The following is a 56,143-nucleotide window of genomic DNA, read 5'->3' as shown; positions in this document are numbered from 1 at the left end:
GCGCATAGCCGCACCGCAGTCCCCAACTATTCCCTGAAGATCAGCCCGGCCAATCACTTCATCAACTGGCAGCAAGACCCCTACGGTAACTGGCTGGCCAGGATCGTTTTTCCCGATCCGATCGATCATTTCGAGATTGCCGTCGATCTGTTGGCCGATCTGGTCGTGATCAACCCGTTCGACTTCTTTGTCGAAGACTATGCCGAAACCTATCCCTTTGCCTATGCAGAGGAATTGCAGACAGACCTGGCCGCCTACCGCGAGACCGAGGCGCAGGGCCCGCTGTTCGAGGAAATCCTCACCCAGTTCACCGGATACGAGGGCCGCACCATCGACTTCCTGGTGGCGATCAACCAGGCGGTGAACCAGCGCATCGGCTATGTCATCCGCATGGAACCGGGGGTGCAGGCGCCAGAAGAAACCCTGGACGTGGGCACTGGATCGTGCCGCGATTCCGCCTGGCTGCTGGTGCAGCTGCTGCGCCGCCTGGGCTTTGCCGCGCGCTTTGTCTCGGGCTATTCGATCCAGCTGACGCCCGATGTCGCGGCGGTGGATGGCCCGGCCGGCGTGGCGCAGGACGTGTGCGATCTGCACGCCTGGACCGAAGTCTATCTGCCCGGCGCCGGCTGGATCGGGCTGGATGCCACCTGGGGGCTTTTTGCTGGCGAAGGGCACATTCCGCTGTGCGCCACGCCGCATTATCGCACCGCCGCCCCGATCGAGGGCGTGGTGCTGGAGCCGGTCCATTCCGATTTCCATTTCGAGATGGAGGTTTCCCGCCTGGCCGAGGCGGTGCGCATAACCAAGCCGTTCACCGAGGCGCGCTGGGACGCGCTCGACGCGCTCGGCCAACAGGTCGATGCCGATCTCGCCGCGCAAGACGTGCGCCTGACCATCGGTGGTGAGCCAACCTTCGTGGCCGACGGCGATTTCGAGGCGCCGGAATGGAACAGCAGCGCGGTGGGACCAACCAAGGCCTGGTATGCCGACCAGCTGATCCGCAAGCTGCGTGGCCATTTCGCGCCGGGATCGCTGCTGCACCATGGCCAGGGCAAGTGGTATCCGGGGGAAAGCCTGCCGCGCTGGGGCTATTCGATCTATTGGCGTAAGGATGGCGTGCCGATCTGGCGCGATGAGAACCTGATCGCGCCCGATCGGCCGACGCCCGATGCCATCGCCACAGTTGACGCCGATGACGCCGCGCTATTCCTGCGCGAAACCGCGACTGTGCTTGGCGTGGCGCCCGAAAACGTCGCCCCGGTTTATGAAGACGCGCTGGAATGGATCGTGCGCGAGGCCGAACTGCCCGAAAATACCGAGCCCACCGATCCCAAGCTGGACGATCCCGAAGTGCGCCAGCGCTTTGTCCGCACGTTCCAGCGCGGCTTGACCAAGCCGGTGGGCCATGTCCTGCCGATCCAGCGCCAGCAACCCTGGCAGGCCCGCCGTGCCCATGGGCTGCGGCAGTGGTATTCGGAAAAGTGGAAGCTGCGCCGCGGCGCCCTGTTTGCCGTGCCCGGCGACAGCGCGCTGGGCTATCGCCTGCCGCTCAATTCGCTGCCGCACGTGCCGCCAGCCGCCTATCCCTATATCCACCCGCGCGACACGGCCGAGCCGCGCGAGCCGCTGGCCGATTTTCGGGCCCAGGCGATCGAACGGGCGGTGCAAACGCGCGATGCGGCAACGCCAGACACCATGTCGCACGAGGACCGCAGCCGCGAGGCGCGCGCCCAGGGCCATGACCTGCACAGCGCCAGCCCGGGCCGGCAGACCCGCGTGGAACAGACCATCGCCATCGAAGGCGCGGTGCGCACGGCGATCTCGGTAGAGCCCAAGGGCGATCACCTGTGCGTGTTCATCCCGCCGGTCGAAACGCTGGAAGACTATCTCGACCTGATCGCCAGCGTCGAGGCGGTGGCCGAGGAAACGCGCCTGCCGGTGCGCATCGAAGGCTATCCCCCGCCGCCCGACCCGCGCCTGATGGTGCTCAAGGTCACGCCCGATCCCGGCGTGATCGAGGTGAATATCCAGCCCGCCGCGTCATGGGCCGAATCGGTGGAGATCACCGAAACACTTTACCAATGCGCACGCGAGGTGGGGCTGACCGCCGACAAGTTCATGGTCGACGGACGCGCCATCGGCACCGGCGGAGGCAATCACATCGTGCTGGGTGGCCCCACGCTGCTCGACAGTCCGTTCATCCGCCGGCCCGACCTGCTCAAGTCGTTCGTGATCTATTGGCAGCGGCATCCCAGCCTGAGCTATCTGTTTTCGGGCATGTTCATCGGCCCCACCTGCCAGGCGCCGCGCATCGACGAGGCGCGGCACGACGGGCTCTATGAACTGGAAATCGCGCTGGCCCAGGTGCCCGGCCCCGATCAGCCACAGCCGCTGGCCTGGGTGGTCGATCGCCTGTTCCGCAACCTGCTGGTCGACGTGACGGGCAACACCCACCGCACCGAAATCTGCATCGACAAGCTGTTTTCGCCCGATGGCCCCACCGGGCGGCTGGGCCTGGTGGAATTTCGCGGGTTCGAGATGCCGCCAGACGCGCGCATGTCGCTGGCCCAGCAACTGCTGCTGCGCGCGCTATGCGCCTGGTTCTGGCGCCAGCCGGTCGATGGCCCGCTGGTGCGCTGGGGCACGCAGTTGCATGACAGGTTCATGCTGCCTCACTTCGTTTGGAGCGATTTCCTCGATGTGCTGGCTGATCTGCGCGGCGCAGGCTATGATTTCGATCCCGTGTGGTTCGAGGCGCAGCGTCAGTTCCGCTTTCCCGTGCACGGCGAAGTGGAAGGCGGGGGCGTGCACCTGGAAGTGAGCCACGCGCTGGAGCCATGGAACGTGCTGGGTGAAACCGGCGCGATCGGCGGCACTGTGCGCTATGTCGACAGTTCGACCGAGCGGTTGCAGGTGCGCGCCAGCGGCCTGGTGCCGGGGCGCCATGTCATCACCTGCAACGGGCGCCGCGTGCCGCTCAACTTTACCGGCACGCCGGGAGAGGCCGTGGGCGGCGTGCGCTACAAGGCCTGGCTGCCGGCCAACTGCCTGCATCCGATGCTGCCACCCCATGCCCCGCTAACCTTCGATATCTTCGATAGCTGGAACCAGCGCTCGCTGGGCGGCTGCGTCTATCATGTGGCCCATCCGGGCGGGCGCAATTACGATTCGGTACCGGTCAACGGCTATGAAGCCCAGGCGCGGCGCAAGGCGCGGTTCCAGGATCATGGCCATTCGCCTGGCCACCTGCCCGTGCCGCCGGCGGAAATGCCCGGGGAGTTTCCCATGACGCTCGATCTGCGCCGCCCCGCCGGGCTGGCCTGAACCCGATGGCAGCCCAGACCATGGCGGCCAAACCTGATCCGGCCGCGGCGCCGGGCCTGGCCGCCTATCCGGTGGATGTGGGGGCGGGCGATCTCTATCGCGATGCCGCGCCCGATGTGGCCCAGACCTGGCAACGCGCGGCGCAAAGCCTGCTGGCGCTGCGCGAAGAGGCTGGCGTAGCCGTGCAGGAACTGGTCGGGCGCCAGATCCTGGACCTGGGCATGTCGTTCCGCCTGACGGGTGAGGATGACGAGCGCGACTGGCCGCTGTCGCCCATGCCACTGATCGTCGGCGCGCAGGAATGGGCCGAGGTAGAGCGCGGCCTGGTGCAGCGTGCGCGCCTGCTCGAAGCAGTGGTCGATGATATCTATGGCGAAGGGCGCTTGGTGGCCGATGGCCATCTGCCCGCTGCACTGATTGCCGGCAGCCGCTATTTTGCACGTTCGATGGTGGGTGTGGCGCCGCGCAGCGGGCCGCATATCCACGTCTATGCGGTCGATCTGGCGCGCGGGCCGCGCGGGCAGTGGCGCGTGCTGGGCGATCGGCTGCGGCTGGCCAACGGCATCGGCTATGCCCTGGAAAACCGCCTGGCGCTCTCGCGCGTCACCGGCGGATTGTTGACCGACATGCGCGCGCGCCGCCTGGCGCAGTTCTTTTCCGATCTGCGCGGCGGCATTGCCCGCGAATGCCAGCGCGAAAACCCGCGCATCGCCCTGCTCACCCCCGGCCGCTTCAACCAGTCCTATCCCGAACAGGCACACCTGGCGCGCTACCTCGGCTTTCCGCTGGTGGAAGGGCGCGACCTGACGGTCAGCGATGATCGCGTCTATGTGCGCACCATTGCCGGGCCCAAGCGGGTGGATGCGGTGTGGCGCTGGATCGATACCAATGCGCTCGATCCGCTGCGCTTTGATGCGCGATCCGAGATCGGCGTGCCCGACCTGTTCGAGGCGCTGGACCGCGGCGGGTTGACGCTGGCCAATTGGCCCGGCGCCGAAGTGCTGGAAGCACCGGCCTTTGCCGCGTTCATGCCGCGCCTGTTCTCGGTGCTGCTGGGTGAAGCGCCGATCCTGCCCAATGTCGCCACCTGGTGGTGCGGCCAGCCGCGCGAGGCGCAGGACGTGGCCGCGCGCCTCGACCAGTTGATGATCACCCCCGCGTTCGGCGCCGGGGTGGAAGGCCTGCCCCATGGCCGCGCAGTGGCCGGGCGCAGCCTCGACAAGGCGCAGCGTCACGCTCTGCTCGCCGCCATGGCGCGTAGGCCGGTGGACTATTGCGGCCAGGAAATCGTCACCCTGTCGACCACGCCGGCGCTGATCGGCGAGGCATTCGTGCCACGCGCCTTTACCGTGCGTGCCTTCGTGGCGCGCAACGCGGCGGGCGAGTGGACGGTGATGCCCGGCGGCTTTGCCCGGCTCTCCTCCTCGGGCGAAATGGTCAACACCATGATGGGCGAAGGCGATATTTCCGCCGATGTCTGCGTGGTGGATACCAAGGCCGATGCCGCCGCCGTCAACGCCACGCCCTCGGTGCTGGGTGCACCGCCCCCGGTGCGGCGCGGTGGCGGCATCCTGGCAAGCCAGGCGGCCGACAACCTGTTCTGGTTCGGCCGCTATGTGGAGCGCGCCGAAGCCACGGTGCGGATCATCCGCGCGGTGCTGGGCAATTCGATCGAGGTGGATGCCGCCGCCGGCCACTGCCCCGAGGTGATCGCGCGCCTGGTTGACCTGATGGTGACATGGGGCGCGCTCTCCCGCGAAGAGGCCGATTTGCCGATGCCACAAGCCTGCGCCGCGGCGCTGTCAGATACGGTGATGAACGGCTCTGTCGGAGCGTTGTTTGCCGCGATCCGTGCCACTGCCCTCACCTTGCGCGACCGCTTCACCACCGATTTCTGGCGCATTGCCAGCCGCCCCTTGCCGCCGGTGGACGGCCATCGCGCCGGCGCCTTGCTGCGCACCGCGCGCGAGTTGATCGAGCGGCTTTCGGCGCTGTCGGGCCTGCTGGCGGAAAACTTCACGCTTGGCCCCTCGCGCCATTTCCTCGACATGGGCCGCCGCCTGGAACGCGCGGTGGCGCTGTGCCAGACGCTGCGCGCGCTGTCGGCCCGGATCGAAACGCCAGAGGCGCTGGGCGTGCTGCTCGATCTGTCAGACAGCCAGATCACCTATCGCGCGCGCTATCTGGCCGCGCCGAGCACGGCGCCGGTGCTCGATCTGCTGCTGCTCGATCCCACCAACCCGCGCTCCCTGGCGTTTCAGGCCCAGGCCCTGGTCAGCCATATCGAAGCACTGCCCGCGCTGCGCGAGGACAACCTGCCCGAAGCCCCGCTGCTGGAAGCGCGCGCGATCCTGGCGCCGCTGTCGAGCCTGCCGGTGGAAGCGTGGAACCTGGCGCGCCTGGCCGAGGCGGAACAGCGCCTGCTGACGCTGTCCGACACGATTTCCACCCGCTACTTCCTGCAGTTCGAAAAGGCTGGCGGTGGCGCCAGCAGCAGCTTGCTCGCATGATCTACGATATCCGCCACAAGACCCGCGTGGATTATGCCGCCCCAGTGCGGCTCGCCCGCTTCAACCTGCGACTGCGCCCCGCGCCCTGGCCCACGCAAACCGTCAGCGATTTCCGCCTGGCCGTGGCGCCCGTTCCGTGGTCGATGGAGGAAGAAGCCGGGCCGTTCCTGGTCAACCGCAGCCGCCTGTTCATTCGCGAGCCGCTCGATGCGCTGGAAGTGGAAAGCAGTTTCCGCGTGGAAGTGCACGCCCCCGATCCCGAACTGGCGCTGGCCAAGACACCCAGCGTGGCCGAAATCAGCGCGAGGGCGGCCGCCCATCGCGATCTTTCCGCGCTGGGCCCGGCAAGCTACATCTACCCCTCGTCGATGACGCCGCTTTCGCCCGAGATCGTGGGCTGGGCTGGCCCGATCCTGGCCGGCGCGCGCAGTGTGATGGATGCGGGGCTGGCCCTGATGCACGCTATCCACGATGAATTCACCTATGATGGCAGCGCCACCACGGCCGAAACCCCGCCGCTCGACGCTTTCCGCGCGCGCCATGGGGTGTGCCAGGATTTTGCCCACGTGATGATCGTGGCGGCGCGCGGCCACGGGCTGCCGGCGGCCTATGTCAGCGGCTATCTGCGCACCCTGCCCCCGCCGGGCCAGCCGCGCCTGGTGGGCGCGGATGCCACCCACGCCTGGGCCGCGCTGTGGTGCGGCGATACGCTGGGCTGGGTGGGGTTTGATCCCACCAACGCGATGCTGGCCTCAACCGACCACGTGTTTACCGCGATGGGCCGCGACTATGCCGATGTCGCGCCGATGGACGGCGTGTTCCACGGCGGCGGCGGGCAGACCGTGGCGGTATCGGTGGACGTGGCGCCGGTGACAGAGCCGGTCGGCTGACGGCTTCGATCAGGCCGGAACGCCGGTGCCCTGTGCCAGGAACGGCCGCGCCTCGGCCACCTGGCCTTCGAATGCGCCGATCGCGTCGCTGCGTGCCAGGGTCAGGCCCACCTCATCCAGCCCGTTGATCAGGCAGTGCTTGCGGAACGCGTCGATCTCGAACGTGAAGCGGTCCTGGAACGGCGTGGTTACGGACTGCGCATCAAGATCGATCGCGATCGGATCGGTCTGCGCCACTTCGAGCAGGCGATCGACCTGTTCCTGCGGCATCACCACGGTAAGGATGCCGTTCTTGAACGCGTTGCCGGAAAAGATATCGGAGAATGACGGCGCGATCACGGCCTTGATGCCCAGGTCGAGCAGCGCCCAGGCGGCATGTTCACGGCTGGAACCACAGCCAAAGTTGTCGCCCGCGATCAGGATCGGCGCGCCCTTGAACGTCTCGCTGTCGAACAGGTTGTCCGGGTCTGCGCGCAGCGTTTCGAATGCGCCACGGCCGAGCCCCTCGCGACTGATCGTCTTGAGCCACTTGGCCGGGATGATCACGTCGGTGTCGATGTTCTTGCGGCCGAACGGAATGGCGCGGCCTTCGATGTGGTTTACCGGTTCCATGCCCCCGCTATAGCCGCCGCCGCGCCCTGCGCAACGGCGGAAATAGCCTGCGCGCGCAGGAAATGTTCAGCCCTGCGCGCTGTGGGTCACCCCTGATCTTCAATCGGTTTCGGGAGCATCGCCCAGCGGGGTCTTGTCGGCCACCTTCTGGGCGCGTTCCTTGCGGCGGTTGGTATAGAGCAGCGCCGCCGCCAGTGCCGCAGACCCGACGGCCGCCGCTCCTGCCAGGACAGCCGTTCCGGCCCAGTTTTCCTTCTTGGACACGCCTTCCTCCTTCTTATGGGCTGCAAGAATTGGCCCGCTTGCCGCACAATGCAACGCTCAATCGAGGAATTTCCGCAGAGAATTCCATTCCAGCTGCTTTTGCGCGAGTGTCACCGCACAATAGGCCGGGCTGCTTGACGGCAGTTGAATGAATGAAATTTCAGCAAGATCGGCCATTTGCGCACGGCCATGACGCGCCGCGGTCGCCCCGTTGAAGCCGATCGCGCGCAAGGCCGGCAGTCGGGCGGCCAATTCCGCCAGCGGTGCCAGTTGCGCCGCCTTGATCGCGTTATCGAGGCTGCCCCGGCGCGTGGCGCTGGCGACGGTGTCCCACAGGCCGATGCCCGTGCTGCGCAGCACATCCAGCCGCTCGGGATAATCGAGCGTGACCAGATCGCGCCCGATCACCCCACCCACCAGCCGCCAGAACTGGTTCTTGGGATGCGCGTAATACCGGCCAGCGGCCAGCGACGCCTCTCCCGGCAGGCTGCCGCAGACCAGCACGCGGGTCTGCGCATCGACTACCGGGGCAAAGGCGGATTTGCGCGAGTCGTTCAAACCGGTGCGGTCACACCAGCTCGCGCACGTCAGTCAACCGGCCGGTCACCGCTGCCGCAGCGGCCATGGCCGGGCTGACCAGATGGGTGCGCGCGCCGGGGCCCTGGCGACCGACGAAATTGCGGTTCGAGGTAGAGGCGCAGCGCTCGCCAGCCGGCACCTTGTCGGGGTTCATGCCCAGGCACGCCGAGCAGCCCGGCTCGCGCCATTCAAGGCCCGCGTCCTTGAAGATCACGTCCAGCCCTTCGTCCTCGGCCATGGCCTTGACCAGGCCCGAACCGGGCACGACGATCGCCCAGCGCACGGTGTCGGCCTTCTTGCGGCCCTTGAGGATCGCGGCGGCGGCGCGCAGGTCTTCGATCCGGCTGTTGGTGCAGCTGCCGATGAACACGTTCTGGATTTCCACCGTGTTGAGCGCCGTGCCCGGCGCCAGGCCCATGTATTCCAAAGACTTGCGCGCAGCATCCTGCTTCGACGGATCGGCAAAGCTTTCCGGCGCGGGCACCGTGGCGGTGATCGGCAGCACGTCTTCGGGGCTGGTGCCCCAGGTGACCGACGGCGCGATATCGGCCGCATCGATCACCACGATCTTGTCATACTGCGCGCCGGCATCGGTTGCCAGGCTCTTCCACCAAGCCACGGCCTTGTCCCAATCGGCGCCCTTGGGCGCATAGGGGCGGCCCTTCACGTAGGCGAAGGTCTTGTCATCAGGCGCGATCAGGCCGGCACGGGCGCCATGCTCGATCGCCATGTTCGAAACCGTCAGGCGGCCCTCGATCGACAGGTCACGGATAACCTGGCCGGTATATTCGATGACATAGCCGGTGCCACCTGCCGCACCGAGCACCCCGGTGATGTGCAGCACCACGTCCTTGGCCGAAACGCCCGGCGTGAGCGTACCCTCGACGCGCACTTCCATGGTCTTGCTGCGCTTGAGCAGCAGGGTCTGCGTGGCGAGCACGTGCTCGACTTCCGACGTGCCGATGCCAAAGGCCAGTGCCCCCAAGCCACCATGGCAGGCGGTGTGGCTGTCACCGCACACGATCGTGGCGCCGGGCAGCGAAAAGCCCTGCTCTGGCCCGACGACATGGACGATGCCCTGCGCGGCATCAGCATCGCCGATATAGCGGATGCCAAATTCCGGCGCATTGCGCTCCAGTGCGGCAAGTTGCTGGGCGCTTTCGGGATCGGCGATGGGAATGCGATGGCCGGCCGCATCGCGGCGCGCGGTGGTGGGCAGGTTGTGATCGGGCACCGCCAACGTCAGATCGGGGCGGCGCACCTTGCGCCCGGCCATGCGAAGCGCTTCGAACGCCTGCGGGCTCGTCACTTCGTGAACGAGATGGCGGTCGATATAGATCAGGCTGGTGCCATCCTCGCGGTTTTCCACGACGTGGGCATCCCAGATCTTTTCGTAGAGCGTCTTGCCGGTGCTGGTCATGCAGTGCGGTTAAGCATCGCCCCCGCGCATTTCAAGCACCAAACGGCAAGAACACGCGGGGGCATGCGTCATTTTCTGTCCCGGCGCTGCCTTGGCACGCCTCAAACCGGGGTTCAGGCGATGCCAGGGCGAGCCTGACTGGCACCGATCACCAGCGATCGCGATCCCAGTCTGCGCGTTCCATTCGCAGCTGCTGGCGGATCTGGTTGACCCGGCTGGCCAACCAGCGCACTTCGTCGCGGCTCAGGCCATCGCGGGCATACATCTTGTACTGGCGCTGCACGACCATCGCCTGGCGGCGCAGCGGGGCTGCTTCGCGCGGAGAAATCGTGCGGTTGCGCACAGCGCGATCGATGGCAAAGCGCAGCTGGCCGATATCCTGGCGGATCGCAGCGTCACGGCGCGGCGTCATCCAGCCGCCCATCGCCGGGCCAGGGCCGTGGTGCCAGCCACCGGGCGGCGGCGGCGCGGGCTGTGCCAGGGCCGGGGCAGCCAGGCCCACCGTGGCCGGAAGCAGCGCGGCGAGAATGAGCTTTTTCATGGGCTTTACTCCTTGCTTGTCACCGACGCCTGGCGATTGAGCGCCGGCGCCGTTTGATGATCATGGTTTGGCAAAGTGATCCTGAACCAAACGCGATCCGCGCGTTCGGGTTTCAGCAAGGATGGCGGGGTGCGCCAGCAGAACAGTGGGACCCCGGATCAAGTCCGGGGTGACGATGCATTATGCGTTATCTATTTTTTCTCGTCACCCCGGACTTGATCCGGGGTCCCGCTTGATAACTCGCCCAACGCCCACCAGCGCTGCCCGATAAAACGCATCGCCGCCGCGCGTGCATTGCGCTATGGGCGCTGGCCATGGATATCCTGCTTGCCATCATGATCGTGCTGGGCGCTGCTGCCACCATGGAACTGGTCGCCTGGTCCAGCCACAAATACATCATGCACGGCTTTGGCTGGGCGTGGCACCGTGATCACCACGAACCGCATGATGGTTTCCTGGAAAAGAACGATCTCTATGCCGTGGTCGGCGCGGCCATTTCGATTTCGATGTTCGCGGTCGGCAGCCCGGTAGTGCTGGGCGCGCATGCCTGGTGGCCGGGCACGTGGATCGGCATGGGCGTGCTGGTCTATGGCCTGATCTATACGTTCATCCACGATGGCCTGGTGCATCAGCGCTGGTTCCGCTGGGTGCCCAAGCGTGGCTATGCCAAGCGACTGGTCCAGGCGCACAAGCTGCACCATGCCACGATCGGCAAGGAAGGCGGGGTCAGCTTCGGCTTTGTCGTCGCGCGCGATCCCGTGGTGCTCAAGCGCGAATTGCGCGAACAGCGCGCCGCCGGCATCGCCGTGCTGCGCGAAGCGGTCGAGTAAAAGATCCTCCCCGCATGGCGGGGAGGTGGCAGGCCGCAGGCCTGACGGAGGGGCGTTCAGCCCAGCTCCACCCCATCCCCCACGGCCAGATCGGCCGCGCCATCGGGAATGGCATTCATGCCAAACACCGGCTGGCGCTGCCACAGCCGCCCCATGCGACGCAGCGTGGCCAGCGGCTCGCGGTCATGGCTTTCGCCCGTCTCGGGGTCTTGCGTGGTGATCACGCAGCGCGTGCAGGGCTTGACCAGCCGCAGCGTGAGCGCGCCGATGCGCAAGCTGTTCCAGCCCTCTTCGGCAAAGGCCGCAGGCGCGCCGGTGATCACCAGGTTGGGGCGGAAGCGCGCCATGGTGATCGGCGCGGGCAACTGCGCATTGAGCGCGTCGAGCGATTCCTGCGTGGTGACGAGCAGCGGAAAGCCATCGGCAAAGCCCACGGCATCACCCGGCTGGCCATAGCGCGGATCGACCGGACGGATCACGTCATCGCCCATGTGCACCAGGTGAACCGGCTGGCCCAGCCGCGCTGAAAGCCAGGCGTCGGCCTCGGCGCCAGCGGGGGTGGCGGCCAGGCTGTCTCCCCACACCTTGACCGCGCGGCGCTCGGCCGTGGTCGGCACCGCCACCTTTACCGATGGCGCAGCCGCATGGTGCAGTGTCACGCCGCCATCGGCATGCGGCACGGCGCGCAGCAGGGCCATCGCCGGCAGTTCGCGGCGGGTGAGAAAGCGACCTTGCGGATTGACGACCATCCAGCGCCGATCACCCGCCACGCCCTGCGCGGTGATCGTGGCGCGCTCCAGCGCTTCTCCCCCCAGGGACTTGACCGGATAGCGATGGATGGCGGCAAGCTGCATGCGACGTCCTATTCCGCGCGGGTCCAGATCCAGGTGCCGCTCAAGGCCATGACCGCCGCCGGGATCAGCACCCAGGGCCAGCCGGCAGTGAACGCGGTTACCCCCACGCTCAGCGCCATGGTCGCCAGTGCCGCCTTCTTGGCACGGCGGGGGATGGCGCGCCGGGTGCGCCATTCGCGCAAGGGCGGCCCCCACTTGGGATGATCGAGCAGGCGCTGCTCCCACGCGGGGTTGCCGCGCGCAAAGCAGAACACCGCCAGCAGCAGGAACGGCACCGTGGGCAGCAGTGGCAGGAACGCGCCCACCGTGCCCAGCCCGACAAAGAACAGGCCCGCAGCCGTCCAGAGATGGCGGCGGACCATGCCCGCCGTCAGCCCGCCGCAGCCAGGCGCGCGGCGTGTTCGCGCACCAGCGCAATCATGTTGGGCAGGCCCTGCGTGCGGTTGGATGAAAGCTGGTTCTTGAGATTGAACGGCGCCAGCGCCTCGGCAATGTCCATGCCTGCCACCTCAGCAGCGGGCCGGTCCTGCACGGCGGCCAGGACCAGGGCAATGATGCCCTTGGTGATCGCTGCGTTGCTATCGGCCAGGAAATGCAGGGCGCCGCCCTCCCCCTCAGTGGGATAGACCCATACCGCTGCCGAGCAGCCACGCACCAGCGTGGCATCGGTTTTCAGCGCATCGGGCATCGGCTCAAGCTCTCGCCCAAGGTCGATCAGCAAGCGATAGCGTTCATCGCCATCGCTGAACTCGTACTCTTCGAGAATGTCGGCAAGGGTGCGCATGGGCTGGGCCTTAGGCGGCGTGGACAAATTCCGCAATGCCACGGTTGCCCTGCAAGAGGCCCTGGCGAGGCGCGAGGCGGCCGGAAGAGTGGGCCTCTTTCAAGGCGGAGCAACGCTGCCAGGGCCTCTTGCAGGGCAACCCCTCCGGGGCTGGACCAAAAACCGCCATTGCCGCGTCGGCTCGTCGCGCAATATTCCCGATATTCCGCTTCCTCGCCTCCTTGAACTGGCGGTTTTTGCTTCCAGCCGTGGCACTGCGGAATTTGTCCACGCCGCCTAAAGCGGGAACCAGCCCACCTCAAGCCTCAACGATCGCGCAGGGATTCGATTTCGCGGGCAAGGTCGGTCGATCCGCGCTGATCGGTCAGGATGCGCTCCAGCACTTCCACCCGGCTGCGCAGCGCAGCCACTTCGCGCGCGAGGGCGGCATTTTCCGCCGCATCGGCGATGGGATAGGTATCCTGTTGGGCGCTGTGGCGGCGGTGGCGCAGGCTGGCCCAGGCCAGGATCGCGACGATGGCAACAAGAGTGGCTCCAAAGCTCACGGGTAGGAAATCCTTGGCTGGACCGGGTAAATCGGGCGGGGGGGAAAAGGGAGGGCGGGTAAACGCGATCAGTTGAACTGGGGCATGGCCGAAGCCTCGCGCCCCTGCATCATGCCTTCCAACACGCGCACGCGCTGTTCCAGACGGGCGGTCTGGGCGGCGTATTGCGCGGCCTGCTCGGCCGTGGCGCGGGTGGTGGCGATGATTTCCCGCTCGCGCTGATCCATCCGGCGCGACCAGGCCTGCGCCGCCATAACCAGGCCGACCAGCAAGGTGGCGAGGGTGGCAAAGGCCAGCAGGACGATGGCACCGGCGGCAGTCATTGCAGCTTGCCCGAAACCGGGGCGCGGGCGGCGCCGTCGTGCTGGCTGCCTTCGATGCGGTTGACATCGCGCAGCGCCTCGATCTGCAGGGCCACGTCATAGCCACCATCGGTGACAATGCGTTCCAGAACGCGCACGCGGTCTTCTAGCGCCTGGTTCTGAACGGCATATTGGGCGGCCTTTTCGGCCGTGGCGTTGGCCTGGATTTCCGCCATCCGCCGGCTGTGCCGGGTCCAGATCGCAAGGCCTGCGATCATGAACGGGGCAAGCGGGATAAGCAGGGCAAGTGTTCCGTGATCCATGGCAGCAGTCCCCTTCGAAGTGCCGGGATGGGATGGAATGGTGGCTTAGCGCAGGCTTTCGATTTCCTGGGCGAGGCGCGGATTGCTCGAGACATAGAAGTGTTCGACTTCGGCCAAGCGGCGATCGATGTCGCGCAACGAGGCGCGCACTTCGCGGGCCGAACGGGCCGGCGATTGGCGCACGCCCTGCCAGAACTTCTGCTCCTGCCGATCGGCATAGAGCGCGGCGGGCTTCTTTTCAGCCAGGAAACCCAGCGCGAGATAGATGATCGGCAGGAAGCCGAGCCCGCAGCAGGTGCCGACGATCAACGCCAGCCGCACCCACAGCACATCAACCCCGGTGTAGTCGGCAATCCCGGCGCACACGCCCATGAACTTGCCGTTGACCTTGTCGCGATAGAAACGGGTACGGGCAGCGCTCATTTCACGGTCCCCTTGGTTTGCGTCATCAGCCGATCGAGTTCCGACAGGTCGGCCTGGTGGTTGGTGCGCTCGGCCGCCAGGCTGGCCGGGCGGAATTGCGGGTTTTCGCTGGCCACCAGGCGCTCCACCGTGTCCATCCGCTCTTCCAGGCGGCGGGCGACGCGATAAAGCTCTTCCAGCAGCTGCTCATCGCCGCTGGTCAGGGTTGCGGCGGTCTTCCACTTGGTCATGTAGTGCAGCACGATCCATGGCAGCGCGACGAACAGCGTTACCAGGGCAAAGAACGGCGTCAGGTCCATATCGCCCATGGTGATCAGCCCTCCTTGCCCATGGCGCGCTTCATCGCGGCCAGTTCCTCGTCGATCTTGTCCTGCCCGGCGAGGGCGGCAATCTCGTCGGCCAGGCTGGGCGTCCCGCTTTCGGCAATGCTCAGCGCATCGGCGCGGCCTTCGGCATAATCGACGCGGCGTTCGAGCTGGTCGAACCGCGACAGCGCCTCGTCCACGCGCTCGCTGGTCATCAGGGCACGCAGGCGCACGCGGTTTTCGGCGCTTTCCAGGCGGGCGGCAATGGCGGTCTGACGGCTGCGGGCCTCGCGCAGGCGGGTCTGCAGCTTTTCGATGTCCTGCTCATAGGCGCGCATCGAATCGTCGAGCACCGCCACTTCGCCGCGCAACTGGTCGGCCATGTCGGCGGCCTTCTTGCGCTCCATCAGGGCAGCGCGGGCCAGATCCTCGCGGTCCTTCGACAGGGCGAGCTGGGCCTTGTCGGCCCAATCGGCCTGCAGGCGGTCAAGCTTGGCCACGTGGCGCAGCATTTCCTTCTGGTCGGCAATGGTCCGCGCGGCCGAGGCACGCACCTCGACCAGCGTCTCTTCCATTTCCAGGATGATCATGCGGATCATCTTGGCCGGATCGTCGGCCTTGTCCAACAGATCGTTGAAATTGGCGGCAATGATATCGCGCGTGCGCGAAAAGATGCCCATCAGGTTTGCTCCGTTGAAAAAAGGCCTTGCGGCGTTCGTATCACTTTGGCCGGTCCCCGACGAGGGCCGCATCCGGGCGGCCCGCAGCGCATCGTCAAAGCGCGAGGAACCGCCGGAAGACTGCGGGCCTGCCGGCACGGGTTCGAGAATGGAATTCATGCCAGGCCCCCGGTGATCGCCGCGACCGAGCGGGTGATGCCGGTGTGGCCAGCCGACGCGGCGTGGACGCTGTGGCCCAAGCCGGGCAGTTCCGGCATATGGTTGGCCAGGACCACTGCATTCATCGCCAGCATCGCGGCAATGCTGACCAGGGCGGCGCGGCCAAGACGGGTGGAGAAGAACGGGGCGGTGGTCATCGGGGTTACTCCAAAGCGGTTGTCCTGTGTTCAGCAAGGCCCGTGCCAAATTTGAAAAGTGGCTGATTTTCGCCGTTTTCTGAAAATTCTCCACCCCGTAGAATGGCGCATCTTGCCCGCACTTGGGAAAATATGCCAAATGTTAGGCCATGGATCGCGAAGTTCAGTTCATCGGCCAATCCAGCGCCTTTCTCGACGCGGTCGAGCGGGCCAGCCGCGCCGCGCCGATGCGCCGCCCGGTGCTGGTGATCGGTGAACGCGGCACTGGCAAGGAACTGATCGCCGAACGCCTGCACCGCCTGTCCACACGCTGGCAGGAACCGCTGGTGACGATGAACTGCGCCGCCCTGCCCGAAACCCTGATCGAGGCGGAGCTCTTCGGGCACGAGGCCGGCGCCTTTACCGGCGCCACCCGCGCGCGCGTCGGCCGCTTTGAAGAGGCGGACAAAGGCACGCTGTTCCTGGATGAACTGGGCACGCTGTCGATGGGCGCGCAGGAACGCCTGCTCCGCGCCGTGGAATATGGCGAGGTGACGCGCATCGGCGCCAGCCGGCCGATCCGCGTGGACGTGCGCATCGTCGCCGCCACCAACGAGGATCTGCCCAGGATGGCCGCGCAAGGCCGCTTTCGCCCCGACCTGCTCGATCGCCTCAGCTTCGAGGTGATCACCCTGCCCCCGCTGCGCGTGCGCGAAGGCGACGTGGCCGTGCTGGCCGAGTATTTCGGCCGGCGCATGGCGGCCGAACTGCAATGGGATGCCTGGCCCGGCTTTGCCCCCCATGCCCAGCAGCAGTTGGAAACCCACGCCTGGCCCGGCAACGTGCGCGAACTGCGCAACGTGGTGGAACGCGCGGTCTATCGCTGGGACGATCCCGACCGCCCGATCGCGCATGTGCAGTTCGATCCGTTCGAAAGCCCGTGGAAGCCCGCCGCCTTGATGGCCCCGGCAACCACCGATGCCTGCACCACGGTGCTGCAGCACGCAGCCAGCGCCGCCGATTTCGACACGATCCAGGATCTGCGCGCCGCAGTCGACTCCCACGAGCGCGCCATCCTGGAGCATCACCTAGGCCGCAACCGCTATAACCAGCGGCAGACCGCCAAGGCGCTGGGCGTGACCTATGACCAGTTGCGTCACTGCCTGAAAAAGCACGGGTTGCTGGAGCGTGGGCAAGGGTGATGTCTGCAGGTGTTGTGTCAGGTTTCCACCACCCCCAACCCCCTCCTCTGAAGAAGAGGGGGCTTTTTGATGCGGTTCTCCCCCTCCTCTTCAGAGGAGGGGGTCGGGGGGTGGTGGAAACCAAGCGCCCCCCGCAAAACCCATGGCGCTAACCCGCCTGACCCTGCGCGATTTTCGCAACCATGCGGCCACCCGGCTTGATGGCATGGCGCGCTTCAACGTGCTGGTGGGGGAAAACGGCGCGGGCAAGACCAACGTGCTGGAGGCGCTGTCGCTGCTGGCGCCGGGCCGCGGCCTGCGCCGTGCCCAGCCGGCCGAAATGGCAGCGCGCCATGGTGACGGCAGCTTTGCCGTAGCGGCCGAGATGGAGGAGGGCGAACTTGTGCTGGGCACCCACACCCAGCCCGCTGCGCCTGGCCGCCGCCTGGTCAAGGTCAACGGCGCACAGGCACCGGCGGCGCGGTTGGCGGAATGGCTCTCGCTCACCTGGCTGACCCCGGCGATGGACCGGCTGTTTGCCGAAAGCGCAGGCAACCGCCGCCGTTTCCTCGATCGGCTGGTGCTGGCCCGCCTGCCCGGCCATGCCCAGACCAGCGCCCGCTATGAAAACGGCCTGCGCGAACGCAACCGCCTGCTGGCAGACGACCGCGAACCCGATCCCGCCTGGCTCGACGCGCTGGAAACGCAACTCGCGCAGACCGGCGCAGCGATCGTCGCGGCGCGCGCCGACTTGGTGGCCGATCTTGGCGCCGTGCTGGAAACCGTTCCCGAACAGCCTTTTGCCCGGCCGTCGCTGGCCTATGCCAGCGAAACCCCGGCCGATGAAGAGGCTCTGCGCAGCGCCCTGCGCCAAGGCCGCCGGCGCGATCGCGCGGCCGGGCGCACGCTGATCGGCCCGCACCGGGATGATCTTGCCGTGCGCCTGGCCATCAAGGATGCCCCTGCGGCCGATTGTTCCACCGGAGAGCAGAAGGCGATGCTGATCGCCATCGTGCTGGCCCATGCCGAACTGACCGCCGGCCCGCGCCCGCGCCTGCTGCTGCTCGATGAAATCGCCGCCCATCTCGATCCGCTGCGCCGCGCCGCGCTCTATGAACGGCTCGCTGCCTCGGGCGCGCAAGTGTGGATGACCGGCACCGAAGCGGCGCCCTTTGCCGAAATCGCCGGCGAAGCGGCGATGTGGCATGTCCACGATGGAGCGACAGTGCGGGATTGATCCCAACCAGCAATACCCACGTCACCCCGGGCTTGACCCGGGGTCCCGCTGTTTTCGTGACGCACCAAGGAAAAGCGGGACCCCGGGTCAAGCCCGGGGTGACGGGTTATTTTGGTGCAAGGCCTTAGCCAAGGCCTGGGCCACGGCTGGCTGGGTGGCGACAACGATCGCATCCACTCCTTGCGCATTGGGGTGCATGTGATCGGGCAATTGCAGCGCCGGCCGGGCAATGATCGGCTGCAGGAAGAACGGCACCAGCGCGGCATCATACTTTTTCGCCAGAGACGGCCAAATCGGGTTGAACGCGGCCACGTAATCCGCCCCCATGTTGGGCGCGGCAAGCATGCCGGTGAGCATCACGGGAATGCCGCGCCGCTTGAGTTCCGCGAGGATCGCATCGAGGTTGGCGCGGGTCTGTGCCGGCGGCAGGCCGCGCAGCATGTCGTTGCCGCCCAAGCCGACCATCACCAGCGCCGGCTTGCGCGGCTGGTTGTCCAGCGTGAAGGCCAGCCGCTGCCGCGCCGCCGCCGTGGTATCGCCCGAAACGCCGGCATTGATCACCCGCGCCTTGATCCCCGCAGCATTGAGCGCCGCCTGCAACCGCGCCGGATAGCTTTGCCCCTGGTCCAGCTGGTATCCGGCATAGAGGCTGTCCCCAAATGCCAGGATCACCGGCGCGTCAGCCGGCACGGGGGCGGGCGCTGCTGCGCCAGCGGCGGTCGTCGCATCCCGCGTTTCCAGCGCATCGGGCGCCTTGTCGCGCGAACAGCCGGTCAGCGACAGCGCAGCCAGGGCAGCAAGAACCGGAACAGCATAAACAGGCGCGCGCATCGGGTTTCCCATAAAGACAGGTGCTGCCCCCATGTCGTTGGTGGAATGGCCGGTTGCAAGATGCTTGCCGTCTATGCCACTCCCGCGCGGTGACCAGCCCTGCCCCGCTCATTTCCGCCCGCGCACTCACCCTTTCCCTTGGCCGTGACGCCGCCCGTGTCGATATTCTCAAGGGTCTGGACCTTGCCGTGATGGCCGGGGAAACCGTGGCCCTGCTGGGGCCATCGGGCTCGGGCAAGTCATCCCTGCTGGCCGTGCTTGCGGGGTTGGAACGCGCCAGCGGCGGCGTACTGTCTGTGGCCGGCGCGGATTTTTCCACGCTCGATGAAGATGGCCTTGCCACCGCGCGGCGGGGGCGCATCGGCATCGTGCTCCAGGCGTTTCACCTGCTGCCAACGATGACCGCGCGCGAGAATGTCGCCACGCCGATGGAACTGGCCGGTATGGCCGATGCCATGCAGCGGGCCGAAGCGGAACTGGCCGCCGTGGGCCTGGCCCATCGGCTCGATCACTATCCCGGCCAGCTTTCGGGTGGCGAGCAGCAACGCGTGGCCATTGCCCGCGCGCTGGCCCCGCGCCCGGCACTGCTGTTTGCCGATGAACCGACCGGCAACCTCGATACCGCGACCGGCACCGCCGTGGCCGATCTGCTGTTCGATCGCGCGCGCCAGGCCGGGGCAACCTTGCTGATGGTCACGCACGATGAAGCGCTGGCCCAGCGCTGTGGCCGCATCCTGCGCCTGGCCGATGGGCGCATCGTGGCGGACGAGACCCGATGACCGCCACGGCGCTGGCCGGCGACACCCAAAAGCGAGGCCTGGGCTGGGGCACCGCCTGGACACTGGCGCGGCGGGGATTGGACTGGAAATTCCGTGGCTTGCGCCTGCTGATCGTCTGCCTGGTGCTGGGTGTGGCGGCACTGGCCGCGATCGGCACGCTGACCGATGCCGTACGTGGCGAACTCGATCAACGCGGCCAGGCGATGCTGGGCGGCGATGTGGAAGTGGAACTGGCCGGGCGCCAGGCCTTTGCCCCGGAACAGGCGGCCTTTGCCCGCGCCGGCACGCTCTCGATCGGGGCGCGCATGCGGGCCATGGCCACCGTGCCCGACAGCGATGGCACTGCCGTGCCGATCGAACTCAAGGCAGTGGACGGCGCCTGGCCGCTCTATGGCCGTTTCACCCTGGCCGATGGCCGCGCGGTGGGCGCGCCCGACGCCACAACCGCTTGGATCGCGCCGGGCGTGGCGCAGCGGCTGAACGTGTCCACTGGACAACCCTTGAAGATCGGCCAGGCCACATTCCGCATCGGCGGGGTGATCGCGGACGAGCCCGATCGCCTGGGCGAGGGTTTTGGCCTGGGCCCCACGGTGATCATCAGCCGCGCCGGCCTCGATGCCACCGATCTGGTTCAGCCCGGCGCCATGGTGCGCTGGAAATACCGCCTGCGCCTGCCGCCCACCGCCCAGCCGCAGGCCGTGGCCGACGCGCTGACGCGCCAGTTCCCCAATGCCGGGCTGGAACTGCGCACGCGTGACAAGGCCTCGCCCGGGCTCGATCGCTTTGTTTCGCGCATGGGGCAATTCCTGGCGCTGGTGGCGCTGGCCGCCTTGCTGATTGCCGGCATCGGCATCGGCAATGGCGTGGCCTCCTACCTCGAGGCGCGGCGCGGGGCGATCGCCACGCTCAAGATCCTCGGCGCAACCGGGGCTGACATTGCGCGGATCTATCTTCTGCAACTGGGCCTGGCCACGCTGCTGGCAATCGGCCTTGGCCTGGCGCTGGGGGTGGCGGCCACCCCGCTGATCGGCTTGGCACTGAAAGATCTTTTGCCGATCCCCGCCGGCCTGGTACTGGCGCCCGGTGCGCTCGCCCTGGCCGCGCTGCAGGGCGCGCTGATTGCCGCCACCTTTGCCGCCCCGCCGCTGCTGCGCGCCCGTGCCGTGCCGGCCATGGCGCTGATGCGCGGCCGCCTGGTGCCCCCGCGCGACGGCTGGCGTAGCCGCGCGCTCGCCATGGGCATTGGCCTCGCCACGATTGCCGCCATTGCGGTGGCTGGGGCAGAGCAGCCCTGGCTGGCCGCCGGTTTCCTGGCGGCGGCGGGCGGCGTGTTGGCCCTGCTGGCGGCGCTGGGCTGGGCATTGGTGTGGCTCGCCGCCCGCCTGCCCCGCCCGCGCCACCCGATCGCGCGGATGGCTCTGGCCAACCTGCACCGCCCCGGCGCGCAGACCGGGGCACTGGTCACCGCGCTGGGCTTTGGCATGGCGGCGTTCGTGCTGCTCGCCGGGGTGCAGACCAGCCTTGACGCCAACATCGCCGCCCGCGTGCCGCAACAGGCGCCCGACTATTTCGTGCTCGACGTGCCGCCCGCCGGCCTGCCCGCTTTTGAACGCGTGGTGCGCGGCGCGGCGCCTGCTGCGCGCATCCGCACCGTGCCGGCGATGCGCGGCACGATCGTGGCGTTCGGCCCGGCCGATCACATGATCCGCGTTGCCGATCTGGTGCGCATTCCCGATGATGCCTGGGCGCTGCGCGGTGATCGCGGGCTGACCTTTGCCGATGCCCTGCCCGAAGGCAACGTCCTGACCGCCGGGCGTTGGTGGCCGGCCGGCTATCGCGGCGAACCGCTGGTATCAGTGGATGAAAAGCTGGCGCAGGCCATCCACCTCAAGCTGGGCGACACCATCACGGTGTCGCTGCTGGGGGTGGAGCGCAGCGCGCGCGTCGCCTCGTTCCGGCGGATCGACTGGGACAGCTATGGCTTCAACTATGTCCTGGTGTTCAGCCCCAATGCCTTGGCCGATGCGCCCTATAATCTTGCCGCCACGATCGAACTGGGCAAGGCGCAGGGCAATCCGGCCGTGTCGCGCGCGATCCTGTCAGGCCTGGTGCGCGCTTTGCCCTCCAGCTCGGTGATCGAGGTGGGGCCGGTGCTGGCGCAGGCGCGCAACCTTTTGGGGCAGATGGCCGTGGCGATCTTTGCCGCCGCCAGCGTGGCGATCCTGGCGGGCATGGCGGTGCTGGCCGGTGCGATCGCTGCCGCGCGGGCGCAACGGCACTATGACGCGGTGGTGCTGCGCGTGCTGGGCGCCGGATCGGGCCAGTTGCTGGTACTGGTCCTGGCCGAACAGGCCTTGCTGGCCGTGTTGCTGGCCGGGGTCGCGCTGGGGCTCGGCACCGCAGGCGCCTGGGCGGTGGTGACGCAACTGTTCGATTTTGCCTGGCTGCCCGACTGGGGCACCATCCTGGCTGTGCTGGGCGGCGCGCTCACGGTGGTGATGGCCATGGCGCTGGGCGGGTCGCTCGGCGTGTTGCGCACGCGGCCCGCCCAGGCGCTCAGGGAATTGTAATACCAACCTGCACGGTTTCCAACCCATGAGGACGCCTTCTGGCGGCCTTCGGCAAGGCGCATCCGCCGGCGTGATGTGGTGCATCATGCCAAGGATGCAACGCAGTCCGAAGGTCGCCAGAAGGCGCCCGCAGGGTTGCGCTCCCCCGTCCGTTGGACTTTGTCGCGACCTTGCAACGATGCGCCCACATCGCTGCTGCGGCCGCTCCTCGCCAACGAACGGGGGAGCGCAATCCTCATGGGTTGGAAACCGTGCAGGTTGGTATAATTACTGGAAAACGTCGGCTTCGTAGGGATTCTTGGGGTCAGAGCCATAACGGTTGGAGCCGCGCGTGCCGTCCAGGCACATGAACACCAGCAGCGCGAACCAGCCCAGGATCGGCAGGAAGATCAACAGAAACCACCAGCCCGAACGATCGATATCGTGCAGGCGTCGCACCGACACCGCCAGGCTGGGGATGAAGTTGAACAACGCAAACAGCCCAGACAAGGCATCACCCACGCCGTTGAGCTGGGTGCTGACCCCGGTATACCAGCCCATCGTGGTATAGGTGGTGCGGCCGAACACGATGGTCAGCGCCAGGTTCACCAGCAGGCCAAACAGCGTGAACATCCAGTATTCCTTGCGGCGCGATCGGCCAGCGAACTGGAAATAGCGGCGATAGGGCAACAGCATCCAATTCATGCGCAGTTCTCCTGGCGGTTTCAGCCAAACACGTCGGTCAGATCGCGGTTCTTGGGATCGGCACCATAGCGGTTGGGCCCGGGCGTGCCGGGCAGGAACATCATCACGAACACGATCAGCCCGCCAACGTAAGGCACGAAGCTGATCAGGTAGAGCCACCCCGTGCGGTCCTGGTCATGAAAGCGGCGAATACACACCGCCATATGCGCCCACGCCCAGACCAGCACCAGGATCGCCATCCCGAAGATGGCAACGATATCCCCGCGGTTTGTTTCCGGTGCAGCGGCTTTGTCCCAAAGATGCACCGGCATGAACACGCTGAAGAAAAGCAGGAACACTGCGATCCCCGACAGCACCAGCGAGAAGAACTCCCGCCGTCGCGAGCGCCCGCGAAACTCGAACATGCGCCTGTAGGGCAGGATCAGCCAGTACACGAATACCCCCATCGCTCACCGGCCGATGCCGGTTGGTCGCCATGGGCAAACAGCCAGAAAAATATCGACATGACAAGAAAAAGGGGGCCGCCAGGCAGCCCCCTTGCAAGTCTTGCGCTTCGCGTCCGGGTTAGAAGCGATAACGCACCGATGCACCATAGGTGCGCGGCTGGTTGGTGTAACCCGAAATTGCCAGAGGCTGGGCCACCGAATCGAAAACCTTGGTCAGTGTGCGGTTGTTGGTCAGGTTGCGCGCCCACAGCGTAAATTCGGTGCGGGCGCCGGGGGTCAGGCCCAGCGCGGCGTTCACCTCGTCAATGCGGCGCTTGTACTGCGCGGACGCGGCAATGGCCGCAGCCGTGCCCAGATCGAGGAAACCGGGCAGCCCCTCTTCCGTGATCACCGGGCTTTCGTGATGGAAATCACTGCGCACGAACAGGCGCGCGTTGCGGCCCAAGGAATGTTCGTATTGCCCGGCAAGCGTGAAAGACAGCGCCGGAATGCTGGCCGGCCTGCGGCCAGACAGATCGCCGACCGCGGACATCGTGAAATCCTGGTACAGCGGATCGAGCCAGGTCGCGCTGCCTGAAAGCGTCAGGCCTGCTGCCGGGCGCAGCACGGTTTCCACTTCCACCCCGCGCACGCGCTCCTTGCCAGCGTTGACCAGCGCGAAACCAGTGCCGGTAAAGACGTTGGACTGAAAGCCGCTGATAGTCTGCTGAAATACCGCGATATTGGCGGTGGCCAGCCCCCACTGCGCCTTGAGGCCCAGCTCGTAAACGGTCGTGCGTTCAGGCCCGGCAAAGCGGGTGGCATAGGTCTGGTTGACCTGGGCCAGGCCTGCTCCCTCCAACGCGGCCTGGTCGGCCGGAAACGGACGGCTGTCGCGCGACAGGTTGATCGAACTGGCCTTGAACCCGGTGGCGACGCTGGCATAGCCATGCATATGCGCATTCAGCTTGACGGTGGCGCGCGCCGTCCAGGTCACGCGCTGGTCATGCGTGCGCCCTGGCTCCACCGCGTTGGGCACGTTCACATAGGGCGGGAACAGCTGCAGGGCGCGCAGGGCGCCAAGCGGATTGGCCGCCGGATTGTTGGCATCGGTCGCCGCGCCGCGCAGGATCGCGGCATAGCCCTGGGGATCGGCATGGGCAAAGGCGGCGATCGCCGCCGGATTCTGGAAATTCACGCCACGCGCGCGAAAGCCGGCGGCGGCCAGCAGTTGCTGCCGGAACGGGGCATAGGCGCGCCCGTCAAGATCCACGCCGGCAAACGCGTCGGTGGTTGTCCCGGCGATCGTATAGCGCTTGGTATCACTGGTGAACGCAGCGCCCGCGGTCAGCGTCAGCGCGCCACCAAGCTTGAGATCGCCTTGGAAAAAGGCGGAAAACGCCTGGTTACGCAGGCGATAGCGTTCGTTGGAACCTTGCCCGCCGGCAAAAAAGCGCCCGGCATAGCGGGCCGGATCGCCTTCCAGCCCGCCCAGCACCTGCTCCAGCAACGGCACGCTCAATGCTCCGGCACTCGCCCCCTGCACCAGCAGGTTGGCATAGGCGCGCATGTCCTGGCCAAAGGCGATGGCATTGCGCTGGTCGAGCGTCTCGTTGAAGTAATAGACCCCGGCGAGCGCGTTGAACGGCCCGGGCAGGTCGGTCGCCAGGCGCAGTTCCTCGGTAAAGGTCGACAGCGTCAGGTCTTGGGCATTGCGCGCCAGCATTTGACCGCTGGTGAAATCGGAATCCTGGTTGGTGGCCGAGGTCAGCCGCCGCCACGCCGAAATCGCCGTCAGCTTGAACCGGCTGGCCTTGTAGTCGAGCTGACCGGAAAAGCCGTAGTTGGCGATGCGGTTGGTCGAATCGAAATTCCACCAGGCCTGATCGGCATAGATCGCATCGGGCGCATTGACCTTGCCGCCGATCGCCAAGACCGCCTGGGTCGCGGCAGAGGACTGGACATTGACCGGCGCGCAGCACACCTCGTCGATCAGGCCGTAATCGCCGATCACCCGCAGCGACAGATCATCGCCGGGCTGCCACAGCGCCTGGCCGCGCACGAACCAGCGGTTGCGGCCGTTGCTGCGCTGGCCGCTATCGGGATCGACGATAAAGCCGTCGCGCCGGTTGCGCCCGGCCGCCACGCTCACCGCCAGGGTATCGGTCAAGGGACCAGTGACCAAACCCTTGAACACCTGGGCGTTATAGTTGCCATAGCTCGCCTCGAAATCCGCGCCGGGCGTAAACTGCGGCAGGCGCGTAATGATCGAGATGACCCCGGCCGACGCGTTTTTGCCGAACAGCGTGGATTGCGGGCCGCGCAAGACTTCCACCTGCTCCACATCGGGCAGATCGGCAATCTGCGCTGCCGTGCGCGAGCGATAGACGCCATCGACGAATACCCCGACCGAGGGTTCGATTCCGCTGTTGTTGGCGCCGTTGCCAAAGCCACGGATGTAGATGTTGACGTTGGCCGGGCTCTGCAACTGCTGCATCGACAGCGAGGGCACCAGGCTGGTCAGGTCTTTCAGATCGCGGATCTGTGCCCGCGCGATGGCCTCGCCGCTGGCCACGCTGACCGCCACCGGCACGTCTTCCAGGCTGGCTGCGCGCTTGGTGGCGGTAACGACGATAGTGCCATCTGCCTCCTCGCCGCTTGCGGCCACGTCGGCCGGGCCATCGTCGGCAGCATGGGCGGTGGGCGCGATGGCTAGGCCAAGCGGCAGCCAAGCGGCCGTAATCAGCAGCTTGCGGTTTACCGCAAGCCGGCAACGCCGTGCATCCTCGTTGTGTTCGCCCCGACCCTGCATGTCTTGTGGTATGCGCGCCCTGTTGACGGCGCGGATGGCAACACCCCCCGTGTCGCGCAGCCTCGCCGCGTCCTTTTGCTAGCGCGGTTACATTCGGCCATAAACCGCAATCCATGTCATTTCCGGGCATTTCGGCCGGATTTGGCGGCGTTTTGGCGGTACTGTTGCGCCTGCGCCACATCATCGCGGCCGGCTCTTTTGCCAGTCGCCCTTGTGGCAACGCACAATAACGAGTAAGCGCGCGCCCAAGTGCGGCCAGAACCGAGATGACGGGATCTTCCCGACACAGCGCCTGCTGCAAGCTCCAGTATCCCGGCCGCACGTTACGGTCTGTCGAAGAAAGCCTTTCATGTCACTGCCCTTGCGCAATATTGCGATCATCGCCCACGTCGACCACGGCAAGACCACGCTGGTTGACCAGCTGTTCCGCCAATCCGGCACCTTCCGCGACAACCAGCGCGTGGAAGAACGCGCGATGGATTCCAACGACCTGGAAAAGGAACGTGGGATCACCATTCTGGCCAAGTGCACCTCGGTGGAATGGACCAATCCGGCCACCAACGAGACGACGCGAATCAATATCGTCGACACCCCCGGCCACGCCGACTTCGGCGGCGAAGTGGAACGCATCCTCTCGATGGTCGATGGCGTGATCCTGCTGGTCGACAGCTCGGAAGGCGCGATGCCGCAGACCAAGTTCGTCACCGGCAAGGCGCTGGCCCTTGGCCTCAAGCCGATCGTGGTGGTCAACAAGATCGACCGTCCCGATGGCCGCCCGCAGGAAGTGCTCGACGAAGTGTTCGACCTGTTCGTCAGCCTCGATGCCAACGACGAACAGCTTGAATTCCCCGTGCTCTATGCTTCGGGCCGCAACGGTTATGCCGGCAACGACGAAACCGTGCGCGAAGGCAACCTGCTGCCGCTGTTCGAAAAGATCGTCAGCCACGTGCCGGCCCCGTCGCTCGACGTCGATGGTCCGTTCAGCTTCCTGGCGACGTTGCTCGATCGTGACAACTTCATGGGCCGCGTGCTGACCGGCCGCGTGCAGTCGGGCACGATCAAGCTCAACCAGCCAATCCACGCGATCGATCGCGATGGCAAGGTGCTGGAAGTGGGCCGCGCCTCGAAGATCCTCTCGTTCCGTGGCCTGGAACGCGTGCCGGTGGAAGAAGCCCGCGCCGGTGACATCATCGCGCTCGCCGGCCTCGAAAAGGCGACCGTGGCCAACACCGTGGCCGATCCTTCGGTCTCGACCCCGATTGCCGCCCAGCCGATCGATCCGCCGACGCTGGCGATGCGCTTTTCGGTGAACGACAGCCCGTTTGCCGGCCGCGAAGGCGACAAGGTGACGAGCCGCATGATCCGCGACCGCCTGATGCGCGAAGCGGAAACCAACGTGGCCATCCGCGTCACCGAAAGCGCCGACAAGGACAGCTTCGAAGTGGCCGGCCGCGGCGAACTGCAGCTGGGCGTGCTGATCGAAACGATGCGCCGCGAAGGCTTTGAACTGGGCATCAGCCGCCCGCGCGTGCTGTTCGGCACCGACGAAAACGGCCGCACCGAGCCGTATGAAACCGTGCTGATCGACGTGGACGACGAATTCTCCGGCACGGTCGTCGAAAAGATGCAGCGCCGCAAGGCCGAGCTGACCGACATGCGTCCCTCGGGCGCCGGCAAGACCCGCATCACTTTCTCGGCTCCGTCGCGCGGGCTGATCGGCTACCACGGCGAATTCCTGTCCGACACGCGCGGCACCGGGATCATGAACCGCCTGTTCGAAAAGTATGGCCCGCACAAGGGCGCGATCGAAGGCCGCCAGAACGGCGTGCTGATCTCGAACGCGACCGGCGAAGCGGTGGCCTATGCCCTCAACAGCCTGGAAGACCGCGGCGTGCTGTTCGTGCGCCCGCAGGACAAGGTCTATGAAGGCATGATCATTGGCGAAAACGCCAAGCCCGACGATCTCGAAGTCAACCCGATGAAGTCCAAGCAGCTGACGAACTTCCGTTCGACCGGCAAGGACGACGCGATTCGCCTCACCCCCCCGCGCATCATGACGCTGGAGCAGGCCATCGCTTATATCGACGACGATGAAATGGTCGAAGTGACCCCCCAGACGGTGCGTCTGCGCAAGGCGATCCTTGATCCCAACGAGCGCAAGAAGGCCAGCCGCAAGAAGGAAAACGCCTGATTTTGCGGCCCTTTGCGGGCCAGGCATGATCAGCGAAAAGGGGCGCTCCGGCAACGGGGCGCCTTTTTTCATGTCTGTCATTGCCTGAACAAAGGTTTCATCGCCGGTTCAGCGCGTGTTGCATAAGGTTGCTGCAACGAACCCCGCTGCGAGCATGAGGCTCTTTTGGACAAGGCAGCGGGTTGGAGACGAGCCATGAAGCTTTTGAGCAAGGTTCTGCTGGCCGGCGCCCTGGGCGCCACCGTGATGGCCACTGCCGCCCCGGCAGAGGCCCATGGCTGGCATCGTGGTGGCGGTGGCGCCGGTCTGGCGATTGGCGCCGGCATCCTGGGCCTGGCCGTGGGTGCTGCGATCGCGTCGGACCATCCGCACCGCGGCTATGTGGTGGAAGAAGGCTATGCCCCGCCGCCCCCGCCGCCGAGCTATTACTATGAAGGCCCGGCCTATTATGGCGGCTATTATGCCCCGCCGCCGCCGCCCCCGCGGACATATGTCTATCGCGAAGTCTATCGCAGCGGCCCGGCTTATTACGGTTATGGCGGTTATCCGCGCTGGCATCGCGGCTGGTAAACCCGCCGCCAGCATAGCGTGAAACCCTGACAGGCGCGCCCGTCGGACCAGTCCGGCGGGCGCGTTGCCATTTGGCGCCTTGGCATTTGTCGCGCCGGCCTCTCGCCATCCCGGCCCGCGCCCGCTATGGCGCCGCCATGACGAGTTCCCACCCCGTGAACCAGACCACACCTGATCCTCAGGCACTTGATCTTCGTACCATGACGGCCACTGGCCGGCTCGACGGGCTGCGCATCGCGCTGTTCAGCGGCAACTACAACTATGTACGCGATGGCGCCAACCAGGCACTCAATCGCCTGGTCGGGCATCTTATGCGCCAGGGTGCACAAGTGCGGGTCTATTCGCCCAAGGTGGAAAATCCGGCGTTCGAGCCCACCGGCACGCTGATCGGCATTCCTGCCCTGGCCGTGCCGGGCCGCGGCGAATATCGCGTGCCGATCGCGCTGTCGGGCCGGGTGCGCCGCGATCTGGTCGCGTTCGATCCGCATGTCGTCCATGTCTCGTCGCCCGATGTTGCCGCCCACCGCGTGGTCACCTGGGCGCGCCGGCGCAGCCTGCCGGTGCTGGCCTCGGTGCACACCCGGTTCGAAACCTATTTCCGCTATTACAACATGGCCTGGCTGGAACCGGTGATCGAAGCCATGCTGCGCCGGTTCTATCGCCGCTGCGACGCGCTGGTTGCCCCGTCGGAATCCATGGCCCAGGTGCTGCGCGAGCAGCGCATGAACTATGACATCGGCATCTGGTCACGCGGGGTCGATCGCGACATCTTCACGCCCGAGAGGCGCAGCATGGAATGGCGCCGATCGCTGGGCCTGGCCGATGACGATGTGGTGATCGGCATTTTCAGCCGCCTGGTGATGGAAAAGGGGCTCGACGTCTTTTCCGACGCGATCGACGAATTGAAGCGACGCGGCGCCAAGTTCCGCGTGCTGGTGATCGGCGAAGGTCCGGCGCGCGAATGGCTGGAAACCCGCCTGCCCGACGCGGTATTCGCCGGCTTCCTGTCTGGCGCGGATCTGGGCCGGGGCGTGGCCAGCATGGACGTGTTGTTTTTCCCTTCCGTCACCGAGACGTTCGGCAATGTCACGCTCGAGGCGATGGCCTGCGCCCTGCCCGTGGTGGCGTCTGCCGCCACCGGCAGCCAGAGCCTGGTCGACGATCATGTCTCCGGCCGCCTGATCACGCCGGGCGCGGTGCATCAGTTTGCCGAAGCACTGCGCGCCTACGTGGAAAATCCGCAGCTGCGTGCGCAGCATGGCGCGGCGGGTGAACTGCGCGCCCAGGAATTCAGCTGGGACCGCATCAACCAGGCTGTGGCCGATACCTATGTTCGCCTGGTACGGCAGAAGCGCACACGCAAATAGTCAGCGGCGTGCCTTCAGCGCACGATGCGATAGAGCACGCTGCCGGGCGTGCGCCGCACCGGCACCGCGCCGGCCACCGGACGCACGGCAGCCGTATCGATGATCCAGACGTAATCGAACGCCGCGCGCGGCAGCTGCGCCAGGCGCTGGCTGATCGTGTTGGGCTTGGCGCAGTCATCGGGTTTGGCGAATTCGGAATCGTCGGTGGCAAATGCCCCAGCCAATGGCGCCTTTACCTGGAGCAGATGGCCGCCGGGCACCATCCATTGCTCGTTGGAAAAGGCATGGCGCCGCGCGATGGCATAGCCACCCAGATGTGTGCGCCGCTCTCGCTGCCATGGCAGGATCGATACATTGCAGCTTTCGAGCACCAGCGACGCAACGCGCCTGCCGCGCGGCACCGCATCAAGCGCCACCAGGTCTGACGCCATGGTTTGCCCGGCCAGCCATAGACTAAGGACATTGCCCAGCAGGCGCGCAACGGCAAATCCCACCCCCAGCCATGCCAGACTTGCCCAGCGCAGCCAGCCGGAATCCGGGTAGCGTGGCGAAGCCGCAACCAGCGCCACCATCAGCATAATGGGTACAAGCCGCATGTCGACCAGGCTGGCACCGATCAACGTGGCGGGCAGCAGGACATAGGCCAGGGCCAGAACGGCGCACCCCCACCACAAACCCATGGTGCCCACACGCCTGGCGCGGTCCCCACCTGTGCGGCGCAGCCCCCACCACACCAGTCCCAACAGCAACATGGCGCCCGCCACGTCCCACACGAGCCAGCGATCGCGCAGCGGCATCAACGGGTAGGTGAGCTTGAGCGCGGGGTTGAAGAAATCCTCGGTCGGCCCATGTCCGCTGGGTGGCAGCGGCCAGACGATCCGCAAGATCAGCGGCGCAGCCAGGCAACTGGCCGCCAGCCCAGCATCCCAGCCAGCCCGGCACAGCGCGCGCCACCTGCCCTTGCGCGATGCATCGGGCTGCCAGCGCCGGGCAAGTTCATCCATGCCGGCAAACACACACAGCAGAACCCAGGCCACCAAGTGGCACGTCCACAGCAATGCGGAAACCGGGATGAACAGCGCCCAGCGCGCCGCAATCCAGCCGCGCCGCCTCATGGCAATCCACAGCGCCAGGGCGAGGGTTGCAAGCGCCTGGCCCAAGGCAAAGTTGAGGAAGCCGAACTGCAATGGATAGCTGTAGGCCAAAGGCAGCGCAAACAGCACGAGCGGCGTGATCCGGCCATGCAGGCTGCGCGCCAGGCAGAAAATCCCCAGAACCTGCAACACCGGAATGGCGACGGCAACCACCCGCAAGGCTGGCTCAAGGCCCAGCCACGGCGCCAGCACTTCCATGACGAGATCGACCCCAAGATTGGGGATAAGGTTCCAGTGAAAGCTGTACCATCTGCTGAGGTCGGCCGAGCGACCATGATCGACCTGCACCGCATAGTGCCCGAGATGGCCCGCCAGGTCGGTCAGCGGCACCACGGGCGGCAGGGCCAGCGGCAATGCGGCCAGCAGCATCGCGACCAGCCAGAGCCACTTGGCCTGGAGCCAGCGCGTGGTGATCAGTTCATTGGAAGGAAACGCCGCGATCTCGGCCGCGTGCAACCGGGCAATGGGTTCATCGGTTACAGGCATCACTGGCAGGATCACGTACTTTCAAGTCTGCCCCGGACTTAAAGCGACGCAAACTGTCTGGCAATTCCAATCGTGTCCCCCACCAAGGCGCCGGAGCGGCCTGTTGGCCACTCCGGCGTGGTGTCGTCACAGCCGCTCGATCTTACGCGCGGCCTCATCCAGGATATCGGCCACCGCGAGCGCCGTGTCGTTGTCGAACGAACCGCCCGCCACGCGTTGCCGCAACGCCAACGCCAGGTTGGCAAAGGCGCGGCGCACCGGCGGGCTGGCCTCGCGGGCGCCGGCCTGGGCCAAGCTGGTCAGCCGATCGACGATGACCTTGAGTTCCTCGGTCTTGCCCGCCAGTTCGGCGCGGCCGGCCTCGGTCGCGGTAAACGCCTTGCGCGTGCCTTCACCCGCTGCTTCGGCAATCAGGCCTTCGTCCACCAGCAGGGCCAGGGTGGGATAGACCACGCCCGGGCTCGGGGCATATTGCCCGCCGGTCAGGTCTTCCACGGCCTTGATCAGTTCATAGCCGTGGCGGTCCTGCTCGGCCACCAGGCTCAGCAGCAAGAGGCGCAATTCGCCAGCGGCGAACATGCGCCCACGGCCACCCCGGCCACGGCCGAACGGCCCGCCGCCGCCGCGCCCGCCCCGACCGCCACCAAACGGGCCGCCGCCGAAGGGGCCACCATCAAAGGGGCCTCCACCGAAAGGACCACCTTCATCGTCAAAACGGCCGGCAAACTTGCGCGCCAGGCGCTCGCCGAACCGGCCGCCGCCACAGTGGCCACCATGGCCTTCGCCAGCGCTTCCGCGCCAGCCACCGAACTTGCCCCGTGCGGGGCGTTCACTATCAAATCGCATCGTCATTCCTTTCCTCACGATGCAGCTAAGATATATCTTAATAGCATCTACACAAGACCCCGGTTAAAATTTTTCGAGAAATTTTCACGCGCAGGCCCTATCTCGGTGCCGCATGGCCGATCTGTTTGCCCCGCCACCTCAGGAAACCCCGCGATCCCAGCCGCTTGACCACGGCCCGCTGGCCGACAGGCTGCGCCCGCGTGCGCTCGACCAGGTGATCGGCCAGGGCCACCTCACCGGGGCCGAAGGCGCGATCGGCCGCATGGTTGCCGCCGGCAAGCTCTCATCGATGATCCTGTGGGGGCCGCCGGGCACCGGCAAGACCTCGATCGCACGCCTGCTGGCCGATGCCGTGGGCATGCGCTTCATCGCGATCAGCGCGATCTTTTCGGGCGTGGCCGATCTGAAGAAGCTGTTTGCCGAGGCCGAAGCCATGGCGCTGGCCGGGCGGCGCACGCTGCTGTTCGTGGACGAGATCCACCGCTTCAACCGCGCGCAGCAGGATGGCTTCCTGCCAGTGGTGGAAAACGGCACGATCACCCTGGTCGGTGCCACCACCGAAAACCCCAGCTTTGCGCTCAACGCCGCGCTGCTCAGCCGCGCGCAGGTGCTGATCCTGCACCGCCTCGACGCCGCCGCGCTGGAAGAGCTGCTGCGCCGCGCGGAAGAGGAAACCGGCCTTGCCCTGCCGCTCACGCCACCCGCGCGCGAGGCGCTGGTCGCCTCGGCCGATGGCGATGGGCGCTTCCTGCTCAATCAAGTCGAAACGCTGCTCGATGTCGATCTGCCGGCGCCGCTCGATCCCGAAGGCCTGTCTACCTTTCTGATGCGGCGCATGGCGGTGTACGACAAGGACCGCGATGGGCACTACAATCTCATTTCCGCCCTGCACAAATCGTTGCGCGGGTCCGATCCGCAGGCAGCGCTCTATTGGATGGCGCGCATGCTGGTGGCGGGCGAAGACCCGATGTACGTGCTGCGCCGCCTGGTGCGCTTTGCCAGTGAAGACATTGGCCTGGCCGACCCTCAGGCGCTCACTCAGTGCCTAGCGGCAAAGGACGCCTACACTTTCCTCGGCTCGCCCGAGGGGGAACTGGCGATCGTCCAGGCCTGCCTCTATTGCGCTACCGCGCCCAAATCCAACGCCGCCTACGGCGCGATGAAGGCGGCATGGAAAGCCGCGCGCGATACCGGATCGCTCAGCCCGCCGGCGCATATCCTCAACGCTCCGACCAAGCTGATGAAGGACATCGGCTATGGCAAGGGCTATGCCTATGACCATGATGCCGCCGATGGCTTCTCCGGCGCCGACTATTGGCCCGAAGAGATGGCTGCCCAGGCATTCTATCGCCCGGTCGAGCGCGGGTTCGAGCGCGAGATCGTCAAGCGGCTGGACTGGTGGGACCGCAAGCGGCGCGAGCGGCGGGGCGACGCGCCGATCGAGGACGAATGAGCCGCTTTGCCCATTTCGTGGCGATCGACTGGTCAGGCGCGGCCGGAGAGCGCCACAAGGGCATCGCGCTCGCCCACTGCACAACCGGTGACGCGGCCCCCGCGCTGGTGCGCCCCGGCCACCGCTGGTCGCGGCAAGAGGTGCTCGACTGGCTGCTGCACCACCTGCCGTCCGATAGCCTGGTGGGCATGGACCTGGGCCAGTCGCTGCCCTTTGCCGATTGCGGCGCGTTCTTTCCCGGCTGGGACGCCAGCCCGGCCGACGCGCGCGCGCTGTGGGCCATGGTCGATACGCTGTGCGCGGATGAGCCACATCTGGGCGTCAACGGCTTCGTCGATGCCACCGAGCCTTCGCGCCATTTCCGCCGCCACGGCGGCCGCTGCGGCGATCGCTTTCCGGCCGGCCGCGGCCGCCTGCGCGTGACCGAGCGCGCGCAAGAGGCGATGGGCTGCAAGCCATACAGCAATTTCAACCTGGTCGGCGCAGCGCAAGTGGGCAAGTCCAGCCTCTCGGGCATGCGCGTGCTGCACCGCCTGGGCGGACAGATCGCGGTCTGGCCGATCGATCCCCTGCCCCCGCAGGGCAGCGTGGTCTGCGAAATCTATACCACCATCGCCGCCATGGCAGCCGGCCGCCCCGCCAGCCGTTCCAAGATCCGCGACGGCGCCAGCCTCGACCACGCCCTCGCCACGCTGGGCAGTGCCCCCTTTGGCCACGCCGGCGCGATCGACGATCACCAGAGCGACGCCCTGATCACCGCCGCCTGGCTGCGCACCGTGGCGCACATGCCCGCCCTGTGGCACCCCGCAGCCCTCACCCCCGAAATTGCCCGCACCGAGGGCTGGACGTTCGGGGCCACTTGAGGCTATGCGCGAAACCCACGCACCAATGCCGGCTTAGCTCAGTTGGTAGAGCACCTGCTTTGTAACCAGGGGGTCAGGGGTTCGATTCCTCTAGCCGGCACCATTTTTGCACCCACCACATCCACCGCGTCACGCATGCCATCGTCACCCAAGAAATTTGGGATGGACGCTGTGGGGCACCTGTGGTGAGCAAGGGGCATGGCAGCCCCGGAACCTGCACCCGTCTCGCTTGCGGCTTTGAATGACAAGGAACGCGAGGTCCTGCGCCTGTTGACGGCGGGGCACACGGTCAAATCCATCGCGCTGCAACTGGGCCGGTCGGAAGCCTCGATCAACGAGCGGCTGCGCGATGCGCGGCGCAAGACCGGGGTGGGCAGCAGCCGCGAGTTGGCGCGCATGCTGGCGGCCCAAAAAAGTTGGGACAGAAATCCTGAGCTTACCGGCCCGGGCAAGGCGCCCGATACGGCAGGGGCGCCCCGCATCGTCGGGCGCCGATGGTCGAAAGGATTGCTTGCCATGCTTACCGCACTTTCGCTTGCCGCCGCAGGCCTGCTGGTTTCCACCGGACAGGTGCTGCCGCCCCGCACCGGGGCCGCCCTACCCGCTCCAACGGCGCAGGCGACGCCCGCCAAGGCCATGCCGCTGCTCGGCCGCTGGTCGCTCGATGTGACGCGGATTCCCGCCGAGGAGCGGCCGCAGAAGGTCACCATTGCCTTCGCCAAGGCCGCCGACGGCCGCTGGACAACCATGGTCGACATGGTCGGTCCTGATGGCACCGCCCACAAGGCGGAATCGACGGCGGCGCTCGATGGCGTGCCCGCGCCGGTGACGGGAACGATGGATTTCATCGACACGGTATCGCTGCGCCAGCCTGCGCCCAACACGCTGGTGATGACCCTGGGCAAGAACGGCGCCCCGGTTTCTACGCGCGTCTATGCGGTCGCCAAAGACCAGCGATCGATGACTGAAACGATCATCTGGCCCGGCAATGCCATTCCCGGCCTTGAAACCACCACGTTCCACCGCGTGGAGTGATCGCCCGCAACGCGCCGCCGTTCCCGGCCGCCTTGTTGCCGCGGCTTGCCCACGATGGGTTGACGCGGGCGGCAGGGAAGGCGAGGCAGGAGGCATGAACCAGCCCCCCTCGATGCTTCACGATGGTTTTCTGCTGCTTGGCTTTGCCATGGTCTTCGTGCTGGTGTTCCGCCGGCTGGGCCTGGGGGCCACGCTGGGCTACCTGCTGGCGGGTGCCGTGGTCGGGCCGCAGGTGCTGGGCCTGGTGGGCGAGGCCGAGCAGAAGCTGGGCATTGCCGAACTCGGCATCACGCTGCTGCTGTTCCTGGTCGGGCTGGAGCTGAACCCGTCGCGGCTGTGGCGGATGAAGCGCGATATCCTCGGCCTGGGGCTGTTGCAGGTGGTCCTGTGCGGCGCGGCGATCACGGCAGTGATCAACTTCGGCACCGATTTCAGCCTGACGGCCGCCATCGCGCTGGGCCTGCCGCTGGCGCTCTCGTCCACCGCGCAGGTCCTGCCGATGCTCCAGGCCTCGGGCCGGTTGCGCACGCCGTTTGGCGAGCGGACCTTTGCCATCCTGCTGTTCCAGGACCTTTCGATCATCCCCATGATCACGCTGATCTCTGCGCTCAGCCGCAATCCGGCCGATGCCAATGGCCCGCCGGGCTGGCAACTGGGGCTTTATACCGTGCTGGCGATCGCCGGGCTGATCCTGGCCGGGCGCTATCTGATCCGGCCGCTGTTCCGCCTGATCGGCAACCTGGGCGAGCGCGAGATGTTCGTGGTCGCCGCGCTGTTCACGGTCATGGCCTCGGCCGCGGTAATGGAGGCGCTGGGCCTGTCGACCGCGCTCGGCGCGTTCATCGCCGGGGTCATGCTGGCCGACAGCCCCTATCGCCACGAACTGGAAGCCGATGTGGAGCCGTTCCGCTCCATCCTGCTCGGCCTGTTCTTCCTGGCCGTGGGCATGATGCTCGATCTTCATGCGATTGCCGAGCGGCCGCTGTTCGTGATTGCCATGGCGCTGGCGCTGGTGGCGGTGAAGGCGGCAGTGATCATGGGCATTGGCCTGGCCTTCCGCATGCCGTGGCGCGGCGCGCTGGCGCTGGGCCTGCTGCTGAGCCAGGGCGGCGAATTCGGCTTTGTGCTGTTTGCCCAGGCCCAGCATGCCCAGTTGATCGCGCCAGAGGCGGCCAGCCTGTTTGGCGCGATCGTGACCCTGTCGATGGCCACCACGCCGTTCCTGATGGCGCTGACCAAGCCACTGCGCAACGATCCGCGCGCGGTGAAGGGCGAACGCCAAGGGCCCACCGGCGACGCGGCGAATGCGCTGATCGTGGGCTATGGCCGCTTTGGCCAGACGGTGGCGCAGATGCTCAACGCCAGCGGCCTGACGGTTACGCTGATTGATACCGACGTGGAAATGATCGACGTGGCCAGCAATTTCGGGGCCAAGGTCTATTTTGGTGATGGCACCCGGCTCGACCTGCTGCGCCACGCTGGCGCCGACGAAGCGGCGCTGATCCTGTTCTGCATGGATGGCGACCAGATGGATGCCGCCGCGCTGGAAGCGGTGCAGCAGGCCTTTCCCCAGGCGGCCATCTTCGTGCGCGCGTTTGATCGGCGCGCGGTGGTGCGGCTGCGCGGCTCCCCGGCCAAGTGGGTGATCCGCGAAGTGATGGAATCGGCGGTGAAGATGGCGCGCCTGGCGCTGGCTGAAACCGGGGTTAGCGAGGAAATCATCACCCGCGCCGAAGACATGTACCGCGCGCGCGACAAGGAGCGGCTCAAGATCCAGATCGAAGGCGGCGACCTGCGCGCCGCGCGCGAACGGATCATTACCGAGCCACAGGCGCAGGAAAGCTGATTTTGCTCAGCCCTTGCGCGTCGCCTCGAACGCGTTGCGGGTCTTGAGGCTGGGGTCTTCTGTCCACGGCTGTTCGGGCCAGCGATGGCGGGGATAGCGGCCCTTCATGTCCTTCACCACATCGCGCCACGATCCGCGCCAGAACGCGGGCAGATCAGCCGTGGTCTGGATCGGCCGGCCGGCGGGCGAGGTGAGCGACAGCAGCAGCGGGCGCGGCGGCTGGCCGATGGTGGGATGGCGATCAAGGCCGAACAGTGCCTGCACCCGCAGTTCCACCGCCGGGCCGCCTTCGTGTGCATAGTCGATGGCATGGCCGGTCCCGGCGGGCGAGCGATAGTGCGGCGGCGCCAGCCGATCGAGCGTCTGCCGCTCGTTCCAGTCCAGCCGGTTTTCCAGCGCCTCGTGCAGCTTGCCCGCCGCGATGGCCAGATCGCGCCGCCCGGCCAGCAAGGGGGCCAGCCATTCCTCCAGATCGGCGAGCAGGGTCGCTTCGTCGAGCGCGGCCAGCCCGGCATAGCGCGCGCGGGTCAGCAGCGCTTGCGCCGCAGCGCCCAGCGGCAGCGCCGCCAGCCCTTCGCGCCGCACCACATCGAGCAGCAGAGCCGTGACCGCTGCCGGCTGTGGCGATGGATCGGGCACCCGGGCCAGCACGATCGCGCCCAGCCGCCGCTCGAGCCGCGCTTCCACCCGGCCTTCGCCGGCGTTCCACGTCAGGGTGTGGCGCTGGTCCATGCGATGGGCCAGCCAGGTCGTCACGTCGTCCTCGTCCAGGGCAAGCGCGCTCATGATCCGGGCGCCCTTGGCCTCTCCCTGCGCGTCGCCGATCACCAGCCAGCGCGCCGTGGCCAGCGGAGAGGCGGGATCGAGGCGATAGCCGCGCCCACCGGCCGAAAGCCATTCCTCTCCGCTGGCACCGCGTGCGCGGGCGATGCGATCGGGAAAGCCTTCGGCCAGAAGCACGGCTAGCGGCGGCCTTGCTGCGTTGCGCTGGCGCCCTTCGACAGGCTCAGGGCGAACGGAACCTTGGGACACGCCCTCCACCCCGTTCGGGCTGCGCTTGTCGAAGGCCCCCCGCGCTGCCCGTTCCGCCATATTGGCCCAGCGCGCGGCCAGCTTGCGCGAAGCATCGGCCCGCGCCCCGCGATCGCCCTGCCAGCGATCGAACCGGCGGGCGAGATCATCGCCGCTGCCGCCAAGGCCGCGTTCCTGCAGCAGCAGCGCCAGCCGTGCCGCATCCTGCGCCGCGCCATGGCGGGCGGCAAACAGCAGCATGTGCGCCAGCGCCGGCTCCATCGGCAGGCTGGCCATGGCGCGGCCATGCGGCGTGATCCGCCCCGCCCCGTCGAGCGCGCCCAGCGCCGCCAGCGCCGCTTGCGCCGCGGCCATGGCGGCAGGCGGTGGTGGATCGATCCAGGCCATCGCCGCCGGATCGCCCGCGCCCCATTGCGCCAGAGTCAGCGCCAGGGGGGCCAGATCGGCATTGAGGATTTCGGGCGGATCGAACGTCGCGCGCCCGGCGTGGGCGGCTTCTTCCCACAGGCGATAGGCCACGCCCGGCCCCTGGCGCGCGGCACGCCCAGCACGCTGCGCGGCGGCGGCCTGGCTGGCGCGGGTCGTCACCAGGCGGGTCACCCCTGCCACCTTGTCGAACTCTGCCCGGCGCGACAGGCCGGCATCGACCACCACTGCCACGCCATCAAGCGTCAACGAAGTTTCGGCAATCGCTGTCGCCAGCACGATCCGGCGCCGGCCCTCGCGATCGCGGCGGATAGCGGCGCGCTGGCCTGCCGGATCGACCTGCCCGTGCAGCGGCAGCACCAGCGCGTGGGGCAGGCGCTGCGCGAGGATTTCGGCCGTGCGATCGATGTCGCGCACGCCGGGCAGGAACGCCAGAATGTCGCCTGTCTCTTCGCCCCAGGCCAGGGCAATGGCATTGGCCACGGCCTGCTCGGTGCGTAACTGCGGACTGCTGCCCAGCCAGCGAATGCGCAAGGGATGGGCCTTGCCGGCGCTTTCGATCACCGCCGCCTGGCAGTTCGCATCCGCGCCCATCAGCCCGGCAAAGCGCGTGCCGTCGAGCGTGGCCGACATCACCACCACGCGCAGATCCTCGCGCAGCACGCCTTGCGCTTCCAGCGCGAGCGCCAGGCCAAGGTCGGAATCGAGATGCCGTTCGTGCGCTTCGTCAAACAGCACGGCCGAAACGCCGGTCAGTTCGGGATCGGCCAGGATCGTGGCGACAAAGATCGCCTCGGTCATCACCAGCACGCGGGTGCGTGCCGATCGCTTGCTGTCGAGCCGGGTGAGATAGCCGACCGTCTCGCCCGGCGCCTCGCCCAGCAGGTCGGCCATGCGCTCGGCCGCAGCGCGCGCCGCCACGCGGCGGGGCGACAACAGGATCACCGTGCCGGTACACCACGCCTCGCCCAGCAAGGCCGTGGCCACCGTGGTCGTCTTGCCCGCGCCCGGCGGCGCGATGAGCACGGCATTGGGGCTGGCAGCCAGGGCAGCCAGCAGATCGGGCAAGACGGCGTGGATGGGCAGGTCGGTCACCCGCCTGCCCTTATCGCCTTGGCCCGGCCTTGGCGAGGGCCGGCACAGCGGCGCGCCAAGGCCCCGCTACATCAGCCTTGCGCGCGCAGCTTTTCCAGTTCCTGCTGCTCGGCAAAGGCCTCGCGCAGGCGGCGGAATGGCCCGGCCATGACATATTGATAGAACGGCGCTGTCGCGGGATCGAGCCCGGCCTTTTGCGCATAGAGCGCGACGATGGCATCGGAATCGGCGATGAAGCGGCCCGGCTCCACTTCCAGCGTGGGAAAGGTCACCTTGTCGAGATGCGGCGCCAGAGCCGCACGGATCGGCGCTTCGTCCTCGTCACCGGGCCAGAATGCCCGCAGGTCCACGCTGTCGAGCTGCCCGGCCTCGGCCAGGAAGGCAACCGCCTTGAGGCAGAACGGGCACGAACGCTTGAGATAGAGGACGGGGCGAAACGCTGCTGCAGTCATGGTCATGCCTTTATGCGTTGGGAAACAAGCCAGTAGCGCCGAATCGGGCCAAACTTCCCATGCGGGCCGGTGCGACGCGGTCAGATTCATGATACCACAATGGGCAACGGTGCCCGATCGCGGCACGGTCTGCCTCGAGAGGACCCATGTTTCTTGACCTGAAAGATCCGTGGCCGCCAGCCCCACCCAACCGACAGCCCGAACCGGCGCCCAGGCTCACTCCGCGCCGGCAGCGCATCGTGGTGGTGCTCGTGGCGATCAATCTGCTGATGATGCTGATCGGCCCGCTGGCCGGATCTTCAGTGATCGACGGGCTGGTGCACGCATTTCATTGAACGCGCTGACGCACCAGTCCCCGCAACCCCTGATCAATAGCGGCGCGCCACCGCAAATTCGGCGGCCTCGCCCATCGCCGCCTTGGCCGCGCTGGCGGGGAAGCCGGCAATGGCATCGATCGCGCGCTGGGCATAATGGCGCGCCCGCTCGCGCGTGGCATTCACCGCATCGTGCTTGCGAATCAAGGTGATGGCATGGGCCAGATCAGCGTCGCTGTTGCGATTGCCGGCGATGGCATCGCGCCAGAACCCGCGCTCTTCCTCGTTGCCGCGCGCATAGGCCAGGATCACCGGCAGCGTCATCTTGCCCTCGCGGAAATCGTCGCCCTGGTCTTTGCCCATTTCCGACGCGTCGGAATCATAGTCGATCGCATCGTCCGCCAGCTGGAACGCAATGCCCAGGTTGCGGCCATAGGCGTCGAGCGCCAGTTCGTCTGCCTCGTCCCGCTCGGCCACCACCGCCGCGATGCGACACGCGGCGGCAAACAGCGCGGCGGTCTTGGCGTTGATGATCGAGAGATAGCGTTCTTCGCTGGTTTCCACCTGGCGCTGCGCGACCAGCTGGTCCACCTCGCCCTCGGCAATCACGGCCGATGCGCCCGACAGGATGCGCAGCACCTTGATCGAGCCATCCTCGACCATCAGTTCAAAGCTGCGCGAGAACAGGAAATCGCCCACCAGCACCGTGGCCGGATTGCCATAGATGATGTTGGCGGCCTTCTTGCCGCGGCGCATGTCCGATCCATCGACCACGTCGTCGTGCAGCAGGGTGGCAGTGTGGATGAACTCCACCGCAGCCGCCAGCTTGAAATGGCGGCTGCCGCCATAACCCAGCAGCGCCGCCCCGGCGAGCGTGAGCATGGGGCGCATGCGCTTGCCACCGCCGGCGATGAGGTGGCCGGCCAGCGCCGGGATCAACGGGATACGCGATTGCATGCGATCCAGAATCACGGCGTTGACGCTGTTCATGCCGTCGGCCACCAGCGCCATCAGCGGCGCCAGCGAGGGTTCGGCCTTGCGGGGGAGCGTATGGAGGGTAGCAGTCATTGCTGCCCGCTTGGCGCGTGGTGCACGGCTTGGCAAGTCGCAAGTTGCACGGTAGCGGCAGAGCGACACTTTTGCATACCCCACTGACAAAGGCCCGAAAGCACATGAGCGCATCCGCCGAAGGCACCGATCCGGTTCTGGCCGGCTATCGCCAGAGCATCGACAACATCGATGCCGCGATGATCCACATCCTGGCCGAACGCTTTCGCATCACCCAGGCCGTGGGTGCCTACAAGGCCGAAAAAGCCTTGCCCGCCAGCGATCCCGGCCGAGAGGAGCGCCAGATCGCGCGCCTGCGCAAGCTGGCCGAGGATGCCCGGCTCGATCCGGAATTTTCCGAAAAATTCCTGCGCTTCGTAATCGAGGAAGTGATCCGCCACCACAAGCAGGCCAAGGCCGCGCAGTAACCCGCGCGGCGGCTCCCTGCCCTAAAGGGCGCCCGCCACCACTCTCCCCTCCTCTAAAGAGGATGGGGAGTTAAGGCCCGCTTCACTCGGTGAATGGAACGCCCGGCACCTGCTTGGCGGTGCGAATGGTAAGCGAGGTCTTGACGCTGGCCACATTGGGCGCGGGCGTCAGCTTGCTGGTCAGGAATTCCTGGAAGCTTTGCAGATCGCGGCTGACGATCTTGAGGATGAAGTCGATCTCGCCATTGAGCATGTGGCATTCGCGCACTTCGGGCAGCGTGCGCATATGCTCTTCGAACTGGCGCAGCGATTCCTCGGCCTGGCTTTTCAGGCTGACGAGCGCAAAGACCGTGATCGCGAAACCCAGCTTGGCCGGATCGAGATCGGCGTGATAGCCGCGGATGACGCCGGCCTCTTCCAGCGCGCGCACGCGGCGCAGGCAGGGCGGCGCCGTGAGGCCCACGCGCTGGGCCAGTTCCACGTTGGTTACGCGGCCCTCATCCTGAAGCTCGGCCAGCAGCCGCCTGTCAATTCCGTCCAATGTCGCCATGTTCGTGTTCTTTAGCCGCTCGACCCGCAAGATTGTGCGTCACCGCTGGCAGTGAAGCTAATATTATTAGCTCATATCGCAATTGTCCTGCAATGCAACGCACCATCACCAAAGCCGGTGCATAGTGTGGAAAAACCCGCTCCACGATGAACGGATCACCATTCACCGCATGGTGGGCGGGTTCGCCACACTTTCTTAAAAACCTGACCGATAAAGGCACAAGGATGAGTTCCGAAACGGTCCGTAACCGGCTTGCCTCTCGCCAGGCATTGCCCCATGGCAGAAGACCGCACAACAGGATGCCTTGGCGCCAGAGCGATGCCTGCCGATCTTGATCCTTCCCTGATGCCGGCGGATGCCGCAACGGCTGGCGCCGCCCTGGTGGTGGACGATCGGCTGGAAACCGTGCTGCGCACCCGCGCCGCCGGGCCGGCGGGCATGCGGGTGCAGTTCCGGCAGCTTGCCGATCTGCTTGGCCGCGTGGCGCCCGATGCCTGGGCCGCGCCGCACGATGCCGCCCTTGCCCGGCTCGATGCGCTGTTCCACGAAATCGCCACGGCGCCGGGCGGGCACGAAGGCGCTGCCGCGCTGCTCGCCGGCACGCCGCTCGGCCACCCCCGCCTGGTCAGCCATTTTGCCGCGCAGGCGCCGCGCCTGGCGCTGGCCGCGATCCGCGCCGCCCGCCTGGCCGAGGCGGACTGGCTGGCGCTGGTGCCGCGCCTGCCGATCCACGCGCGCGGCTTCCTGCGCCACCGCCGTGACCTGGGCCCTGCGGTGGATGCCTTGCTCGCGCGGCTGGGTATTGATGACTTTGCGCTCTCGGCACCGCTGGACCAGGTTGCGGCAGACCAGCCAGTGATCGAACCGGCACCGCAACCTGCGCCCGAGGACGTTGCGCAACCCGACACGCCGCCCGAATCGCCCGCCCCGTTGCTTTCTGCCAGCGCGAGCGAGGGCATCGGCGCGATCGTGCGGCGGATCGAGGCGTTCCGGCGCGACCGCGAGGCGCGCCCCACCGGTGCCGCCAGCCCCGGCGCTCCTGCCCTGGCCACCGCGGCTGATCCGCACCCGCGCCTGCCTTTTGCCGATGAACCGCCTGCCGCCGCGCTGCATCCGGAAAGCATCGCCATCGCGATCGATGCGCTGGGCACGGTGGTTGCCGCCGATGCCGATTGGGCGCCGATGCTGGTGGGCCATCGCCCCTTCACCGCACAGCCGCATGCGCCCGCGCGGCTCGATGCGCGCAGCACCCGCGCCTTTGCCGCGCGGCTGCCGATCACCGCCGGGCTGCTCATGCTCGATGGTGCGCTGGCCGTGGCGGGCGCCTGGCAATGCGATGCCGTGCCGGTGTTCACCCGCGCTGGCGGCGCCTTTGCCGGCTATCGCGCCTGCCTGCGCCGCCCGGCCGCAACCCAGGCCAGCGCCCCGGCAGAGGCCGAGACTCCAGTGACCCAGGGCGCCGATCGCCTGCGCCAGACGCTGCATGAATTGCGCACCCCGATCAATGCGATCCAGGGTTTTGCCGAAATGATCCAGCAGCAGGTATTTGGCGCCACGCCGCACCAATACCGCAGCCTGGCCGCCAGCATCGCGGCCGATGCCGCCCGCATGCTGGCCGGGTTTGAAGACCTGGAGCGGCTGGCCCGGCTGGAAACCGGCGCTGCCGAGATGCCCGCGCCCGACAGCGGCATCGATCTGGCCGCGCTGGTCAGCCGGCAGTTGGCCCAGCTCGATCCGGTGATCGGCCCACGCGAAGTGCGCCTGCGCTGGCAGCCCCCGGCAGAACCGGTACGGGTTGCAGCCCCTGCGGCCGAGCTCGAACATGCGATGTGGCGCCTGCTCGCGGTAATCGCCAGCACGGCAGCACCGGGGGAGCGCCTGGCCATCGCACTCGCCGCGCCCGTTGCCGGCGACAGCGCGCCAGCAGCCGTGCGCCTCGACCTGCCATTGCCGGCAACGCTCGCCATGCGCGATGATGCCACGCTGTTTGCCGCCGATGGCGCCCGCAGCCAGGGCGGTGGCCAGCAGGCCGGCGGCCTGGGCCCTGGCGGCATGATGGGCAATGGCTTTGCCCTGCGCCTGGCGGCGGCGGAATTGCGTGCCATGGGCGGCGGCTTGCGCCGCGAAGGGGCGCGGCTGCTCGCACAGTTGCCCGCTGCTGTCTCGCCGCACGCTCTCGTCGGCGGCGATAGCGCCACCCCGGCGCAGGCGGGCTGACCACGGTGCCATCGCGGCTTGGGGGCGAAGGCGAGCGCCAGGGCGCACCGGCGCGGATCACCCGCCCGCCCCCGTCCGATGCCCGCGTGCACTTTGCCCCCGAATTCGGGCAGCGTTTCGTCGTTACCGTCGACACCGAAGAGGAATTCGACTGGGCCAAGCCGTTCGAGCGTACCGGCCACGGCCTGAGGCATGTGCCGCGCCTCGCCAAGTTCCAGCAGTTTTGCGAGGGGTTCGGTGTCGCCCCGATCTATTTGATCGACTATCCCATCGCCAGCGATCCGGCCGTGGGCATGGCGCTGGGCGATGCGGTTCGCCATGGCCGCGCCGAAATCGGGGTGCAGCTGCATCCCTGGGTCAATCCGCCACACCAGGAACAGCTGAACGTATTCAATAGCTTTGCCGGCAATCTGCCGCCGGCGCTGGAACGCGCCAAGCTGGTCAAGCTGCGCGACACGATCTCGGCCGCGTTTGGCCAAGCGCCCCGCATCTATCGCGCCGGGCGCTATGGCGTGGGGTCGGCCACGGCGCAGATCCTCGCCGAATCCGGCATCGCGATCGATACCTCGGTGCGCAGCCATTTCGATTACTCCAGCCAGGGCGGCCCCGATTTCACCGCGCTGCCGCTGCATCCCTGGTGGGTCGATCGCCAGGGCGGGCTGATGGAATTGCCGCTGACCACAGTGTTTTCGGGTGCGCTGCGGCGCCAGGGGCCCTGGCTGTTTCCCCGCCTGTGGCGCGTGCCGCGCCTGCGCGGGGCGATGGCCCGCGCCGGATTGATGAACCGCGTGCCGTTCACACCCGAAGGCGTCACCGCGGCCGAAGCCATCCGCTGCATCGACCTGACGCTGGCCGATGGCCTACCGATCCTGGTGTTTTCGTTCCACAGCCCGTCGCTGCGCCCCGGGCACACACCTTATGTGCGCGATGCCCGCCAGCTTGACCAGCTCTATGACTGGTGGCGCGTGGTGTTCACGCATCTGGCCTGCTGCGGCATCAAGCCTGCCAGTGTGTCTGACATCATGCAGGCCGCCCTGATCTGAAACCGCCATCGCGCTGCGCCGCATACGCTTTCTTGCCAAGTGCGCGGCAGCGCTTTAACGGCATGGGGCGCAACGGGGGCCCGTAGCTCAGTGGTTAGAGCTGGCCGCTCATAACGGCTAGGTCGCGGGTTCAAATCCTGCCGGGCCTACCACCACCCCGCGAGCATGGCGGCGCCCAAATTGCGGCGCTGTAATTACGACAGGCGCGCGACACGCGTGCCACAAGTGACCCACGATCATCATCATTCTGCAAAACCGGCGTCATGCCCGTGCGCTATCGCGTTCCGAACGGAGGGCGCGTTCGATGGGCGAAGTGATCGGAATGGACAAGCGGCAGCGGCGTCTGGCCGTGCGGTTGGCGCGCGACGGCGCCGATCTCGTGGCAGTGCAGAAGCTGCGCTGGCAGGTCTTTTTCGATGAAATGGGCGCCCAGGCCCACGGCTTGCTCAGCCAGCTTGACGCTGATCCCTATGATGCGCTGTGCGATCATCTGCTGGTGATCGATGAAGACCAGCCCGGCACCACTGTGCCCGATGGCCAGGTCGTCGGCACCTATCGCCTGCTGCGCGAAAGCGTGGCGCGGGCGGCGGACGGGTTTTACAGCGCCGGCGAATTCGATCTTGCCCCGTTGATCGCCGGTGAAGGCAGGGTCGGCGGCGAACTGCTGGAACTGGGCCGGTCCTGCGTGCTGCCCGCATTCCGCACCAGCGCGACCATATCGCTGCTGTGGCGCGGCATTGCCGACTATATCGCCGCCCACGATATCGGCCTGATGTTCGGCTGCGCCTCGTTTTCCGGCATCGATCCCGATGCCCATGCCGCCGCGCTCTCGTTGCTGGCGCACACCTGCCTTGCCCCGGCAGAAAAGCGCCCGCAGGTGCGGCCCAATGCCCGCTGCGCCGTGCCGCTCGAACGCCTGCCGCGCGGCAGCTATGACGAACGCCGCGCGATGCTGGCGCTGCCCCCGCTGATCAAGGGCTATCTGCGTTGCGGCGCGCGCTTTGGCGATGGCGCGTTCATCGATCACGCGTTCAACACCGTCGATGTCTGCGTCGTCCTGCCGGTGGAACAGATCAGCCAGCGTTACGCCACCCGCTTCAGCGTGGCAGCATAATCCCCGGCTGCAACTTCGCGCTTGCACGCAACGCCCTGCAAACCTAAGGGCATGCTCGTGTCGGGGAGTAGCGCAGCCTGGTAGCGCATCTGCTTTGGGAGCAGAGGGTCGCAGGTTCGAATCCTGTCTCCCCGACCATTTCCATCATCTGACATCGCCAAGCCATACCGCCCCACGCCAGGGGCGGTAGCGGCGAGCATTCTTGCGTGAGGCGCACCGGCGCCATCGCCCCGCGCCACGCCGCGCAAAACAGTACCAATCAACAACTGGTTCTTATTCACACCGCCAGCGCCGCCCCGCGCTGATTCGCGGTGCCATCGGCGTTTGCGCGTTTCACCTGCCGGAATGACAGCGCCGTCCATCATTTTGGGCACCAATTTTTATATATAAATTTCATTCTCATAGAGAAAATATGAAACATATTGAAGACATTTCCAATTTTTTCCTGGATTCTCGAAGTGTGACATATAACATATGCATAACCAAATGGGGGTTTGGTAACAAAATGGGCCTCATCCCCAGACGGGAAAAGTTACGTGGCCGAACCGGGCTTCGGCGAGGGATCAGCGCGGTGCGCTGAAAAACTGGGGGAATGGGAATGAACGTGCGGCGCTTCCTTTTGATCGCCACAACCGCGATGGTCGCGATGCCGATTGCGGCGCAGGCGCAGACCGCTGCGGAAGGACCGGGCGAAACCGCTTCCAGCAGTTCGGGCGATGGTTCGGGCATCGTTGTCACCGGCATCCGCGCCAGCTTGCGCAACGCCATCGAGATCAAGCGCAACGCCAACTCGATCGTCGACGTGATCAGCGCCGAAGACGTGGGCAAGTTCCCGGATAGCAACGTGGCGGAATCGCTCTCGCGTCTGCCGGGCATCACGGTCGACCGCCAGTTCGGCGAAGGCGAGCAGCTGTCCATCGCCGGCGTGGAGCCCGCGCTCAACCGCCTGACGATCGACGGCCACTCGGTCGCCTCGGCCGACTGGGGCGGCAACCCGTCCGACCGTTCGAGCCGCAGCTTCAACTACTCGCTGCTTTCGCCGGCGATCATCAGCCAGGCCGTGGTCTACAAGACTCCCGAAGCCCGCCTCCAGGAAGGCGCCATCGGCGCCACCGTCGATGTCGTCACGCGCAAGCCACTCGATCTGGCTGCCAACACCATCCGCTTCAACGGCGGCTATGAATACAACGACCGCGCCAAGCGCGGCAGCTTCCGCGGCGGCGGCCTGTACAGCTGGAAGAACGATGACGAAACCATCGGCATCCTGGCAGCGGTGAATTACGACAAGGAACAGCTCAGCCGCGCCGGCGTGGCCGTGTACTGGTATCGTACCGGTCAGGCCCTGCTCGATAACGCGCCCGCCACCGCCACGGTCAACGGCAAGCCGATCTCGGCCCTGTCGGCCACTGAACGCGCTGATTTCTCCGACGCCCGCTTTGCCTCGTTCCTGGCGCGCGAGTTCTTCAAGCAGGATCGCGAACGCCTGGGCTTCAATGGCGCGATCCAGCTCAAGCCAGCCGACAACCTGGTGCTGACCGCCACTGGCCTGGTCATCCGCGGCAACTACGACAACGTGTCGAATTCGATGTATACCTACGGGTATGAAGGCTCGCGCCTGATCTCGGCCAAGTATGGCAACGGCCTGGTCACCGAAGCGACGTTCTCGGGCATTCCCGCCGGCCAGACCGGCGCCACCGGCCAGCTCGACACGCTCTATCGCCGCACCCGCATCAAGAACGACACCTACTCGCTGGCCTATGACTGGAAGCCGGAAGGCTGGGCGATCACCGGCAATGTCGGCTATACCCGCGCCTCGGGCGGCAAGGATCCCGAATACCTGCTCGATTTCCGTACCCAGCAGGGCTTCACCTCGGGCGCCAATGGCCGCAACACGATCGTCAACTGGGACCGCCCGGCCACCGATCCCACCAAGTGGCTGAGCAACTACACCGCGCTGGGCGGCGAAAACGTCACGGCCACCGATGGCCGCAAGTTCTTCGGCCGGCAGATCGGCGGCATTCCCACCCAGTCAGGCTTCACGGTCGACAAGGAATGGTACGGCGAAGCCAACTTCGTGCGCGACATCAACGTCGGCCCGTTCAACAAGCTGCTGTTCGGTGGCCGCTACAGTTCGCACCAGAACAGCAACACCACCTACAGCAACGCGATCTTCACCAACCAGAATTTCACGCTGGCTGATCTTGACTACAACGTGCTGAACTCGGGCCTTTACAATGGCCTGGGCACTTCGGGCAACGGTGCGCCCTATGTCGGCATGGACAAGGACGGGATCATCGCCACGCTCAAGAAGTATGGCAACTTCACCGACGATCGCGGCCTGTCCAAGGGCGATTACTGGCTGGTCAACGAGCGCATCAAGGCAGCCTATATCCAGGCCAACTTTGAAAGTGGCAAGCTGCGCGGCAACATCGGTGGCCGTTTCGTCAGCACCAGCGTGGAATCCAACTTCTACGCCCAGAGCGGCTCGACCGTGAACCTGGTGCAGTACAACAAGACCGACAACCGCTTCCTGCCTGCCCTCAACGTGATCTACGATGCCGGGCAGAGCGTGGTGCTGCGCGGTGCGGTCGCCAAGGTCATGGCGCGTCCGCGCTATTCCGACCTTGCCGGCTATCTCTCGCTCGATGACAGCACGCTGAGCGGCGGCGGCGGCAACCCCGACCTCAAGCCCTATCTCGCGACCAACTTCGGTCTTTCGGCCGAGTGGTACTTCGCCCCGTCCAGCTTCCTCTCGGGCGAAGTGTTCTACCGCGATATCAGCAACTACGTTGGTAACGAAACGCTCGACACCACGCTGACCAACCCGATCACCGGCCAGACCCGCACCTATGCGATCTCGCGCCCGGTCAACGGCGGCAAGGCAACCGTCACCGGTTTCTCGCTCTCGGGCAATACCAACCTGATCTGGGGCTTCGGCATCCAGGCCGCCTACACGTTTGCCGATGCAGACACGCAGGCGTCCACCGGCCTGCCGTTCCTGTCGCGCAACACGATCCAGATCTCGCCCTACTATGAAAACGGGCCGTTCCAGGCGCGGGTCAGCTACAACCGTCGCTCGAAGTACTTCTACCGCTTCGGCCGCCAGCAGTCGCAGGACTATACCGACGCCTATCGCCAGCTCGATGCGCAGATCTCGTATACCATCAACGATCACGTGCAGGTGACGGCGACCGCCTCCAACCTGCTGGACGAAACCTATTACCAGTACAGCTCCGATCCCAAGGCGCCCACGTCGGTCTACAAGAACGGCCGCGTGTTCTCCGCCAGCGTGACCGGGCGCTTCTAAGACCCTGAAAGCCACAACCCTTGCGTGGTATGGCCCGCTTCCTGAAAGGGAAGCGGGCCTTTTTTCTGCAAGATGTGCTGGGCGCCGATCAGCCGGCGTTCAATTCCGCGACCACGTCATAGGCATCGCCCCGGTAATAGGACTGGGTATATTCCACCGCGCGTCCATCGCCCAGGAACCCGCGCCGCTCGATCAGCAGGCCAGCGTGGCCGGTTTCCACCCCCAGGCGCCGCGCCTGCTCCCCGGGGAACGGCATGGCGCGCAGCCGTTGCAGCGCGCGCACCGGGCGGTTGCCCTCGGCTTCCAGCGCGGCATAGAGCGAATCCTTGACAGCATCGATCCCCGCCAGGCAATCGGCGGCGATGGTCGAGGTTTCGAACGCCATCGGCACATCATCGGCAAAGCGCAGGCGCTGAAAGCGATAGACCTGCCGCCCCGGCGACAGGCCCAGCGAGAGCGATTCCTCGGGCGTGACCAGCCCAGCCGAGCGCGACAGCCATTCGCTGCTCGGCTTGCGGCCCCGCGCCAGCATGTCTTCGGAAAATGACGAGAGCTTGGAAAAGCTCTTTTCCACGCGCGCAGCCACATAGGTGCCCGAACCACGCCGACGCACCACCAAGCCTTCCTGCGCCAGGCCATCGATCGCCTTGCGCACGGTAATGCGCGACACGCCATATTCGAGAGCCAGATCCCGTTCGGCCGGGATCATGTCATCCTGGGTCAAGACCTTGGTCTCGATCGCCTGGCGCACCAATTGCTGAAGCTGCAAATAGAGTGGCGCGCGCAGGTCTTCGCGCAATCGACCAACTCTCTGCACGAAGGACATCATGTTCGCCTCGAAACCACGCGCTCGTATTATTCGGCCAGACTAGAGTACCGACCCTTTCGAGACAACTGGCATCATAGGTTACATATTGGGCCGTACCGCCACGCAAAAGCCGCGCCAGGCGCAAAGGCCCGGCGCGGCTTGCATGCTGCGCATAATTGAAGCGCCAGCCCGGTTCAGGGCGCGGCGACGACCACCTGGCGCTGGGTGCCAAGCTTTTCGATGCCCAGTTCCACCACATCGCCCACGTCGAGGAACACCTGCGGGTTGAGGCCCAGGCCCACGCCGGCGGGCGTGCCGGTGGTGATGATATCGCCGGGCTGGAAGCTCATGAACTGCGACATGTAGCTGAGCAGGAAGGCCGGCTTGTACACCATGGTGCGGGTCGATCCGTCCTGGTAGCGCTTGCCGTTGACTTCGAGCCACATCGCCAGTTCGCCAGGATCGCCCACTTCATCGGCGGTCACCAGCCAGGGGCCGATCGGGCCAAAGCTGTCGCAGCCCTTGCCTTTCATCCACTGGCCGTAGCGCTCGATCTGAAATGCCCGCTCCGACACGTCGTGGCACACAAAATAGCCGGCGATCGCGGCGCGCGCGGTTTCCTCGTCGGCATAGCTGACATGGCTGCCCACCACGAACGCCAGTTCCACTTCCCAATCGAGCTTGGTGCTGCCGCGCGGCTTGATCACCGGATCGTTCGGCCCGCAGATGGCGCTGGTGGCCTTCATGAATGCGACCGGCTCGGGCGGCACGGTAGCGCCGGTTTCGGCAGCATGGTCGGAATAGTTGAGGCCGATGCACACGAACTTGCCCACGCCGGCCACGCACGGCCCCAGGCGGCCAGGCTGCTCCACCGCCGGCAGCGTGGCGGGATCGATCGCGCGCAACTGGTCAAGCACGGCGGGCGAGAGCGTATCGCCGGCAATGTCGGCGACTACGCCGGACAGGTCACGCACCACTCCCTGGGCATCGAGCAGGCCGGGGCGTTCTGCCCCCGGGTTTCCAAAACGCAGCAACTTCATGCTTGGTCCTTTGTGTCTAGATGATCGGCCAGATTGAAAATGCGATGGGCCGCCAACCATTTCACCCCTGGAGGGGCGGCGTCCAGCGGCTTTTGCAACGGGTCCATGGTGCGCTCCCACGCATGTGAGTCAGCGCTGGCTACGCGATCTGTGGCGGGGGCATCGCCGGTGGTTTCCGTAATCATCACCAGGCGATCGGCCACGCGATAGATTTCCATCACGCGCACGCCCGATCCGACAATGTCGGCAAGCACGCCCGCCGGCACGCGGCCCGGCTGGTGCCAGGCATCATAGGCGGCGGCCACGCCCGCGTCTGCCAGGTCGAGCAGGAAAACCTCGCGCATGTCAGCCTCTTTCCTGCGCAACGGCGCGGGCCGCCTGCGTGCCAAACCATGCCACCACCAGGAAGCTGGCCAGCGGCACGACCATGCCGGTCTTGAGCGAATGGAGATGATCGCCGATCAGCCCGACCAGCGGCGGGAACACCGCCCCGCCAATGATCGCCATGATCAATAGCGAGGAACCCAGCTTGGTCTTGCTGCCCAGGCCAGAGACCCCCAGGGCAAAGATCGTGGGAAACATGATCGACATGAAGAAGCTCGACAGCCCCAGCGCGATCACCGCCGTCCACCCGCTCGCCATGATGGCAACGGCACAGAGCCCGGCCGCGATCAAGGCAAACAGCGTGAGCAGCCGCACCGGCGGCACCCGCTTCATCAGCGCGGTGCCGGCAAAGCGCCCGGCCATGAACGCCATCAGGCTATAGCCCAGCAGATGCGCCGCCCGCATTTCACCGATGCGCGTGGCATCCTGGGCACAGTTGATGAAATAGCTCCAGATCGAAACCTGCGCGCCGACATAGAAGAACTGCGCGATCACCGCCCTGCGCAGCAAGGGCGCGGCGGCAAGGCTGCCGCCCTCCCCCTGCGCCGGCTCGTCCACAGCGGGAAACCGCGTCAGCCGCACGACCAGCGCCAGGAACAGCACCAGCAGGCCAAGGCCGAGGTAGGGCAGTTGCACCGCCAGCGCTTCCTGCGTGCGATAGGCCGCCACTTGCGCCGGGGCCATCGCCGCCAGCTGCGCCGGAGTGCGCTCCACCCCCGAAAAGATCAGCGCCCCGCCCACGAACGGCGCCACAAACGCGCCCAGCCCGTTGAAACTTTGCGCCAGATTGAGCCGCCGTGCCGCCGTGCTGGCCGGCCCCATCACCGTGATCAGCGGATTGGCCGCCGTTTCCAGGAAAGCCAGGCCCGCCGCAATGATATAGAGCGCCCCCAGGAAAAAGCCGAACGCCTGGACATGCGCGGCCGGCCAGAACAGCAGCGCCCCCAGCGCATAGAGCACCAGCCCGATCAACAGCCCGTTGCGATAGCCCACGCGGTTCATCACCCACCCCGCCGGCAGGGCAAAGGTGAAATAGCCGAAATAGAACGCGGTCTGCACCAGGCCCGACTGCATCCGCGTGAGATCGAGCGCCTTTTGAAACTGCTTGATCAGGATATCGTTGAAATTGTTGGCCAGGGCCCAGAGGAAAAACATCGAGCAGACCACGGCAAAGGCCACCCGCGCGCCGCGTGCCACCAACGGCAGTGCGCGCTGGGGATCATCGGGCGCGCGGCCGGCTGGGCCACTGTGTTCCTGGTCGCTCAAGCCGATGGAGATCGGGGCCATGGAAACCTCTCGTTGGATTATGTTCTGGTTACAGGTGGCGGCTTGGCCTCCGTCATGATCAGCTGTTGGCCCAGCCGCCATCGATGATGTGGCACTGGCCGGTGGTGAAGGCAGCGGCATCGCTGGCGAGGTAGAGCGCCAGCGCGGCGATTTCAGCCGGATCGCCAATGCGGCCCATCGGCTGGCGGGCCTTGAACGCGGCCATGGCGGCGTCGAAATCGCCGGTGGCGGCAAGGCGCTGTTCCAGCGAAGGAGAGTGCACGGTGCCGGGGCAAATCGCGTTGCAGCGGATGCCCTGCTGCACGAAATCGGCCGCCACCGCCTTGGTCAGCCCGACCACCGCCGCCTTGCTAGCGCCATAGGCGAAGCGATTGGGCACGCCGATCACCGATCCGGCGACAGAGGCCATGTTGATGATCGACCCGCCGCCCCGCGCGATCATGCCAGGCAGCAGCGCGCGGATCAGGCGGAACATCGCCGTGACGTTGAGATCAAAGGCAAAGGCCCAATCCTCGTCGCTGCAGTCCAGGATCGTGCCGCCGTGCACCACGCCGGCGCAGTTGAACACGATGTCAAAGCCATCCTCTTGCGCGGCGAGCGCGGTGATGGCGGCGGCATCGGTCACGTCGAGCACAGCGGTGCGACAGCCGGGCAGCTCTTCGAGCGCGGCAGGATTGCGATCGAGTGCCAACACATCGGCCCCGGCATCGCGAAAGGCTTCGGCACTGGCGCGGCCGATCCCCTGGCCTGCGCCAGTCACGATCGCGCGCTTGCCGGTAAGGTCGAACGGGTGATGCGTCATGTCAGGGCTCCTGCACGGTGGGCCAGCGGCAGGCATCCCGGACCGCTCGGCTCGAATTGCTTGTAGGTGAGAATGAATTCCTGGTGGCCCAGCGCTTCTGATCGGGTCTGCGCCCCGGCAGCGACGGCCACCACCTGATCGAAGATCTCGGTGCCCACCTCGTCCAGCGTGGCCTTGCCATGCAGGATGCGCCCGGCATCCACGTCCATGTCTTCGGCCAGGCGGGCATAGGTTTCGGGATTGGCGCAAACCTTGATCACCGGGGAAACCGCCGATCCCACCACCGAACCGCGCCCGGTGGTGAACAGGATCAGGTGGCAGCCAGAGGCGATCATCTCGACGATTTCGGCGTTGTCGGAAATGTTGGGAAAGCCAAAACGCACCTCCCCATCGGGCACCACGTCCATCAGGTAAAGCCCCGGCCCGCCGGTCCGCTCGCCCGGGCGGATCAACCCGGAAATCGGCGAGGCGCCCGACTTGGAATAGGCGCCGAGCGACTTTTCCTCCTGGGTGGTCAGCCCGCCATCGGCGTTGCCGGGGGCAAAGCTGCCATAGCCCAGCGTGGCATAATAGCGGGCGGCCTTGGCCACGCAGGCCTCGATCTCGTCACCCAGTTCGGGCGTCACCGCGCGCGCGGCCATGACCTGCTCGCACCCGATCAGCTCGCCGGTTTCCTCAAAGATGCAAGTGGCACCCTCGGCCACCAGCATATCGAAACAGCGGCCTACTGCCGGATTGGCAGTGATGCCGCTGGTGCCGTCAGACCCGCCGCAGATCGTGCCGACCACCAGTTCCGACACGGCCATCGGCACGCGCGGGGCCTGCGCGGCCGCGGCGCGCAGGCGGGCGACCGCTTCGCGCCCGGCATCGATCGTGGCGCGGGTGCCGCCCGTCTGCTGGATCACCAGGGTTTCCACCGGCCGGCCGCTGGCCGCGACCTGCGCAG

The 56,143-nt window shown here is 66.6% G+C and carries 52 protein-coding genes and 3 tRNA genes (2 of these 55 cut by a window edge); 24 read left to right on the top strand and 31 right to left on the bottom strand.

From position 1 onward, the window contains the following. The 3 genes in view from SCA01S_RS13325 to SCA01S_RS13315 are tightly spaced (at most 5 nt apart) and all read left to right on the top strand, a layout consistent with a single transcriptional unit that may run on beyond the window. Positions 1–3,324 carry the 3' portion of a transglutaminase family protein gene (locus SCA01S_RS13325; RefSeq protein WP_062786287.1) on the top strand. It extends 90 nt beyond the left edge of the window, so 3,324 of the gene's 3,414 nt are visible here — the last part of the coding sequence; the start codon falls outside the window, past its left edge; the stop codon is at positions 3,322–3,324. Positions 3,325–3,329: 5 nt separating this feature from the next. Further along, entirely contained in the window at positions 3,330–5,834 is a 2,505-nt protein-coding gene (locus tag SCA01S_RS13320) for a circularly permuted type 2 ATP-grasp protein (protein WP_245652606.1), read from the top strand. After that, entirely contained in the window at positions 5,831–6,724 is an 894-nt protein-coding gene (locus SCA01S_RS13315) for a transglutaminase family protein (RefSeq protein WP_062786285.1), read from the top strand. The genes SCA01S_RS13320 and SCA01S_RS13315 overlap by 4 nt, the downstream gene beginning before the upstream one ends. Positions 6,725–6,733: 9 nt before the next feature. Here SCA01S_RS13315 and leuD read toward each other — a convergent pair whose 3' ends face one another. From leuD to SCA01S_RS13295, 5 genes are all read right to left on the bottom strand, one after another. Then, complete coding sequence (gene leuD, locus SCA01S_RS13310) at positions 6,734–7,336, bottom strand: 3-isopropylmalate dehydratase small subunit (RefSeq protein WP_062786282.1); 603 nt, start codon at positions 7,334–7,336, stop codon at positions 6,734–6,736. A 99-nt stretch (positions 7,337–7,435) separates the two neighbouring features. After that, the gene (locus SCA01S_RS22285; protein WP_022677102.1) at positions 7,436–7,600 is read right to left on the bottom strand and encodes a hypothetical protein; all 165 of its coding nucleotides are present in this window, start codon (positions 7,598–7,600) and stop codon (positions 7,436–7,438) included. Positions 7,601–7,657: 57 nt separating this feature from the next. Beyond that, a complete protein-coding gene (locus SCA01S_RS13305; protein ID WP_174544801.1) occupies positions 7,658–8,158 on the bottom strand; it encodes a DNA-deoxyinosine glycosylase in 501 nt (166 codons plus the stop codon). Between the two features lie 10 nt (positions 8,159–8,168). Continuing rightward, the gene (gene leuC / locus SCA01S_RS13300) at positions 8,169–9,599 is read right to left on the bottom strand and encodes a 3-isopropylmalate dehydratase large subunit (protein ID WP_054130628.1); all 1,431 of its coding nucleotides are present in this window, start codon (positions 9,597–9,599) and stop codon (positions 8,169–8,171) included. A gap of 148 nt (positions 9,600–9,747) precedes the next feature. Continuing rightward, the gene (locus tag SCA01S_RS13295; protein ID WP_062786276.1) at positions 9,748–10,140 is read right to left on the bottom strand and encodes a hypothetical protein; all 393 of its coding nucleotides are present in this window, start codon (positions 10,138–10,140) and stop codon (positions 9,748–9,750) included. 314 nt (positions 10,141–10,454) lie between these two features. Between SCA01S_RS13295 and SCA01S_RS13290 the strand changes: the two genes are divergently transcribed. Continuing rightward, positions 10,455–10,970 (top strand): sterol desaturase family protein, encoded by a 516-nt coding sequence (locus SCA01S_RS13290; protein WP_054130629.1) that lies wholly within the window; start codon positions 10,455–10,457, stop codon positions 10,968–10,970. Positions 10,971–11,026: 56 nt separating this feature from the next. Here SCA01S_RS13290 and SCA01S_RS13285 read toward each other — a convergent pair whose 3' ends face one another. From SCA01S_RS13285 to SCA01S_RS13240, 10 genes are all read right to left on the bottom strand, one after another. Further along, a complete protein-coding gene (locus tag SCA01S_RS13285) occupies positions 11,027–11,824 on the bottom strand; it encodes an MOSC domain-containing protein (RefSeq protein WP_062786273.1) in 798 nt (265 codons plus the stop codon). Positions 11,825–11,832: 8 nt separating this feature from the next. Then, on the bottom strand, positions 11,833–12,186 hold the full coding sequence (locus tag SCA01S_RS13280) for a YbaN family protein (protein ID WP_054130631.1): 354 nt from the start codon (positions 12,184–12,186) through the stop codon (positions 11,833–11,835). A gap of 8 nt (positions 12,187–12,194) precedes the next feature. After that, positions 12,195–12,608, bottom strand: coding sequence for a SufE family protein (locus SCA01S_RS13275; RefSeq protein ID WP_054130632.1), 414 nt, complete (start codon positions 12,606–12,608; stop codon positions 12,195–12,197). A 305-nt stretch (positions 12,609–12,913) separates the two neighbouring features. Beyond that, a complete protein-coding gene (locus SCA01S_RS13270; protein ID WP_054130633.1) occupies positions 12,914–13,153 on the bottom strand; it encodes a hypothetical protein in 240 nt (79 codons plus the stop codon). A gap of 68 nt (positions 13,154–13,221) precedes the next feature. Further along, positions 13,222–13,476, bottom strand: a complete 255-nt coding sequence (locus SCA01S_RS13265; RefSeq protein ID WP_022677111.1) for a hypothetical protein — start codon at positions 13,474–13,476, stop codon at positions 13,222–13,224. Then, positions 13,473–13,778 (bottom strand): hypothetical protein, encoded by a 306-nt coding sequence (locus SCA01S_RS13260; RefSeq protein WP_022677112.1) that lies wholly within the window; start codon positions 13,776–13,778, stop codon positions 13,473–13,475. The genes SCA01S_RS13265 and SCA01S_RS13260 overlap by 4 nt, the downstream gene beginning before the upstream one ends. A 45-nt stretch (positions 13,779–13,823) precedes the next feature. Then, entirely contained in the window at positions 13,824–14,201 is a 378-nt protein-coding gene (gene pspC / locus SCA01S_RS13255; protein ID WP_062786270.1) for an envelope stress response membrane protein PspC, read from the bottom strand. Continuing rightward, positions 14,198–14,509, bottom strand: coding sequence for an envelope stress response membrane protein PspB (gene pspB / locus SCA01S_RS13250; RefSeq protein ID WP_082349712.1), 312 nt, complete (start codon positions 14,507–14,509; stop codon positions 14,198–14,200). The genes pspC and pspB overlap by 4 nt, the downstream gene beginning before the upstream one ends. Positions 14,510–14,514: 5 nt before the next feature. Beyond that, positions 14,515–15,258: a phage shock protein PspA gene (gene pspA / locus SCA01S_RS13245; protein ID WP_237741068.1), complete on the bottom strand. Its 744-nt coding sequence runs from the start codon at positions 15,256–15,258 to the stop codon at positions 14,515–14,517. Positions 15,259–15,341: 83 nt separating this feature from the next. Then, entirely contained in the window at positions 15,342–15,542 is a 201-nt protein-coding gene (locus tag SCA01S_RS13240; protein ID WP_022677116.1) for a hypothetical protein, read from the bottom strand. Between the two features lie 149 nt (positions 15,543–15,691). On the opposite strand from SCA01S_RS13240, the gene pspF reads away from it, so the two are divergent. After that, on the top strand, positions 15,692–16,723 hold the full coding sequence (gene pspF, locus SCA01S_RS13235; protein WP_062786267.1) for a phage shock protein operon transcriptional activator: 1,032 nt from the start codon (positions 15,692–15,694) through the stop codon (positions 16,721–16,723). 142 nt (positions 16,724–16,865) lie between these two features. Continuing rightward, positions 16,866–17,939: a DNA replication/repair protein RecF gene (gene recF / locus SCA01S_RS13230; RefSeq protein ID WP_062786264.1), complete on the top strand. Its 1,074-nt coding sequence runs from the start codon at positions 16,866–16,868 to the stop codon at positions 17,937–17,939. An 87-nt stretch (positions 17,940–18,026) separates the two neighbouring features. Here recF and SCA01S_RS13225 read toward each other — a convergent pair whose 3' ends face one another. Next, positions 18,027–18,770: an arylesterase gene (locus SCA01S_RS13225; protein ID WP_062786436.1), complete on the bottom strand. Its 744-nt coding sequence runs from the start codon at positions 18,768–18,770 to the stop codon at positions 18,027–18,029. 89 nt (positions 18,771–18,859) lie between these two features. On the opposite strand from SCA01S_RS13225, the gene SCA01S_RS13220 reads away from it, so the two are divergent. Beyond that, entirely contained in the window at positions 18,860–19,549 is a 690-nt protein-coding gene (locus SCA01S_RS13220) for an ABC transporter ATP-binding protein (RefSeq protein WP_062786262.1), read from the top strand. Continuing rightward, positions 19,546–22,119 (top strand): ABC transporter permease, encoded by a 2,574-nt coding sequence (locus tag SCA01S_RS13215; RefSeq protein ID WP_062786259.1) that lies wholly within the window; start codon positions 19,546–19,548, stop codon positions 22,117–22,119. The genes SCA01S_RS13220 and SCA01S_RS13215 overlap by 4 nt, the downstream gene beginning before the upstream one ends. Before the next feature lie 267 nt (positions 22,120–22,386). Here the strand turns inward: SCA01S_RS13215 and SCA01S_RS13210 are convergent, their stop codons facing one another. From SCA01S_RS13210 to SCA01S_RS13200, 3 genes are all read right to left on the bottom strand, one after another. Then, positions 22,387–22,803, bottom strand: coding sequence for a DUF805 domain-containing protein (locus SCA01S_RS13210; RefSeq protein ID WP_022677905.1), 417 nt, complete (start codon positions 22,801–22,803; stop codon positions 22,387–22,389). Positions 22,804–22,823: 20 nt separating this feature from the next. Then, on the bottom strand, positions 22,824–23,249 hold the full coding sequence (locus SCA01S_RS13205) for a DUF805 domain-containing protein (RefSeq protein ID WP_062786256.1): 426 nt from the start codon (positions 23,247–23,249) through the stop codon (positions 22,824–22,826). Between the two features lie 118 nt (positions 23,250–23,367). After that, positions 23,368–26,040, bottom strand: coding sequence for a TonB-dependent receptor (locus tag SCA01S_RS13200; RefSeq protein ID WP_084390991.1), 2,673 nt, complete (start codon positions 26,038–26,040; stop codon positions 23,368–23,370). 349 nt (positions 26,041–26,389) lie between these two features. On the opposite strand from SCA01S_RS13200, the gene typA reads away from it, so the two are divergent. The 3 genes from typA to SCA01S_RS13185 all read left to right on the top strand — a co-directional run bounded on the left by typA (position 26,390) and on the right by SCA01S_RS13185 (position 30,168). Beyond that, the gene (typA, locus tag SCA01S_RS13195; RefSeq protein WP_022677908.1) at positions 26,390–28,231 is read left to right on the top strand and encodes a translational GTPase TypA; all 1,842 of its coding nucleotides are present in this window, start codon (positions 26,390–26,392) and stop codon (positions 28,229–28,231) included. Between the two features lie 195 nt (positions 28,232–28,426). Further along, complete coding sequence (locus SCA01S_RS13190; RefSeq protein ID WP_022677909.1) at positions 28,427–28,801, top strand: hypothetical protein; 375 nt, start codon at positions 28,427–28,429, stop codon at positions 28,799–28,801. Positions 28,802–29,001: 200 nt separating this feature from the next. Then, entirely contained in the window at positions 29,002–30,168 is a 1,167-nt protein-coding gene (locus SCA01S_RS13185; protein ID WP_062786253.1) for a glycosyltransferase family 4 protein, read from the top strand. Between the two features lie 14 nt (positions 30,169–30,182). On the opposite strand, the gene SCA01S_RS13180 is transcribed toward SCA01S_RS13185, so the two are convergent. Together SCA01S_RS13180 and SCA01S_RS13175 are read right to left on the bottom strand one after the other, a co-directional pair. Next, positions 30,183–31,808: a hypothetical protein gene (locus SCA01S_RS13180; RefSeq protein WP_157088971.1), complete on the bottom strand. Its 1,626-nt coding sequence runs from the start codon at positions 31,806–31,808 to the stop codon at positions 30,183–30,185. A gap of 126 nt (positions 31,809–31,934) precedes the next feature. Further along, positions 31,935–32,654, bottom strand: a complete 720-nt coding sequence (locus SCA01S_RS13175; RefSeq protein ID WP_084390998.1) for a PadR family transcriptional regulator — start codon at positions 32,652–32,654, stop codon at positions 31,935–31,937. Between the two features lie 112 nt (positions 32,655–32,766). Between SCA01S_RS13175 and SCA01S_RS13170 the strand changes: the two genes are divergently transcribed. The 5 genes from SCA01S_RS13170 (at position 32,767) to SCA01S_RS13150 (ending at position 37,851) form a co-directional block, all read left to right on the top strand. After that, entirely contained in the window at positions 32,767–34,107 is a 1,341-nt protein-coding gene (locus tag SCA01S_RS13170) for a replication-associated recombination protein A (protein ID WP_062786248.1), read from the top strand. Then, the gene (locus SCA01S_RS13165; protein ID WP_062786246.1) at positions 34,104–34,970 is read left to right on the top strand and encodes a hypothetical protein; all 867 of its coding nucleotides are present in this window, start codon (positions 34,104–34,106) and stop codon (positions 34,968–34,970) included. The genes SCA01S_RS13170 and SCA01S_RS13165 overlap by 4 nt, the downstream gene beginning before the upstream one ends. A gap of 27 nt (positions 34,971–34,997) precedes the next feature. After that, a tRNA-Thr gene (locus tag SCA01S_RS13160) sits at positions 34,998–35,073 on the top strand. Between the two features lie 95 nt (positions 35,074–35,168). Next, positions 35,169–36,005 (top strand): helix-turn-helix domain-containing protein, encoded by an 837-nt coding sequence (locus tag SCA01S_RS13155; RefSeq protein WP_084390990.1) that lies wholly within the window; start codon positions 35,169–35,171, stop codon positions 36,003–36,005. Positions 36,006–36,099: 94 nt separating this feature from the next. After that, a complete protein-coding gene (locus SCA01S_RS13150) occupies positions 36,100–37,851 on the top strand; it encodes a cation:proton antiporter domain-containing protein (protein ID WP_062786243.1) in 1,752 nt (583 codons plus the stop codon). A gap of 6 nt (positions 37,852–37,857) precedes the next feature. Here SCA01S_RS13150 and hrpB read toward each other — a convergent pair whose 3' ends face one another. Then, positions 37,858–40,404, bottom strand: coding sequence for an ATP-dependent helicase HrpB (hrpB, locus tag SCA01S_RS13145; RefSeq protein WP_062786241.1), 2,547 nt, complete (start codon positions 40,402–40,404; stop codon positions 37,858–37,860). Positions 40,405–40,475: 71 nt separating this feature from the next. Further along, complete coding sequence (locus tag SCA01S_RS13140) at positions 40,476–40,862, bottom strand: glutaredoxin (protein WP_218016409.1); 387 nt, start codon at positions 40,860–40,862, stop codon at positions 40,476–40,478. A gap of 140 nt (positions 40,863–41,002) precedes the next feature. Between SCA01S_RS13140 and SCA01S_RS13135 the strand changes: the two genes are divergently transcribed. Then, positions 41,003–41,191, top strand: a complete 189-nt coding sequence (locus SCA01S_RS13135; protein WP_062786238.1) for a hypothetical protein — start codon at positions 41,003–41,005, stop codon at positions 41,189–41,191. Positions 41,192–41,224: 33 nt separating this feature from the next. Here SCA01S_RS13135 and SCA01S_RS13130 read toward each other — a convergent pair whose 3' ends face one another. Beyond that, a complete protein-coding gene (locus SCA01S_RS13130; protein WP_022677958.1) occupies positions 41,225–42,238 on the bottom strand; it encodes a polyprenyl synthetase family protein in 1,014 nt (337 codons plus the stop codon). 104 nt (positions 42,239–42,342) lie between these two features. Between SCA01S_RS13130 and SCA01S_RS13125 the strand changes: the two genes are divergently transcribed. Then, positions 42,343–42,645: a chorismate mutase gene (locus tag SCA01S_RS13125; protein ID WP_022677957.1), complete on the top strand. Its 303-nt coding sequence runs from the start codon at positions 42,343–42,345 to the stop codon at positions 42,643–42,645. Between the two features lie 82 nt (positions 42,646–42,727). On the opposite strand, the gene SCA01S_RS13120 is transcribed toward SCA01S_RS13125, so the two are convergent. Then, positions 42,728–43,195, bottom strand: coding sequence for an Lrp/AsnC family transcriptional regulator (locus SCA01S_RS13120; protein ID WP_054130649.1), 468 nt, complete (start codon positions 43,193–43,195; stop codon positions 42,728–42,730). A 318-nt stretch (positions 43,196–43,513) separates the two neighbouring features. On the opposite strand from SCA01S_RS13120, the gene SCA01S_RS13115 reads away from it, so the two are divergent. From SCA01S_RS13115 to SCA01S_RS13090, 6 genes are all read left to right on the top strand, one after another. After that, entirely contained in the window at positions 43,514–45,412 is a 1,899-nt protein-coding gene (locus tag SCA01S_RS13115) for a histidine kinase dimerization/phospho-acceptor domain-containing protein (protein ID WP_062786235.1), read from the top strand. Between the two features lie 5 nt (positions 45,413–45,417). Continuing rightward, positions 45,418–46,455, top strand: coding sequence for a polysaccharide deacetylase family protein (locus SCA01S_RS13110; RefSeq protein ID WP_412103055.1), 1,038 nt, complete (start codon positions 45,418–45,420; stop codon positions 46,453–46,455). 76 nt (positions 46,456–46,531) lie between these two features. Further along, positions 46,532–46,607 (top strand) — tRNA-Ile (locus tag SCA01S_RS13105). Positions 46,608–46,759: 152 nt separating this feature from the next. Then, the gene (locus SCA01S_RS13100) at positions 46,760–47,569 is read left to right on the top strand and encodes a GNAT family N-acetyltransferase (RefSeq protein WP_245652604.1); all 810 of its coding nucleotides are present in this window, start codon (positions 46,760–46,762) and stop codon (positions 47,567–47,569) included. Between the two features lie 61 nt (positions 47,570–47,630). Continuing rightward, positions 47,631–47,707 (top strand) — tRNA-Pro (locus tag SCA01S_RS13095). Positions 47,708–48,167: 460 nt separating this feature from the next. Beyond that, positions 48,168–50,876, top strand: a complete 2,709-nt coding sequence (locus SCA01S_RS13090; protein ID WP_062786232.1) for a TonB-dependent receptor — start codon at positions 48,168–48,170, stop codon at positions 50,874–50,876. An 88-nt stretch (positions 50,877–50,964) separates the two neighbouring features. Here the strand turns inward: SCA01S_RS13090 and SCA01S_RS13085 are convergent, their stop codons facing one another. The 6 genes from SCA01S_RS13085 to SCA01S_RS13060 all read right to left on the bottom strand — a co-directional run. After that, positions 50,965–51,702: a GntR family transcriptional regulator gene (locus tag SCA01S_RS13085; protein ID WP_028657496.1), complete on the bottom strand. Its 738-nt coding sequence runs from the start codon at positions 51,700–51,702 to the stop codon at positions 50,965–50,967. A 176-nt stretch (positions 51,703–51,878) separates the two neighbouring features. Further along, positions 51,879–52,724 carry a fumarylacetoacetate hydrolase family protein gene (locus tag SCA01S_RS13080; RefSeq protein WP_062786229.1) on the bottom strand — a complete coding sequence of 282 codons (846 nt, stop codon included), beginning with the start codon at positions 52,722–52,724 and terminating at the stop codon, positions 51,879–51,881. Continuing rightward, positions 52,721–53,068, bottom strand: coding sequence for an L-rhamnose mutarotase (locus tag SCA01S_RS13075; protein ID WP_062786226.1), 348 nt, complete (start codon positions 53,066–53,068; stop codon positions 52,721–52,723). Before SCA01S_RS13075 ends, SCA01S_RS13080 begins: the two co-directional genes overlap by 4 nt. Before the next feature lies 1 nt (position 53,069). Continuing rightward, positions 53,070–54,395 (bottom strand): L-fucose:H+ symporter permease, encoded by a 1,326-nt coding sequence (gene fucP / locus SCA01S_RS13070; RefSeq protein WP_084390989.1) that lies wholly within the window; start codon positions 54,393–54,395, stop codon positions 53,070–53,072. Positions 54,396–54,453: 58 nt separating this feature from the next. Continuing rightward, a complete protein-coding gene (locus SCA01S_RS13065; RefSeq protein ID WP_062786224.1) occupies positions 54,454–55,197 on the bottom strand; it encodes an SDR family oxidoreductase in 744 nt (247 codons plus the stop codon). Next, a protein-coding gene (locus tag SCA01S_RS13060) for a UxaA family hydrolase (protein ID WP_062786221.1) crosses the window boundary here: on the bottom strand, positions 55,194–56,143 show its 3' portion. 277 nt of this gene lie beyond the right edge of the window; 950 of the gene's 1,227 nt are visible here — the last part of the coding sequence; its start codon lies off the right edge, out of view — the gene reads right to left on this strand; the stop codon is at positions 55,194–55,196. Before SCA01S_RS13060 ends, SCA01S_RS13065 begins: the two co-directional genes overlap by 4 nt.

The sequence above is a fragment of the Novosphingobium capsulatum NBRC 12533 genome (assembly GCF_001598375.1).
Taxonomy (GTDB): Bacteria; Pseudomonadota; Alphaproteobacteria; order Sphingomonadales; family Sphingomonadaceae; genus Novosphingobium; species Novosphingobium capsulatum.
This window is presented reverse-complemented; position numbering and strand designations above follow the sequence as displayed.

Excerpts from the sequence above, each read along its gene's own strand:
- SCA01S_RS13320 (WP_245652606.1), top strand. The coding sequence starts at position 3,330 with ATGGCAGCCCAGACCATGGCGGCCAAACCTGATCCGGCCGCGGCGCCG.
- SCA01S_RS13315 (WP_062786285.1), top strand. The coding sequence starts at position 5,831 with ATGATCTACGATATCCGCCACAAGACCCGCGTGGATTATGCCGCCCCA.
- leuD (WP_062786282.1), bottom strand. The coding sequence starts at position 7,336 with ATGGAACCGGTAAACCACATCGAAGGCCGCGCCATTCCGTTCGGCCGC.
- leuC (WP_054130628.1), bottom strand. The coding sequence starts at position 9,599 with ATGACCAGCACCGGCAAGACGCTCTACGAAAAGATCTGGGATGCCCAC.
- SCA01S_RS13295 (WP_062786276.1), bottom strand. The coding sequence starts at position 10,140 with ATGAAAAAGCTCATTCTCGCCGCGCTGCTTCCGGCCACGGTGGGCCTG.
- SCA01S_RS13290 (WP_054130629.1), top strand. The coding sequence starts at position 10,455 with ATGGATATCCTGCTTGCCATCATGATCGTGCTGGGCGCTGCTGCCACC.
- SCA01S_RS13285 (WP_062786273.1), bottom strand. The coding sequence starts at position 11,824 with ATGCAGCTTGCCGCCATCCATCGCTATCCGGTCAAGTCCCTGGGGGGA.
- SCA01S_RS13280 (WP_054130631.1), bottom strand. The coding sequence starts at position 12,186 with ATGGTCCGCCGCCATCTCTGGACGGCTGCGGGCCTGTTCTTTGTCGGG.
- SCA01S_RS13275 (WP_054130632.1), bottom strand. The coding sequence starts at position 12,608 with ATGCGCACCCTTGCCGACATTCTCGAAGAGTACGAGTTCAGCGATGGC.
- SCA01S_RS13265 (WP_022677111.1), bottom strand. The coding sequence starts at position 13,476 with ATGACTGCCGCCGGTGCCATCGTCCTGCTGGCCTTTGCCACCCTCGCC.
- SCA01S_RS13260 (WP_022677112.1), bottom strand. The coding sequence starts at position 13,778 with ATGGATCACGGAACACTTGCCCTGCTTATCCCGCTTGCCCCGTTCATG.
- pspC (WP_062786270.1), bottom strand. The coding sequence starts at position 14,201 with ATGAGCGCTGCCCGTACCCGTTTCTATCGCGACAAGGTCAACGGCAAG.
- pspB (WP_082349712.1), bottom strand. The coding sequence starts at position 14,509 with ATGGGCGATATGGACCTGACGCCGTTCTTTGCCCTGGTAACGCTGTTC.
- pspA (WP_237741068.1), bottom strand. The coding sequence starts at position 15,258 with ATGCGGCCCTCGTCGGGGACCGGCCAAAGTGATACGAACGCCGCAAGG.
- SCA01S_RS13240 (WP_022677116.1), bottom strand. The coding sequence starts at position 15,542 with ATGACCACCGCCCCGTTCTTCTCCACCCGTCTTGGCCGCGCCGCCCTG.
- pspF (WP_062786267.1), top strand. The coding sequence starts at position 15,692 with ATGGATCGCGAAGTTCAGTTCATCGGCCAATCCAGCGCCTTTCTCGAC.
- recF (WP_062786264.1), top strand. The coding sequence starts at position 16,866 with ATGGCGCTAACCCGCCTGACCCTGCGCGATTTTCGCAACCATGCGGCC.
- SCA01S_RS13225 (WP_062786436.1), bottom strand. The coding sequence starts at position 18,770 with ATGCGCGCGCCTGTTTATGCTGTTCCGGTTCTTGCTGCCCTGGCTGCG.
- SCA01S_RS13215 (WP_062786259.1), top strand. The coding sequence starts at position 19,546 with ATGACCGCCACGGCGCTGGCCGGCGACACCCAAAAGCGAGGCCTGGGC.
- SCA01S_RS13210 (WP_022677905.1), bottom strand. The coding sequence starts at position 22,803 with ATGAATTGGATGCTGTTGCCCTATCGCCGCTATTTCCAGTTCGCTGGC.
- SCA01S_RS13205 (WP_062786256.1), bottom strand. The coding sequence starts at position 23,249 with ATGGGGGTATTCGTGTACTGGCTGATCCTGCCCTACAGGCGCATGTTC.
- SCA01S_RS13200 (WP_084390991.1), bottom strand. The coding sequence starts at position 26,040 with ATGCAGGGTCGGGGCGAACACAACGAGGATGCACGGCGTTGCCGGCTT.
- typA (WP_022677908.1), top strand. The coding sequence starts at position 26,390 with ATGTCACTGCCCTTGCGCAATATTGCGATCATCGCCCACGTCGACCAC.
- SCA01S_RS13190 (WP_022677909.1), top strand. The coding sequence starts at position 28,427 with ATGAAGCTTTTGAGCAAGGTTCTGCTGGCCGGCGCCCTGGGCGCCACC.
- SCA01S_RS13185 (WP_062786253.1), top strand. The coding sequence starts at position 29,002 with ATGACGGCCACTGGCCGGCTCGACGGGCTGCGCATCGCGCTGTTCAGC.
- SCA01S_RS13180 (WP_157088971.1), bottom strand. The coding sequence starts at position 31,808 with ATGCCTGTAACCGATGAACCCATTGCCCGGTTGCACGCGGCCGAGATC.
- SCA01S_RS13175 (WP_084390998.1), bottom strand. The coding sequence starts at position 32,654 with ATGCGATTTGATAGTGAACGCCCCGCACGGGGCAAGTTCGGTGGCTGG.
- SCA01S_RS13170 (WP_062786248.1), top strand. The coding sequence starts at position 32,767 with ATGGCCGATCTGTTTGCCCCGCCACCTCAGGAAACCCCGCGATCCCAG.
- SCA01S_RS13165 (WP_062786246.1), top strand. The coding sequence starts at position 34,104 with ATGAGCCGCTTTGCCCATTTCGTGGCGATCGACTGGTCAGGCGCGGCC.
- SCA01S_RS13155 (WP_084390990.1), top strand. The coding sequence starts at position 35,169 with ATGGCAGCCCCGGAACCTGCACCCGTCTCGCTTGCGGCTTTGAATGAC.
- SCA01S_RS13150 (WP_062786243.1), top strand. The coding sequence starts at position 36,100 with ATGAACCAGCCCCCCTCGATGCTTCACGATGGTTTTCTGCTGCTTGGC.
- SCA01S_RS13140 (WP_218016409.1), bottom strand. The coding sequence starts at position 40,862 with ATGACCATGACTGCAGCAGCGTTTCGCCCCGTCCTCTATCTCAAGCGT.
- SCA01S_RS13135 (WP_062786238.1), top strand. The coding sequence starts at position 41,003 with ATGTTTCTTGACCTGAAAGATCCGTGGCCGCCAGCCCCACCCAACCGA.
- SCA01S_RS13130 (WP_022677958.1), bottom strand. The coding sequence starts at position 42,238 with ATGACTGCTACCCTCCATACGCTCCCCCGCAAGGCCGAACCCTCGCTG.
- SCA01S_RS13125 (WP_022677957.1), top strand. The coding sequence starts at position 42,343 with ATGAGCGCATCCGCCGAAGGCACCGATCCGGTTCTGGCCGGCTATCGC.
- SCA01S_RS13120 (WP_054130649.1), bottom strand. The coding sequence starts at position 43,195 with ATGGCGACATTGGACGGAATTGACAGGCGGCTGCTGGCCGAGCTTCAG.
- SCA01S_RS13115 (WP_062786235.1), top strand. The coding sequence starts at position 43,514 with ATGCCTGCCGATCTTGATCCTTCCCTGATGCCGGCGGATGCCGCAACG.
- SCA01S_RS13100 (WP_245652604.1), top strand. The coding sequence starts at position 46,760 with ATGGGCGAAGTGATCGGAATGGACAAGCGGCAGCGGCGTCTGGCCGTG.
- SCA01S_RS13090 (WP_062786232.1), top strand. The coding sequence starts at position 48,168 with ATGAACGTGCGGCGCTTCCTTTTGATCGCCACAACCGCGATGGTCGCG.
- SCA01S_RS13085 (WP_028657496.1), bottom strand. The coding sequence starts at position 51,702 with ATGTCCTTCGTGCAGAGAGTTGGTCGATTGCGCGAAGACCTGCGCGCG.
- SCA01S_RS13080 (WP_062786229.1), bottom strand. The coding sequence starts at position 52,724 with ATGAAGTTGCTGCGTTTTGGAAACCCGGGGGCAGAACGCCCCGGCCTG.
- SCA01S_RS13075 (WP_062786226.1), bottom strand. The coding sequence starts at position 53,068 with ATGCGCGAGGTTTTCCTGCTCGACCTGGCAGACGCGGGCGTGGCCGCC.
- fucP (WP_084390989.1), bottom strand. The coding sequence starts at position 54,395 with ATGGCCCCGATCTCCATCGGCTTGAGCGACCAGGAACACAGTGGCCCA.
- SCA01S_RS13065 (WP_062786224.1), bottom strand. The coding sequence starts at position 55,197 with ATGACGCATCACCCGTTCGACCTTACCGGCAAGCGCGCGATCGTGACT.